Here is a 47,527-nt window from a genome sequence, read left to right as displayed (position 1 = left end):
CCATCACAGCCATCATGCGAAAGCTCATCATCCTCGCAAACGCACTACTCAGGGACAATCGGACCTGGACACCATCTCTCCCTTGACCAACACGGATACTCTAGAAATCGCGCAGGTGCTCGGCGTCTCGTCCGGACGAAGGCCTGGCCGACAGGACGGCGGCGACGACCGAAGCGGCGACAAGGCCGAGCACGACCCCAAGATAAGCCCAGGGGATCGACAGCGCCTCGGGCGGAGGGTCGAACACGCCAGTCAACAGCTTCACCAACATCCACGCCGTCAGGAACCCCGACAGCAGACCGAATGCGAAACCACCGACGAGGATGAGGAGGCCTTCGCCCCACAGGAAGGCCGCCAATTGCCGGGGCTTGGCGCCGATGGCGCTCAGTATGGCGAAGTTCCTGCGGCGCTCGATGAACCCCAATGCCAGCATCAGGCCGGCGGCGGCAGCCGCCATGACAACAGAAAACCCCAGTTCGATCGTGGTCAGCCCGCCGAGGTCGACCGCCGTCAGGCTCGAGCCGATGAGATGAGCGGCTTGTGCGATGTCGGCAACCTTCAGCGACGGATCGAAGGAAAGCACCGAAACGGCCTGTCGTGCCAGCGCTGACGGATCGGCCTTTGCCCGCATCAGGACGTATTCGGATGCATCCGACCCGGTCATGCGGCCCACGTAGGCGGCGTTGGCGACGAGGAAGGAGTCCTTCGGCGCGGTCGGAAACTCACGCACAACACCAATGAACCTGAAGGCGATGGGATGGTACTGGTGATCCTTTGCATCCATGAGCCGAAGATTGATCGTATCGCCTTGCTGGAGCTGGAAGTCTTGCACGGTCTCTTCCGACACCAGAACACCGTTGGGAGTCAGGGTGAGCTGGTCGAGCATGCTGGCCGCGCTGGCGCCGCTGAAATAGGCATCGGAAAGGCTCGTTGCGCGTTCGATGCGCATGGGGTCGATGCCATAGAGATCCTGCAGGTCGGCGCCGACATAGGCGAAACGGTGCTGCATGGGCTCTGCCGCTGCCGCCTCGGGCAGTGCGGCCAGCGCTGCCAGATGTGTCCCGGCCGGCCTGCCCGATGTGCCGAAGACGGTGACGTCGGAACCATTGGTCAATTCCGCGTCGATGCGCGCCTGTGCGTTGTAGGTGGTGTTGAAGATCGCGGTCGACGTGGCGAAGGAGATCGCCAGCGCGGTCATGGCGATGCCGACGGTCAGGCGTCCCGATTGCCGAGACAGCGCCGCCGATACGACGTTCGCGAGAGGCCCGGCGACTGGCGCGATGATCGCCCGAAGGCCCGCGCCGTTGCGCGCGATGATAGTGCCCGACAGCCGCACGGTCAGCAGCGCCATGCCCAGCCAGAACAGCGCCGGCGCGATGAACGCCTTGTAGTCCACCGAGGTTGCGGCGACGCCTTCGGGTGCCAGCACGATCTGGTATCCGGTGCTCGCCGACTGCCAGAAGAAGAGCCCGGCTGCCGCGAGCAAAAGCATGTCCAGCCATAGGCGCTGCCAGACCGGCGTCCCCGAGCGGCTGACGGCACGCCGCGCGGCACTGACAGTCGCCCAGCGCGCGTCACGCCAGGCAGGAAACAGAAAGGCGACGAAACCGACGAGCAGCCCGAACAAGGCGACAAGAAGCAGTGTCGGACCGCTCGTGCTCGCCGTTACATGCTGGCCCGAAGCGATGCGGCCGAAGAGCAACGCCGCGGCTATGCCAAGCGCAGTTCCGCCGACAGCGGCGATCGCGGCCTCGGCTGCCGACAGGGACAGGATTGTCCTTGTCGTGGCGCCGCGGACGCGCAGCAGCGCCTGCTCCATCCGCCGGCGCGCCGCACCGGACGATGTGACCGCAAAGGTGAGCGCAATGGCCAGCGCAATGCCGGGCAGCCCGAGAAACAGGAACAGCACGGAGGCGTAAAGTGCGTCCTCGCGGACTGCTCCGAGGCGGGAGCCGAGATTGTCGGCGACCAGAGCCTGACCCACGGTCCGCGCCTCGAGGTTGCGCTTTGCACTGGTGACGAATGTATAGGCCGTGACAGGATCGGTGGGCAGCGCCTCATGGGCGAGCCGAACATGCCATTGCAGCCTGGTGGTGTCGGGGCGCATTTTCTGCTGCGGGTCGAACAATTGCTGCCAGTCCTGCCGTGACAGCACAAGCACATTGTCAGGCGGCGCCTGCGGAGCAGCCTGGGGCGGCAGGCCTACCGCCTGGAACAGCGAATCGGCGTCGGGAAGGTCGATCACGCCGGCAACTTTCACTTCTGCCGGGGGCAGCCCGATTCGCTTGATCGACACCGTGTCGCCGGGGCCGACATGTAGGTTGGCCGCCGTCTGCTGGGCAATGAGAACACCGTCGGTCTTGCCGGAAAGCGGCCGGACTTCGGCCGGAAAGGCCCGGGAATAGCCGCTATCGAAGGCGATGACCTGTCCCGGTCCGGTGGTCTGCGTGGTGCCGCCGGTCTGGGCCTCGAAACCGGCGACATCCGCATAGCGGACCTGGTAAACGGCCTTGACCGGCGTGGCTTCGCTCACCGCCTTACCGATCAAGTCCGGATCGGCACCGGAAATCACCTGGACCTGCCAGTCGATCGGCACGGCCGATATGGCGCGAGCCGTCATCGAGGAACTGGCGCTGGCGAGAAAAAGCGCCATCGCCGCGAGAAGCGCTACGCTGAGCGCGACGCCCGCCATCGAGCCGGCGATACGAACGAAACGACGGGCGAGTATGCCCCGAAGCCAAAGCAAAAGCATCATGCTGTGACGTTCCACGGCCGACCGGTGACCAGCCGGCCGTGATCCATTGTCCAGCGCGTTGCCATGCGAGCCGCGACCGCTTCGTCATGCGTCGCCACGACCAGCGCCACGCCGGTGTCCTCCAGCCGGTCCAGCACGGCGTCGAAGAAGAATTGCGCCGTCCGGCTGTCGAGCTGCCCGGTTGGCTCGTCGGCAAGAACGAGTTTCGGTCCTGTGGCCAGCGCCCGGGCCATGGCAATGCGCTGCGACTGTCCGCCGGACAATTCCTCCGGCAGTTTGTCGCCAAGCTCGCCGAGGCCAAACGACTCCAGCAGTGCTGCCGCGGTTTCATCCGCGGCGCTTTCGCCGGCCAGCACCATTGGCAGGCCGACATTCTGAGCCGCCGTAAGGGCGGGAAACAGGCTGGGCGACTGGAACACGAATCCGACCTGACGCGGCCGCAGTTCCTCGAACGGGCCGAGCCCGGGCCATTCAATGGTGCCGGTCGTCGGTCTGTCCAGCCCGCCAAGAATATGCAGCAGCGTTGTCTTGCCGCTGCCGGAAGGCCCGACCAAGGCAATGCGCGCGCCCGCCGCGATCTCGCAGTCGACATCGCGCAAAACGGTGATCCGGCCGGCGTTCCCATCATGAAAGTCGCGGCCAAGACCTTTGCCGACAACTAGCGTCCTACTCACCCTCGATCCTCCCGTCTCTCAGACGGATGATCCGGTCGGCTCTTTGCGCCAGCGCTTTGCTGTGGGTTGCGAGCAGCGTCACCAGTCCGGCTTCGCGTCTGGCCTCGAACTGCTCGATCAGCCCTGATTCAGTGTCGCGGTCGACCTCCGCGGTCGGCTCATCGGCAACCAGAATGGGGGGATCCGCGGCCAGCGCCACGGCAAGGCCGGCGCGCGCCGTCTCGCCGCCCGAAAGCTCGGTTGGAAATGCATTTCCGCGATGCGACAGGCCGACGCTTTCCAGCAGGGCGCCAATTCGTTTCTCGTCCTGCTTTCCCGCCAGCAGCATCTGCAAACGGATGTTCTGCTCGACGCTCAGGTGGCCAAACAGGTTGCCGGACTGTAGGAGGATGCCGAAATTGGCGATGCGAATGCGCGTGCGCTCGGCCTCCGATCGTCGGGTCAGGCGCAGGCCGGCCACCTCGACATGACCACCATCCGGCTCGTCCAGCCCGGTTACGCAGGCCAGCAAGGTGGACTTGCCGCTGCCGGACGGCCCGGTCAGGGCGACGATCTCACCGGGCGACATCTGAAAACTTACACCGCGCAGTGCAGCCGTCTCGTCGTCGCCGATGTGATAGAACCGATAGAGTTCGTGCGCGTCCAGCGCGTGCATCTCACTTCCACCGCAACGAGTTGGACATCAACTGCCACTGGTCGACATTGTCGGCGCCCTTTGGCGCATAGAGTTCGAGCGTGACGAGCTTGCCGTCCTTGAAATAGAGGTAGCGCTCATTTTCCAGGCGGACCTGCCTGTTGGTCACCGCGTTCGGTTCGGAGTTGGACGTGTAGACGATGCGGATTGCCGGCCCCGCCGGCAGCTTGACCTGCTTGACCGCCGTAACCCGGACTGCTCGACCGGTGGATTGCAGCTTCGGAACATAGTCCGCCTTGACGCTGTCGACGGTTGGCGCGGCGTCCGCCTTCGCCACGGAGACAACGACGCCGTCGAGCTTGTCGACGAAGCTGGCGCCGTCGGCATGATCCGAGCGCGCCCAGCCCTCCGGCACCTTCATGGTGAAACCTTGCGGCGAGGCATAGTCGATGAAGACCTGCGTATCGGGAATGTCCCCAGGAGGGTTCTTTTCCGCGGGGACGACCTTCTCGGCCGCTAACGCCGGCAGATTTGCGAAACCTGGAATGAGCGCGCCGGCAGCGCCCAGACATGCCGCGACAGTAAGCATCGGCAGGATCCGGCTGATTTTTCGATGAGCGGACATCATTTGAGCGGCCTTTCGAGTTGGCACGGCGGATGCGCTCACTATCGCGCATCAAGCTTACAGGCATGTCGCCTGGTTCATACGGATTGGTAAGCTTGGAGGGCAGTGGCTAGCCAGCCGATGATTTAGCAGCGGGGAAACTGACCACCACCGCGAGGCCTGGATGACGGTCCTCCAGGGCAATGGATGCGCCGTGCAGATCGGCTATGGCGCGCACCAGGCTAAGCCCAAGGCCGCTGCCGGGCGTCGAGCGGCTGTTGTCGAGCCGGTAGAGCCGTTGGAACACTTTTTCACGCTCCTCAATAGGAATCCCCGGGCCGTCGTCGCCGACTTTCGCAACAATGCGGTCGTCCTGCCGGGTCACCGACAATTCGATGACGGTGCCTGCCGGGCAATGCCGCAAGGCGTTCTCCACCAGATTGGCGAACATCTGCGTCAACAATTCCCAATCGCCTTGGATCTGACATTGTGCGCCTTGAAAGATCTTTGCCGTCAGCGACTTTCCGTCATCCTCGGCAACGTCCGCATAGATTTCGGCAATGCTCTCAACGACGCCATTGACGTCCAGATCGATGAAGCGCGCCTTGCGTGCTCCAGCCTCGATCTGGGCGATGCGCAGCAAGGCATCGAACGTCTCATTGATCTGGAGCCCTTCCGCCCGGGCGTCCGCCAAATCATCGGAAACCGCTTCGCCCAAAGCGGTCTTGTCGGCGGCGGCTTCCAAAATCATCTGCAGGCGGTTCAGCGGCGTCTTCAAATCATGCGCGATGTTGGCGCTGACCTGCTTCATGCCTTCGACCAGCGCCGACAGCCGGTCGAGCGCAGCGTTGACCTGTGCGGAAACCCCGTCAATATCGTCGCCGTTGCCAACCAGGGGAATGCGGGCGTCAAGCCGCCCATGCGACACGTCGACCATAGTGGCGGCGATACCGTCGAGGCGGCGCTGGACACGCGAGGCCAGCAAGGCGCCGCCGGCCACCGCCAGACCGGTGATGATGAGGGTTCCCCAGCCGAAGCTCATCAGCACAATGCTTTCCAGCTCTTCGGTCTCGGAAAGGCTGAAAGCGACCGTCAGACTGTTTCCGCCAACCGAACCGGACCAGGCCCTATAGACGGTGTCGGCTGGCACGCCGGGCATGGTGGCCTCAAACATCGAGAAGCCGTCGGGAAGGTCCGCCGCGGTAAAGTTGCCGGCAAGATGATTGCCGGCCGGACCGGTCAGCGAGAACAGCTGCTCTTTCTTGGTTGAGAGCGCCGCGTGGCTGTCGACCGTGGCAACCAGATCCTCCAGGTCGCTTTCGGCATAAGTTACCGCCACCACGGAATAGGTCTCTTTGATGGATTCGTCGAGCCGCTGGGCAAGGTCGGCGCTCATCAGCTGATAGACGATGGCGCCCGACAGGATAAAGGCAAGCACGAACAGGAAGCCGAAGGTCAATGCAAGCCGGAAAGGCGTGCTGCGCAGCAGGCTGGGGCCCGATCCATCCCGGTAGAAACGGGATGGGACTCTATCTTCTTGTTTGGCCATGATCTTTTCCAACAACCGGGCCCACTTTTTGGGATCATGGTCTAGATAGGCGCATGCAGACTGTAGCCGGTGTTGCGGACCGTATGGATAAGCTGGGTTTCGAACGGCTTGTCGATCTTGGTCCTCAGCCGGCTGATATGGGTTTCGACGACGCTCGTCTTGGGATCGAAATGGAAATCCCAGACGCGTTCCAGCAGCATGGTCCGGGTGATGACGCGGCCTTCGCCACGCATCAGCACTTCGAGCAGGCTGAATTCCCGCGGCTGCAGGTCGATCACATGCCCCTGCCTGGTGACGCGGCGCATGATCAGATCCATTTCGAGATCGGCGACCCGCAATGCGGTCTTCTGCTCCTGCGCCGGCGGCCGGCGGCCAAGGGCGTTGATGCGGGCGAGCAGCTCGGAAAAGGCGAAAGGCTTGACGAGATAGTCGTCGCCGCCGGCCTCCAGTCCTTCGACCCGGTCATCGACGCCACCGACCGAGGTCAAAAAGATCGCCGGCGTTCGCACCCCGGCGGCACGCACCGCCTTGATCATCGACAGGCCGTCCAGGCCGGGGATCATCCGATCCGCTATGATCACGTCATAGGCGTCGCGTGTCGCGGCAAACAGCGCGTCATGCCCGTTGCGCAGCAGATCGCAGACATGCCCGGCTTCGCTCAGTCCCTTGACGACGTAGTCGGCCGTCCGTGGGTCATCCTCAACAAGGAGAAGTCGCATCTCTGTTCCGGTCTGTTGCCGAGGCTTTGTCAGTGCGGCATGCTAGCACCGGCGGCGGTCCGTTCCTAGAATATCCGCCAGCGCCTGGTGGCTCGTCGTCGTTGCACATGCCCACAGTGTCATCCGACCGGATCGCGCGCAGGAACAAGCATCCTGCGCAGCACGGCGTCTTTCAGAATAAAATGATGGAAGAGTGCCGCACTGGCATGAATGCAGATCAGGACGATGAACACCGGCTTTGCCCAGGCATGGATATCGCCCATCCAGCCCCAGAGATGAAAGGCCAGAAGCCCGGAAACAGGAACAGCGACGAGAAAGCCGTAGAACAGTGCATGCGTTGCGCGTGAGGCGAAAGCCATCCATTTCGGCATTGTCGATTGCGGCTTGGGCGCACCGACAAAGAGGCGGACGGCCAGTCGCACGAACACCAGCAACAGGATCGCCAGGCCGACCCAGTAATGGGCGGACCCCATGGTCTGCTCGTAGGTTGACAGTCGGCGTCCTGCCGCTGCCGCATCGACGTAGGTTGTCATGTTTTCCCCGAACAGGAGCTGGAACAGGACAAGCGCCGCTACCGTCCAATGCAGGCTAATTTGGAGGCCGCTATAACCGGATTTCTTGGAGTTCATTCTTCTGTCCATGAGGTGAGCGCGATAGCTGCCCATAGCAACCCACGGCAGGGATCCGTGACGTTTTGGCGCGTTCTCGTCGCGTCAGGCGGGTGTGCAGATGCTTGATTCCTACTCCGATTCAAGCAGGATTTTGTCGGCCTCGTCGGTGTCCTTCTTCAGGCTCATGTAGAGAACCAGGGCGATGATGCAGCCAAGGAAGAGGATGCTGGTCAAGGTGGTGCCAAAGCCTAGGCCGCCATATTCGACCGGCTGCGAGAGCAGGTCGCCGAATGAAGCGCCCAGCGGCCGCGTCAGGATGTAGGCGAGCCAGAAGGCAAGGATGCCGTCCAGTTTGAGAACATAATGGGCAAAGGCGATCAGCGCGATGACGCCGCCAAACAACAGGCCGGTGGTGAGGTAGCCCATGTCGAACTTTTCGGCGACCAGATCGCCTGCCGCGGTGCCCAGCGAGAAGGTGAACAGTATCGCCAACCAGTAGAAGATCTCACGCCTGGTGGTGAAGATCGTGTGGATGGACAGGGTCCTCTCGCTGGCGTACCAGACCGCGAATGTTGCGGCGAGCGCGATGCTGAATGCAATCGTCGTCGTTTCAAGCCGCACCCCGAAATTGTCGACGAGATTGTCGGTGATCAGCGTGCCGACAACGCTGATCAGCACGACCGCCAGCCAGTAGGCCCATGGCACATAACGTTTCTGCGCGAATTGAAGGATGAGCGCGACAATCAGGATGCCGGTCATGATCAGCGACGTAACGGTGAGCCCGAGGCCGAGATTGACGGCGAGATAGTCGGCCGCCGTCTCGCCCATGGTCACCGCCAAGAGCTTGATCAGCCAGAAATCGACGGTGACATCGGGAACCCGGTTAAGAGCAGGCGCGACCCATCGGGCGGCTGGCGAGAGCATGGCTGTATCCCTGTCGTTGATGGAGAAGGTAGGGTCGACTTACTTGCCCAGGATTTTCATGGCCTGAGCGAAGAAGTCGTCGGCGCGCTTGTCGTCGTCGGCGTTGCAGCGCTCGATTCCCTTGGTCTCCAGCTCGGAAACCTTGGTCTTGTCCGTATCGCTGAGTTTCGCCGTTGCTTCTGCTGCCCTCAGATCCTTGAGCGAGGTTTCGCAAGGGGTCGTGGCTGCGGATGCTGATAAAATCGGGTTGGCGATGGCAACTGTACCGAGCGCGAGGGCGAGAACCAGTCTGTTCATGTGATATCTTCCCTATTTGGCGCCGGGGTTCCGGCAGTGTCGATCAAGCTCTGGCCAGTCGACCGGCAGCAGCGACCACCGGCAGCAGCGACCATAGGGAGGCGAGTTCGCCGGCATCTGTCCGGTGGTTTACTTTTTTGTAAGAATTCGAGAAAACCCGTCGATTGCCTCGCCATCAGGCGGCGGAAAGAGTAGCTGGTTACGCGCAACGACACTTCGGCCCACCCATAGACTTGCCAGAGCCGCGGGAAACCAATGACCTACGCCTCCCTCAAACCCTCCCCAAAGGCATTCGACCAGCACAAGCGCCTCATCGTTCTCCAGGTAGCGGCCGTCCTGGCCATAGCGCTGCTGCTGTTTGTCAAGCCGTTCCTGAGCGAAGGGTCGAGCGGACACGAGTTCGTCGAACTGCTGGGCGGCCTCCTCATCCTCATTTGTGTCGGTGGCCGTCTGTGGAGCATTCTCTATGTCGGCGGCAAAAAGAACGAAGAGTTGATTTCCGCCGGGCCATTTTCGATGACCCAGAACCCGCTCTACTTCTTCTCAACGATCGGCGCGGTGGGCATTGGGCTGATATATGGATCCGTCGTGGTGGCCGTGGCACTTGGCCTAGCCAGTTTCGTCGTTTTTCGGGTGACAGCGCGCAAGGAAGCTGAATTCCTGCTGGGAAAGTTTGGCCCCGCTTATCTGGCGTATGCGGAGCGAACGCCGCGCTTCTGGCCGAACCCGCTGTTGTTTGCCGACCAGGCCGAACGACAGTTCTCAACGCATGCCTTGAAGCGAACATTCTATGACGGGCTTTATTTCCTCGCCCTTTTTCCGGTGATCGAAACGGTCGAGCATTTTAGGAATGGCGGCTTCCTGCCGACACTGTTCACCCTCTATTGATCAATGCATAAATCTGCTGCCATTCGCCCACGCTCGTCGCTATCAACTGGGACAGTAGCGACCGTTTTCGCTAAAGACATAAGAGCATCGACTGATTTTCGGCACTTGGCGCAATACAGACCGGGAATTTGCGATATCGGATGGTCATTTACCGGAAGGGCACTAGCGGGACGGCGGCCAACGGAAAACCCATCTCCCAACATTGGCCAAAACATTTTCGCCGGACCCCTTTGTAGACGCACTCTTTCGCGATGTGGCTGTCGGCCGTTGAGACGGATTGCATTGAATGCGTATTTTACTTGCTGAAGACAATCGCGAATTGTCGACATGGCTTGCCCGCCTGCTGCGGCGCGATCATTACGTGATCGACTGCGTCTATCGCGGCGACGATGCCGACCTCGCACTCGCCAGTCAGGACTATGCGCTGGTCATCCTCGATCTGGCCTTGCCGCATCTTGATGGCATCGAGATCTTGCGGCGGCTGCGAAGTCGCGGCAGCACAACGCCCGTCATCATTCTCACCGCCAACGATGCCGTATCGAGCCGGGTGCGTGGCCTCGACAGTGGCGCCGACGACTATCTGGTCAAACCGTTCAACGTCGATGAATTCGAGGCGCGCGTCCGCGCGCAGCTGCGGCGTGGTCGGGCAAACTTCGACCCGATGGTGCGGTTCGGCACGCTCGCCTTCGACACGCAGGCACGTGCCTTCACCCTCGGCGAAAGCCCGCTTCACTTGACCGCTCGCGAACATGCCGTGCTTGAAACGCTGATCATGCGCGCCGGTCGGCCGGTCCAGAAGACTATGCTCGCCGAGAGTATCTTCGGCTTCGACGACGAGACAAATCCGAACGCCCTGGAAATCTGCGTTCACCGCGTCAGGAAGAAGCTGGAGGGCAGCGGCATGGCGATCACCACTCTTCGCGGTCTCGGCTACGCCTTGCGAATCGACGATGGCCACTAGAAGCCTCCAGCGTGAACTGCTCGCCTGGCTCGTCGTGCCACTGACGGCCGTCGTCTCGTTCAACGTGTGGACGACCTACAAGAATGCGGAGGAAACCGCCAATCTGATCACCGATCGAACCCTTCTGGCATCGGCTCGGGTAATCGCGGAAAACATTCGCGAAAACGACGGCGTGCTGGAAGCGCCGATCCCGCCGGCTGCGCTGGAAATGTTCGCATCCGATCAGCCCGACCGCGTCGTCTACCGCGTGACGACACCACGTGGCCAAGTCATTGCCGGCTATCCCGATGTCATCGCACCGCCTGGCCAACCCGCCGATCTCAATCCGGTCTATTTCGAAACGACGTTTCGCGACCAGCCTGTCCATGCGGTTGCCATTGCCCAGCCCATGGTCAGCAAGCAGAACCCGGGCAATGCAATGGTGGCGGTCGGTCAGACGTTGAGGGGGCACGACAAGCTGATGACCGGCCTATGGCTCAAGGCGCTGCGCGACCAGGTGCTGCTCGTCGCGGCTGCCGGCCTGCTCGGCGTTTTCGGGCTGCGCCGTGGCTTGGCGCCGATCCTGCGCCTTCGCAACGATGTGATGGAGCGCGATCCGGCGGAACTGAAGCCTTTCGCCGCCGACACTGTCCAGAGCGAATTGCGCCCGCTTGTCGAAGCGCTGAACGAGGGCTTCAACCGCATCCAGCGCCAGATGGCCACGCAGAGGCGCTTCGTCGCCAACGCCGCGCACCAGTTGCGGACGCCGCTGGCGCTGTTGAAGACGCAGGTCAGCGTCGGCCTGCGCGAACGCGATATCGGCACCAAGGATGAAATTCTGGCCGCGGTCGACATGTCTGTCGATGGCATGGCGCGGCTGTCGAACCAGCTTCTTTCACTTGCCCGCGCCGAGCAGGGTAGCTCTTCGCTGATGAAATCCAGCGTCGATTTCAGCGCCGTGGCCAGGGATGCTCTCGAGGGGTTGGCGCAGGCGGCGCTGTCGCGCAACATCGACCTCGGATTCGAGTCCGAGGGAGATGATCTCATCGTGTGGGGACATCCGACCTTGCTTCGCGAACTTGTCGTCAACGTGGTCGACAACGCCCTGCGCTACACCCCACAAGGCGGCTCGGTCACCGCAAGGATCGGCCGCGATGCGAGCTGGATCGTGCTGCAGGTGGAAGATACGGGACCGGGCATTGCCGAAGGCGACAAGGAAAAGGTGTTCGAGCGCTTTTATAGAGGGTCCGAACCGGACAGCGAAGGCACCGGCTTGGGTCTCGCCATCGTGCGCGAGATTGTCTCGTCGCATGACGGCGAGATCGCGCTCGCCAACCGCAAGCCGCTGCCCGGATTGAGCGCCCAAGCCAAGCTGCCCGCCTACCAGGCAGCCCAAGCCTGATTCAGCTTCCCGACTTGGTTCAGGTCATTGCGTCTCGTGCAGGGGCTGCGGACGCCATTTCGCCAGCCGGTCCTCGACCATCGTCATCAGATATTCCGCACCGAGCGCCACCACCATGACGATGACGATCGCGGCATACATGCCGGCCGCGTCAAAGGAGCCCTTGGCGATGTTGATAAGCAGGCCGATGCCGTAGCGCGAGCCGACGAACTCGCCGACGATGGCGCCGATTATGGCAAAGCCGAAGCTGACATGCAGGCTGGCGAAGATCCAGCTCATCGCCGACGGCACGATCACCGAGCGTGTCAATTGCCAGTCGGAAGCGCCAAGGATACGGGCGTTGGCGATCATCGCCCGGTCGGCTTCGCGCACGCCCTGGAAGGCGTTATGAAAGACCACGAAGAAAACCATGACGAAGGCGAGCGCCACTTTCGAGGCCAGCCCCAGGCCCAGGATCATGATGAAGATCGGCGCCAATACCACGCGAGGAATGGAATTGATCACCTTGATGTAGATGGAAAAGATATCCGCGGCCATGCGGTTGCGGCCAAGAGCGACGCCGATGATGATGCCGGTAGCCGAACCGGTCACGAAGCCGATTGTGGCTTCCTCAATGGTGACATAAAGATGGTACCAGAGCGGTCCTTCCGACGTTCCTTCCGTCGTCCATTCGTAGAGCCTGGCCGCGATCGTGCTCGGCATCGCGTAGAAGAACGGATCGATCCAGGCGAGGCGGCCGGCGATTTCCCACAAGGACAGGAAGATGACGAGGATGGCAATCCGCCAGAAGATTACCGTGCGGCGGCGGTGCTTCGCCGCCTTTGCGGCGGCGGCTTCGATTTCGGCGTCAGAGGTTCCTGGCCTGAAGCTTTCGGCGCTGACGTCGATGGCAGCATCAGTCATAATGTTCTCCTTCAGGCCGCGGCCCGCGCATAGCTGGTCTCGACCTCTTCCTTGAGATCGGCCCAGATTGTGCGCGAATAATTGATGAAGCTCTGCTCGTAACGGATATCGGCGACGACGCGCGGTCGCGGCAGATCGATGGTGTAGACCGACTTCACTGTCGCCGGACCAGCAGTCAGCACATAGACCTTGTCGGCCAGGGCGATCGCCTCCTCCAGATCGTGGGTGACGAAGACCACCGAGGCCTTGGCCTGCGACCACAGCCGCAGCAGCTCTTCATGCATGAGCACGCGTGTCTGCACGTCGAGTGCGGAGAACGGCTCGTCCATGAGCAGAATCTCGGGGCCGTTGATGAAGGTCTGGGCGAGCGCCACGCGCTTGCGCATGCCGCCCGAAAGCTGGTGCGGATAATGCTGCTCGAACCGTGACAGGCCGACGCGCGCCAGCCAGTCGCGCGCCGCGGCCATGGCCGTCGACCTCGGCCTGCCGCGAAACAGCGGGCCCGCCATGACGTTCTCGATCACCGTGCGCCAGGGAAACAGGGCGTCGCTCTGGAAAACGAAGCCGATGCGTGGGTCTATTCCCTTGACTGGGCCGCCCATGACGCGAACCTCGCCGGCGCTTGGGGCTGCCAGACCGGTGATCAGGTTGAGGCTGGTCGACTTTCCGCAGCCGGTCGGGCCGACGACGGCGACGAATTCGCCACGCTCGACCGTCATGGTGAAGTCGCGCAACGCGGTCAGCGATTTGCCGGTGGGGGAGAGGAAGCGGCGGCTGACATTGATCAGCTCGATCGCCGGAACGGTTTTTTCGGCAGCCATGATAAAGATACTCCAAGGCCCAGCGGTCGCCGCGCGGGAGATCGCCGGACGCAGAAACAGGATGGATCCGGCGCGAGGCTCGCGCCGGCGATGTCCGCTATTTCACGTTCTTGACGAACTCGGTGGTGTAGGTCTTCGACAGGTCGATCTGCTTGCCCTGCAGGTCCTTCTTGAAGGCCGAGAGCACGGTTAGCACCGTTTCCGGGCCGCCTTCCGGCATGACGCCGTCGGCGGTGAACATTGCTTTGCCGGCGTCCAGCGCCTTCACATAGCCTTCCTTGTCGCCGACATAGTAGTCCTTCGGCATCTTTTCGGCGATCTCGGCGCCGCTATGGGTGTTGATGAACTTCAGTGTCTTGACGAAGGCATTGGCCAGCTTCTGCACCGTCTCCTTGTGGGCGTCGACCCAGTCCGTTTGCATGTAGAGGGAAGCAGCCGGATAGGTGCCGCCGAGCGCGGCTTTGGTAGCTTCCATCGTACGCATGTCGACAAGAATGGAAGCTTCGCCGGTCTTCAGAAGCCGGGTGATCGTCGGTTCGGTCGTCATGCCGGCCTGAATCTTGTCCTGCTGCATAGCGGCGATGAAGGTGTTGCCGGCGCCGACCGGAACCGAAGTGAATTCACCGAGCTTCAAGCCGTTCTTGACGGCAAGATATTCCGTCAGGAAGTTTGTCGAGGAGCCGAGGCCAGTCACGCCAAGGCTCATTCCCTTGAAGTCGGCGGGCGATTTGATCTCAGGATGCTTTGTGGAAACGAGTTCGACTTCTCCGGGCGCCTGGCTGAACTGGACAACGGATTCGACGAATTTGCCCTTCGCCTGCAGATCGATGCTGTGGTCGTAGAAACCGACCACCGCCTGCACGGCCCCGGCCAGCATCTCGTTCTCGGCATCGACGCCGGCCGGCTCGTTCAGCAATTCGACATCGAGACCTTCGTCCTTGAAGTAGCCGAGCGCTTCCGCCAGCTTGGCGGGCAGATAGATCTGCTTCTCGTAGCCGCCCACCATGATGGAGATCTTATCGTCGGCGCGAGCCGATGGCGCGGACAGGGCTATGGTGGCGACGAGTGCAATTGTAGCGGCTGAATCAAGCAGTGTTCGCTTAAGCAACATGGCCTCTTCCCTTGTTCGTTTCCTGCGTCCCTCTCTTCTCCCATCGCTTTTGCGACATTGCGAGGACGCGGGGCATAGTTATGGCATCAACCTTTCATCAACCTGTCAAACGGGAACGCGAACGGCTTCAAGGTTTGGACTTCTGCCGCACCTGTGCAGCGCGGCGAACGCTGTGCAACAGGATGGCGAGGCAACCAATCAGCAACAGGGCAGCGCCGAGCAGCGGGGGCAGCGCCAGCAGCTTTACAGCCGCCGCGATGACTGCCACCAGAACCAGCGCCAGCAGCGCCAGACTGCCGTCATCGACGAACATGCCAAAGCATTCCTTGGCTGCGAGCCGAATGACGTTCATCGGGCGAGCTCTCCGGTGAGTGTGGGGTAGGTGCTGCGCAGCCAGCGCACCATGGCAAACGACGCCAGCGCGACGATAGCGAAAATGGCGAGCAAAGCGAGATCGGCGCCCGGCCAGTCGGCGCCAATCCCTTCGCCGGTCCAGAAGATGCCGAAGCTGGTCAGCATCAGCCCGACGACGAATTTGAGCGCATTCTCCGGCACCCGCGCCAGCGGCCGGTGGACCGCCAGGCCGATAAGCATCACCAGGAAGAACGCCGCCAGCGCGCCGAGGCCGGCGTAAAGCGTGTGCCCGTGCGCTGCTCCGACGGCAATGACGATGAACACCACCTCGACGCCCTCGAGGAGCACTGCCTTGAACGACGCCAGTCCAGCGAGGTAGTCGGCGCGGCGGTCGTTTGCCTGCTGGTGCAAGGCGGCGGTTTCCCTGGAGAACGCCGCCGCCTCGTCATGCATGGCGATGACGCCAACAGCGCGCAGAATGGCTTTTCGCAGCCAGCGCATGCCGAACAGGATCAGCAGCACCCCGACGACGAACTGCAGCGTGCTGATGGGTACGAGTGCCAACAGTGGGCCGAACGCCAGCACCAGGGCCGTCAGCACCACCAGCGCCAGTGCGGCGCCGGTCAGCGCCGGGCGCCAGCTGCGCGTCACCCCGACAGCAAGCACGATGGTGAAGGCCTCGACGACCTCGACGAAGGACGCCAGGAATGCCGCCGTGACCGTCGAAAGGATGGGTGTCAGTGTCTGCATGGAGGTTTCCTGTCTCGTTTGACCCAATGCTCATCGCAACCTCTAACATCCGGGATGTTGCGACGACCGTTTGAATCCGCCCATCGCGCCGCGATCAACTCGTGAATTCGCCGACCTCAACTAAGGCATGACAGGATCATCGTCAGCCCGCCGCCGCCTTGGACCTCGACGTTTTGATAGCTGCTCGTCTCATTGTTGGCACATAAGGAGCTAGAGAATTCTTGTCGCCAGCTTGTCCAGCCGGGAGTTCTCACGATAGGCCAATCGCACCATAACGGCACCTAAGACGCCCGTCACTGCGCCGCCGATTACGTCGGTCAGGTAGTGCGTCCCAATGTAAATTCTCGACCAACAAATCAGAAATGCCAGCAGGGACAGCACTAACGTCCGGCGCGGCAGAGCTTGCATCGCAAAGGCCGCAACGATTGCGATGGCTGCGGTCGCGTGATCGGATGGGAATGACCAGTCGGCGCTTGGCGCAATCAACAGGTGGGTCACACCGGCATCGTAGGGGCGGATGCGATGCACGAAAAGAAGAATGAACTGATTGATCGCCAGACCGAGCAGGAACGCCAAGCCGGCGGACAAGGCAGCATGGCGCACATGGTAGCGGTCGGCCTTTGCCCACCATTGCAGGGCAACAGCCAGCACCATCAGCGGAACGCCGATTTGTGAGACGGCGATCATTGCCTTATCAAGAAAAGGGCTGATCCCGGCTGCCGCGTTGATCCAGTGGGTTAGGGCTGCATCCATCGTTTCTCGTTTCCGCTGTTGTCGATCGCAAGGTGAATTTTGTGAAAGCAGTAGACGAACGCCGCATCCATCAGATTTTCGAGCTCAGCATCTGGCTTAAAGGGGCGCATGCCCTGATCGAATGCCTGGGCGGGATCCTGCTTTATGTAGTCACCACCGACACCATTGCCTCCTGGGTCAATACATTCACCCAAGAGGAATTGATCGAAGATCCGAACGATTTCATAGCTGGCTATCTGTCGCAGATGGCAAGCCACTTTTCCGTCGCCAGCAAGGAGTTTTATGCATTCTACCTACTTAGCCACGGCCTGATAAAACTGCTGCTCGTTGTCGGGCTTCTGAGAGGCAAGCTGTGGTCGTATCCGGCATCGCTTGCGGCGCTGGGCGCATTTATGATCTACCAAGTCTACCGCTACTCCTACACCCATTCGTTCGGCCTGCTTGTCCTGACCGTCTTCGATGCTGTCGTCATGGTGCTGATCTGGCATGAATGGAAGGTCGTGCGGCAGCACAAGCCGGCATGACAGCGAAGTTTCTCGTCGCTCAGTTGGGAACACATCAACCTCACCGGCATCTACACTTGGGATTGAACACCACATGCCCGAAGGCTCCAGAACGCTTCGCCTGCCAGCATCAATCCGACGGGCGGCGATGTTCATATTTACGTCCCTCCTCCGGTGTCGCCCGGTCCTCGACGGCGTCGATGCATAGTTGCACAGCCTCCCGCCACTTAGGCCCCATCTTGGTCCACTTCATGAGTTCCTCGGCGGCACCCTCGACATTGTTGCACCCGTAGGTGCCCCAGGTCGGTCGGTTTTAGCGTACACCGGAGGGGCGAACCAACGGGTTGCCATGACACCTTCTCCTACGGGGAAAGATACATCTTGGCTTCCTTAGCGGCAGCCTCGAAGGCCTTTCGTACCACCTGAGGGTCAATCGGATCGCCCTCCAGATCTGACAGGCAGAGGGTCACCGCCTTTTGCCAGCGAGGTCCTCTCCGAGTCCACGTCTTGAGCTGCTCAAGGGCTGCCTTGGCATTGTTGCAGCCACGCCTGTCGCCGGTTTCAGTCTTCACGAACACCGGAGGGACGAACCAATGGGTTGCCATTGAGGGATAATTAGAGGGGGTGAGAATGTTTGGAAGGATGTCTGAGCTGGTGATCGACTTTGGCTCGCGCGAAGAGCCACACGACCTGCTAATCAGGAAAAAGCATACCCTCCTCCTCGGCAGCCTGCTCGAACGCGTGGCGGGCCTGCATTGGGGACACCTTACCGCTCAAGGCATCCACACAGACGCGCACCGCCTCTTGCCACCTAGGGCCACGCTTGGTCCACAAGACGAGTTCCTCAGCCGCAGCCTGAACGTGGTGGACCGCGTAGCGGAAGCCTTTATGTTCCGTCTTAACGTACACAGGGGGTGAGAACCAGAGGATTGCCATGGGTGGAATTTAGCGAACGACTTCTTCTGCGGCCAGCCTCCGGTCGGGGAGCATTTGGTGGAATTCCTGAGCGGATGTCGAAGTAATTCGCGGTCAGCCACCAGCCCTAATCAGCTTCCCCTCCTCCTCGGCAGCAGCCAGGAATGCCTTGCGGGCCTCCTCAGGTTCCATCTCGTCGGCAATAACAGTCACGCAAACGCGCACCGCGAGGTTCCAGTGAGGGCCACGGTTGGTCCACTTCAGGAGTTCATTAGCTGCTGCCACTGCGTTGTTGACGTGGTGTGTCAGGCCGGGACCTTCAGTCTTGACGGGAACCGGAGGGGAGAACCAATAGGTTACCATGGGGTCACTCTTTGCCGACCGATGAAGTCCCCTAAGCAAGTTTTGCTCATCCGACAGCGTTCGTTCTGATGATAAAGTGAGCAGCTTTCGAAGGAAACTGCGGGCAGCTTCTGACCTCTGCATTGTTCTCTCGACTTCAACCATGATTGTAGCGACCCAACTTCTGTATTTTGTCGGGAACTAATAAGATATCAACCGACGATTTCGTGTGGAATGGTGGGCTCAGGAACGTTGGTAGGAATTTCTGAGCGGGGGATCGGATAACTGGCTAGCGCGAGGACCCCCGTGCCCGCTTCGTTTCCTGCACGGTGCGCGCCCGGCGCGGTGCGGAGCGTGCATCAAATTGTTCCTGAAGGCGCGACGGTGAAGCGGCATTCGGAACGACGCACGATAGCCGCCGTAACCGCCTTCCCGAGCAGTCCCTCGCCTCGGCGGTTTACGTCCGATCCACGCCGTCTGCGAGGGCCGGAATGGCGAGGTCATCGAAGCGGCGCCATCCTACAGCGAGTTCAGCGCGGTCTGAAGGTCAGGCCGCAGCGCGGCGGCTCGATACCGGCCATAGCCGACGTTCACGAGCAGCCCGTCCTCGCACATCCGGGAGAGATGGCATCGTGGGATGGCGATGTCAGTGAGATCGCGTCCGCACCTCGCCGCGCCCTTGCGCCAGAGCAACGGCGCGATCCCGGAGTGACGGCGGCCGCCCGCCTGCAAGGCGTAGCGCTTCTGCGCGGTCACGATCAGGTTTTCGCATTTGATGCCGCTGTGGCGCGTCTCGGCGTAGGGCTACGGCGAATTCGTATTTGTCAAGATGCGATGGATGTCGCGTCTTTCGGCGACATGATTTTGTCGCGGTCGCAGGCTTTAGTCAGGCGAATAGGAACGCCCGAGCTGATTTTGCCGCGAATTCGCCCCGATCTTGAAGAGGAGTACTGACACGTATGGTCGCTAGCCGTTTTTGCCAACCCTAAGGAGAAAACGAAGTCGCCGATGATCCAGGACAAACCCACGGTAGGCGTCGTGGTCCCGATGTTTAATGCCGAGCGAACCATTGGTTCTACCCTGATTAGCATCTGCCGTCAGAATTACCAGGCATTGGACATTATCGTGGTAGACGACGGATCGACGGACGAGTCCGCATCAATCGTGGCCTCATATGCCAAGAAGGATCACCGTATACGCCTCATAGCAAATTCGAATGGCGGCGTTGCGAACGCTCGCAACAGCGGTGCGGCTTCCACCAGCGCGGAGTTTCTGGCGTTTGTCGACGCCGACGATCTTTGGGCCCCTTCCAAGATCGCACTACAGTTGCGCGCCTTGCAGGAAGGTGGCTCTTCGGCGGGCTTGGCCTATTGTTGGTTCGCGCATATCGACCAGGATGGTCGAGTATTCTCGCTGCGCCATCGGCCCGACGCCGAAGGTCATGTACTCCAGCGCCTGTGCAGACAAAATTTTGTCGGTAACGGCAGTTCGATGCTCGTACGTCGCTCCGCATTCGAGCGAGCGGGACAGTTCGATCCGTCCTTGCGGGCCAGGAACGCACAAGGCTGCGAGGATCTTCTAATGTGCCTCAACATTGCGGAAACTTATGAGTTCCGGCTCGTCCCTCAGCACCTTGTCGGCTACCGAATGACGAACCTCAACATGTCAAGCGATGTCATGCAGATGCTTCGCTCGTGTGAAATTGTCCTTGCCGAATTTCGTGAAAAGTATCCCTCATTCGGGCGCGATTTCGATGCCCACTTGGTCGACATGATCCATTGGCTTGCCACAAGAGCTTTCATTGAGGGACGGTTTTTCGCGGCCGGCGAGCTGCTGAGGAGGCTTTTTGTGACGGAGCCGGGCGTTGCGATCTCCCGCCTGCCCAATATGCTGGAAGAATATTGCAGGGCCCGACTGGTTCCTCGATGGCTCAAGATGCGCGTGAGACGAATGCGAAACGACAAGAGCGAATTTCGGCCTCTCTATAGCGAATTGAGCTGGTGAAGATGTCCGACATGCCGAGTCGGCGCGCAAATTTGTTGAGCGCAGAACTGTACAAGCTGTTTGGCCCGGATGGCTGCGCAGGTATCCGCCACGTGGATTTGGATACCCAAGTCAGTCCCGAGGATTGCGATTCTGGAATGATCGTGTTGTGGCGCGGCGGGCTTCCGGTCGGGCATTTGCTCAGAGGGAGCGACGGTGAGTGCCGCACTATGCCGATCACGGCCGCTGCAGGTCCAACGCTTACTCCACCGGTTCTGCCGAGCGCCAGCGTGGTCATATGCACACGCGACAGGCCGAAAGAATTGCGGCGCTGCCTCTCCTCGCTTCCCCAGCAAAGTGTCCCGCCGGCAGAGATCATCGTTGTCGATAACGCATCGACAGGTAGCGAAACGCGCGAGGTAGCACTCGCTGCCGGCGCAATCTACGTCCGCGAGGATCGACCTGGTCTGGACATCGCTCGCAACCGGGGCGCCCAGCGTGCATCCGCGGAAATCGTCGCCTACACTGACGATGACGTCCTGCTTCACCCGCAGTGGCTTGAGCAGCTGATCACGGCGTTCGACAGGCCTTCGACCGGCGCGGTGACAGGCCTTGTACTGCCAGCAGAACTTGCCACCGAAGCACAGCGCTATTTCGAGACGTTCTGGAGCTTCGGGCAAGGCTACAGGCCGCAATTGTTCCGCGCGGCCGACTTTGCCTCTAGCAGGCACGAAGTGTTCCCGGCATGGAAAATCGGTGCCGGTGCAAGCATGGCCTTCCGGCGCGACGTGTTTGACCGCGCGGGGCTGTTTGACGAGCGCCTTGACGTCGGCCAGGCTGGATGTTCGGGCGACTCTGAATATTGGTATCGGCTGCTTGCCAATGGATATGACTGCCGTTACCAGCCAACCTCCGTCGCATTCCATTTCCACAGGCGGACTATGGAAGGCCTGGCCAAGCAAATCTATTTCTACATGCGCGGTCACTCGGCCGCATTGCTCGTCCAGCATGAGCGGACTGGCGTGAAGGCGAATTTGAAACAGGCTTTCAAATGGAAGCCACTTTGGTACCTCGGCAGGGTCCGCAGAAGGCTGCTTGGATGCAGGAGCGCTGAGGATCGTTTCATTTGGCATGAAATCGCCGGCTATGCTTCAGGAATCCTGTTCTACCTCCGAACCAAGCGCGTGTAAGGACGACGTGGCGGACAATCCCTCGGTTTCAATCGTGGTGCCTGCGCGGAACGCGGAGCTGACGCTGGCACAAGCACTCGATTGTCTCATCAATCAAGACATTACTGATTGGGAGGCGATCATCGTCGACGATGACTCGAATGATCGTACTGCCGCAATCATCGCCAGTTTTGTTGGGCGCGATGCTCGATTTCGCACGGTGAACTCCTCTGCCCATAGCGCCGCCGGCGCGCGCAATCAGGGGATCTCGTCAGCGCGCGGACGCTGGCTAATGTTCCTGGATGCCGACGATTGGGTAGACGCCAGCTTCCTTGCCAAAATGCTGGCCGCATTGAAAAACGCTCCCGATGCAGTGGCCGCTTATTGCGGTTCTCGGCGCGTGATGCCCGATGGCGCACTCACCCCGTCGAGCATCGCCCCCGAGGTTGCGATCCAACCCTTCGAGACATTCGCGCGCCGGTGCGCCATCCGTACTCACGCGCTGCTGATCGACCGGGCGACGATCGTCGAGTTAGGCGGCTTCGATGTGTCGCTGGCCACCTGCGAGGACTGGGATTTGTGGCAGCGCGTCGCACGTCTCGGGAACCGTTGGGTGATGGTCGACGAGCCGCTCGCCTACTATCGGGCGAGCCCCAATTCGCTCACCCGAAATTCGACGCAGATGATATCAGATGCGGAGATCGTGATTGCCCGCGGCTTTTCTGCCGACCCCAGAGTCAAACACCCAGCGTCTGCGCACGCCAAGGGAGCGAACCCGTTGGACGGCCGCGCCGCTTGCGAAGCACTCGCGTGGTTCGCCTTGTGGAACGCTGCGTCGGATTGCGGCAGCGGCGGCGGCTCGATCCCCTCGCGGATCCTGCGCGCGCTCCCGGCCAGATACGAATGGGCGCCTGAGATCGCTAAGGTGGTCTTCGACGGCCTGATGGTAGGAAGTCTATCGGCGCCGCAGCAATTGGCCGCCAGATGGGACAGGTTCGGTGGCCCCCTCACCGACTTGGTGATTGAACTCAGCAATCTCTGGAGCGACCCTGCCGCAGGCCGCCGGGTACAATATCATCTTGACCAAATGCTCCTCGACTTCGATGATCTTGCCGCACCGCGCAGGCTGGCGCGAACGCTGGGGATACGCGTCGATGTTCGGCATCCGGGCTCGACCGAACTTCCGGAAGGGATCGATCAACTTTATGTCTACCTAATGATGGAAGGGCAGATCGAAGCTCTCGTGCAGTTCGGTGTACTCGGGAGAGTGACAAGGCGTCATTGGATTGAATTGATCCTGGCTTTCGTGCCCCCTGAGCGGCTTCTAGGCAATCTCTCCGGCCATAGCCGCATGGCGTCCCGCTTCTGGAAGCGTGTCGCGCGGCTTGCGAGGCGATCGCCTGTAGATGCACCGCAAAAGGGCGCCGGTGCCGACAAGTCAAACATGTTTGCAGCCGAGGCATTGTTGTCCATGGCGGGACGCCGGTCTGATCAGGACAGCCATTTCGGCAAACTTGCGGGATTGGCCGCGGAAGCGCAGGCGCTGGTTCGGTCGAGCGCCGAAACTAAAGAGCCTTTTGCAGCGCCGCGGCGTGCACGGGCCGCGGATGGGCGCGACAATGATCGCACATCTTTCTGGAATCGCCATTTTGCGATCGAGGATCCCTGGAACTACGGTTCGCCCTATGAGCAGGAAAAATATGAGCGGCAGCTCGAAATTCTGCCTGCCGGTCCCATCGGACGGGCGCTTGAGCTGGCCTGCGCGGAGGGCCATTTCACGCGGCAGCTGGCGCCGCGCGTGGGCCATTTGACCGCAACTGACATCTCCGCCGTAGCGGTCGGGCGGGCGCGCGCGCGGTGCAGACACCAGTTGAATATCGAATTCAGGGTACTGGATTTTCTTGCGGACACGCTGCCGGGCGAGATGGATTTGATCATCTGCTCGGAAGTGCTCTATTTCCTGGACAATCTCGACGAGTTGCGGCGCGTCGCCTCAAAGATCGTCGAGGCGTTGGCGCCCGGCGGCAGTTTTGTCAGCGCGCACGCCTTCGTGCTTCGTGACAATATGGAACGGACAGGCTTCGATTGGGACCACAAGTTCGGCGCGCAACTAATTTCGGAGACGCTGGCCGCGACCGAAGGCCTCGTTCTTGAGCGATCGATCCAGACCGATCTCTATCGCATCGACCGTTTTCGCCGCCTGTCCCCGGCAGAATTTGCGGCGGATCCGACGCTCGACCACCTCCCCATCCGCGCGGCCATCGAGACGGACGTCGCGCGAAACATCGTCTGGGGCGGGGCACGGGCGCTGCGCGGTGAGGTTGCGCGTAGCGAGCGGCGGCAGCGCATTCCCGTTCTCATGTACCACGGCGTCTCCGATGAAGGTCCGGCCGCACTCGCCCGTTTTCGGCTCGCGCCCGCCGCATTCGCCAGCCAAATGGCATGGCTGCGCGCCAATGGCTTTCACGCGATCATGTCAGAGCAGCTCGAATGGTTCATTGCCAACCGTCACCCTTTCGTGGGCCGTCCGGTGCTCATCACCTTCGATGACGGCTTGCAGAACTTTGCCGACCATGCCTGGCCAATCCTGCGCGCCAACGACCTGACGGCCGAAGTCTTCCTGGTAACGGACTTCGTGGGTGAAATTGCACAATGGGATGCCGACAGCGGTCCCCCGGCACCACTCATGGACGCCGAGACCGTGCGACGCCTTGCCGGCGAAGGTGCCTTCTTCGGGAGCCATCTGGCGACGCATTGCGCCATCGATGGCCTTTCGAGCTCCGAGCTGGCCGCTGAGTTGCTGCGCTCGCGTATGTTCGTCGAGCGGTGGACCGGTCGGCCAACCGCGGCGTTCGCGGCACCCTTCTCTGTCACCGACCGACGGCTTGGCAGGCTGGCCAAGGAGTGCGGCTATCGAATCGGCTTCGGCGGCAGACACGGACCGGCGGACCTCGATTGCGATCCCATCGACCTTCCGCGCATCGAGATTCGTGGGGACCGTTCGCTCGATGACTTTGTCGCCATGGTAGAGGCGGTGCTCGAATGAACGGCAAACTCGTCAGCGTCATTATCCCCGCTCACAATGCGCAAGATACAATCGACGAGACGCTCCGCAGCGTTCGGTCCCAGTCTCACCGCGCGCTCGAGATTATTGTCGTCGACGACGGCTCGCGCGACCAGACTGTCACCATCGCCCGACACCACATGGAGGTCGACCCTCGCGTGCGGCTGATCCAGCAGGCTAACGCCGGCGTGGCCGCCGCCCGCAATACGGGTTGGCAAGCGGCGCAATCCGATCTGATCGCATTCGTCGATGCCGACGATCTCTGGGCGCCGACCAAGATTGAGCGGCAATTGGCCGCGTTCGATCGGGCAGGCGAGAAAGTGGGGCTCGTCTACTGCTGGTATCGAGTCATCGATGCTCAGAGTGCGGTAACGGATGATCAGCATCGGCCAAACTGGCGGGGCGATGTGCTTGAGCGCCTTTTCCACGGCAATTTCGTTGGCAATGGCAGCGCAGCCTTGGTACACCGGCAGGCCCTGATAGACGCCGATGGTTTCGAGGCTGGGCTGCGCGAGGCCGGCGCGCAGGGTTGTGAAGATATCCTCTTCTATTGTCGCGTTGCCGAAACCTACCACTTCGAAGTCGTCGAAGAGCCGCTGGTGGGATATCGCTATCTACCGGGAAATATGTCGAGCAACATGACCCGCATGCTGCGGTCCTGGATGCTGGTGGTGGACGAGATGCTCGGCCGCCACCCGGATGCGGCAACCACGCTGCGTGAAGGCCTGCATTTCTATTCGGCGTGGCTCCTGGAGCGGACGTTGCGCCTGAGGCACCCCCGCTATGTGCTGCCGATCCTGTCATTGCTGCTTCGCCGTCATCCCGCGATCGCCATGCGGATAATCGCCGTAGATTTGCCCCTGATCATAGCGCATTTGGCCAAGGGCGCTGCGACGAAACTGCTGCGCGGTCGCATGCCTGTCCGCCCACGCGTTACCGTGCGCTTCTCGATCGGGGAACTGAAATGAGCAAAGGGAAAGGAGCCATACGCCGCGGTGCGGTCCGTGCTTCGTTGCGCGATCTTTCGCATTTGCTTCGCATCGTTGGCAAGCCGCGCTGGGCGACGCCCGCTCTGCTCGCTGTTGGCTTTCTGTCATCCTTGGCCGAGACGCTCGGCATCACCCTGATCCTGCTGTTCCTCTATTTAGTGTCCAGCCGAATCACGGATGCTGGAAATGGCCTTCAGGGCCGAGCGCTGGGCCTGGCAGTCGCCTGGCTCGGTAGTCCTACCCGGCTCGCCTTCGCGATCCTCCTACTCATCTTCGCTCGTGGAGCGCTGGCGCTGCTGTATTCGTTGATAAGCTCCAGCATCGGCGAACGGATCAGCGAGCGCGTGCGCAACCTCGTCCACGAACAATATCTCACGGTCGCGTTCGGATCCATCCAACAGCACGAGCAATCGCAACTCATGGAGGTGCTCGGGACCGAATCGTGGCTGGTGGCGCAAGCGTATGGCGCAGTGACCCGACTCATCATCAACAGCTGCTCTATTTTCGTGTTCGCCGTCTTTCTCTTCACGATCTCCTGGAAGATCCTGGTGATCGCAGCCCTTGGCTCAATCGCGATCTCGGCGATCTTGCGCATCTTTTCGCGACCCGCGCGGGACCTGGGACATCGGGTGAAGAAAATCCATCAATCGCTCGGCGAGCATATGCTCATGACACTCCAGGCGTTGCGCACCATCCGCGCCTACGGACAGGAGGCGCTACACCAGCGTCGCTTCGTGCAATCGTCGGCGGCCGCGCGCGACGCATCGCTGTCCCTGATTCGCCTTTCGTCCTGGATCGGCCCAGCGACCGAGATCGGCTATTTGGGAATGTTGGGCTCCATCGTCCTGGTCTCCGGGTGGTGGCATATCAGCTTCGAGGTAACGCTGGCCGCTGTGGCCCTCCTCTATCGGCTGCAGCCGCATACGCAGGAGTTCGAGAGCAACCTGCTGTTTCTGGCGCAGATGCAGCCGCAACTGCGCTCGGTGTTGGAGATGGTCCAGTCCGAGGACAAGGAATATCCATCGCAAGGCACCATCGCACTCGGGAATTTGAACGCGAGTATCGTTTTCGAGCACGTGAGCTTTTGCTATGATCAAAATGCGCCGGTGCTCACGGACCTGTCGTTCGATATACCAGCCGGAGAAACCACGGCGCTGATCGGCGCAAGTGGCGCTGGCAAGACGACGATCGTGAACCTCCTCTTACGGCTGTACGAACCGACCTCTGGCGACATCAAGATTGACGGCACCCGGCTGCAGGACATCAGGCGGGACGACTGGCTGTCCAAGATCGCCGTAACGGGTCAGGACGTCGACCTCGTCGAGGGCACGGTGGCAGACAACATCCGCATGGCCAAAGCCGACGCGTCCCAAGAAGAGATCATTGTGGCTGCCCGCAGTGCCGGCGTCGCGTCATTCGTCGAAGACCTCCCCGATCGCTACGATACCTGGATCGGGCAGGAGGGGCTGCGATTTTCCGGCGGCCAGCGACAGCGCATTGGCCTGGCACGAGCTGTATTGCGCAATCCGGACTTCCTGATCCTGGATGAGGCCATGAACGCACTCGATACCGCGCTCGAGGATCAAGTACGGCGTGCGATTGACAGGCAGCTTGGCAAAAGGACAATTTTGCTGATCACGCACCGCATAGAAACGGCGCGTGATGCAGGCAACGTCATTTGGATAGAGAACGGCAGAGTCAACAGCCAAGGACCTGCCTCCGTCGTTGTTCCTCAATACCAAGGTCGCCAGCACGAAATCGTATGTGCCTCTGACGCTGAGGACAAAGGATGATGGCCCTGCTCTATTTTTCTTCAGTTGCCCTCAACGCTGACGCGCGTCCAAACCCGGAGCCTCTCCATCGACTCCGTCCGGCGCCGACAGTGAATCGAGAGCTGGTCGGCCGGTCTTTGCTGCTCTCTCGGCCACGGCAGCGTGGCGGACCTGTCATAATCGGCTACGGTACCAGGCCAGCGCCGTCTCGACGATCCTGTCTATTCCGGATTGCTCAGGCACCCAGCCAAGTTCCCGCTGCGCCTTGTCGGCCGCGGCCACAAGCGCTGGCGGGTCACCTGCCCTGCGCGGACCGTAAACCGCAGGAAGGCGCGATCCCGATGCCCGGCTGACCGCATCCACCAGCTCCTTCACCGTCGTTCCAGCTCCAGTCCCAAGATTGTAGACGTGGACACCCTTGTCGCGGAGCAGCTTCTCCCCTGCCAGGACGTGAGCACGTGCGAGATCGGTGACATGGACATAGTCCCGCACCGCGGTTCCATCGCGGGTATCGAAGTCGATGCCATTGATGGTAAAAATCCGGTCCCGCCTGACAGCCGCCTCAATAGCGAGGGGTATGACGTGTGTTTCCGGTTCATGCCGCTCGCCGACCTCGCCGTCGGGATCGCATCCGGCCGCGTTGAAATACCGGAGCACGACCGCGTCGAGGCCATGGGCATAGGAGAGATTATCCACCATCCGTTCTATGATAAATTTCGACCATCCATAGGGATTGATGGGCGACTGCGGATGCGTTTCGTCAATCGGAGAGCGAACCGGAACTCCATACGATGCGCATGTGCTGGAAAAGATCAGCTTGCCCACGCCGACCTTCAACATCTCCTCGAGTAACACCAGCGACCCGAAACTGTTGTTTCGGTAGTAGAGTCCGGGATTTTCGACTGACTCGCCCACATAGGCGTAGGCGGCGAAATGCGCCACCACATCAGGCCGATATTGTCGTAGAGCCGCCGACACGGCCTCGGCGTCGGAAATGTCGCCTTCGACAATCGGTCCCCATTTAACCGCGTCGCGCCAACCGCGCGAGAGATTATCATACGTGATCACCGACCAACCCGATTCGGCGAATGCCTTGCAACAGTGTGATCCGATATAGCCGGCCCCGCCGGTGACCAAGACGGTCTTCATTCGGCAGCGGCCGGCCGTACATAGCCCGACGAAACCAGGCCTTCAAAATAGGCAATGGTCTTGACAAGGCCGTCCCGCAATGCGGTTCTTGGCTCCCAATTGAGTTCGCGCAAGGCGCTCCCGATATCGGGCTGTCGCTGTCTAGGGTCGTCAACGGGCAAAGTCAAAAAACTGATCGACGACCGGCTTCCAGTAAGTTCGATCACCAGATTGGCGAGTTCTAGCATCGTGAATTCGACCGGATTGCCGAGATTGATCGGACCAGTAAGATCGTCAGCCGTCTGCATCATGCGAACCAGACCGTCGATGAGGTCGTCGACATAGCAAAATGAACGTGTCTGCTGGCCAGTGCCGTACACCGTGATCGGTTCGTTCAGCAGGGCTTGGACGATGAAGTTGGAAATGACGCGGCCGTCGTCCGGACGCATCCTAGGGCCATATGTGTTGAAGATGCGCGCTATCTTGATCCGCAGACCGTGCTGTCGCCGATAGTCGAAAAAGAGGGTTTCAGCACATCGTTTGCCCTCGTCGTAACAAGAACGGGGTCCTATTGGGTTTACCCTGCCCCAATAATCCTCGGTCTGCGGGTGAACGTCAGGGTCGCCGTAAACTTCGGACGTCGACGCCTGAAGGATCTTCGCGCGAACCCGTTTGGCGAGCCCTAGCATGTTGATCGCCCCGTGGACGCTGGTCTTGGTCGTCTGAACCGGATCGAACTGGTAGTGAACGGGGCTCGCAGGGCAGGCAAGATTGTAGATCTCATCAACTTCAACGTAGAGTGGAAACGTCACGTCATGGCGAATGATTTCGAAGGAATGATTGTCGAGCAAATTGGAGACGTTTCTTCGGCTTCCGGTGAAGAAATTATCGACACAGGCAACTTCGTGACCTTCACCAAGCAGTCGCTCGCACAAGAACGATCCCAAAAAGCCCGCGCCTCCAGTCACCAGGATCCGCTTTGCCTGTGGCATTTTCGGGTCTCCAAGACAAATTAGCCAAGCTCACAATCTCGCTTCACCGTAGCCCGATCTACCGGGGTCTGCTTTCAATTTGCGTTACCAACAAGACATTTTTGTCGAAACGCGACCCGTTCCCGATGTTCGCGGCGGAAGAAGGCTGGGTTCGATTCAGATTAGCGGTCGTGGGTCAGTTTGAAATTCCGAGCCGCTTTCCCATCGTTGTTGCCCTTGGGATCGTGTGCGGTCTGCCCGCCGGGCGCGATCATCAGCCTGCCTGTGGCATATTAAGAGCCGCACCTACAGGTCGGACACATGGCGCACCAGCCAGCAACTGCAGAGCGCTCAAATAGAACCCTTGCCAACGGAGAGCCGTCCATACACGGCCCAATTTTGAGCCTCAGGGCGGTGGTGACTGGAACGCGCAGCATGTCGGTCGGCCGACTTGACCGCCTACGCTCTCGAGCCCACCTTCTCGATGGCCCGAAAGATCGCTAGCGCACTGCTCTCGAAATGCTCGCTGTACTGGATCTTGCCGGGGCCGTGCTCAACGAGCTGCCACAGCGCCTGCTTGCGCTGCAGCAGGGGCAAGGAGGTTAGATTGCGACCGTCGAGATGGAGGATATCGAACGCGACGAACACCAGCCGGCTCGGTTCGAGCCAGATCGCAGCTTCCTGCGCAGGTCAATGGGGAGCGCCCTGCTCGCCTGGAACAATGACCTCGCCGTCGATAATGGCAGCCCGGCATGGCAGTTCGGCCGCCAGCGCGATGGGCCAGTATTTCGTGGCCCAGTCACGGCCGTTCTTGCTGTATAGACGCACGCCGCCTTTATCGATGATGATCTGCGTTCGGTAGCCGTCAAGGTTGACCTCCTGAAGCCATCCCTCATCTTCGGGCGGCTCCGTGACCCGAGTCGGGATCTGCGGCGGAATGAACTCCAGCTGGCCGCCGTTCACCTTGGCACGCTTACTCAATGACGCCACCTTTGATCGCGCGGCGGCTGATCGGCACAGACAGCCCGACATCCCCCCAACTTGGACGCCTGCCGCCTGTGCCGAGCCCCCGCCGAGCCATTGCGAGCATCTGCGCACGAGGCCGGATTGTCGTTAGCTTGGCATCCAAATACTTATCCTGGTGTACATATTCGCTGTAGGCGCCGCGCTCCTGCACCTTCTCACTATCGGTGCGGAGCTCCCGCATCGTCCCGGCTGACCTATACTATCTCGGGTTGCCGCAAGCCCACGCAGTCCCTTGGCAAATTTCGGGACCTGGTCAGTCCATCAAAAGCACCACAGCGGGATGCAGCTTCTTCAGATTCGGCAATGATTTCGACTGCCAGGGTATGTCGGGCGTTCCACGCACGACGAGTCGAACATCGGGATGCTTGCGCACCTCGATGGTAAATTTCGCCAGCAGGTTGATGCCGGAAGAGTTGAGAAAGTGAAGGTCCTTCAGATTGAGCGTAATGGAAGCGGGTTTCGAGGCAAGAACACTGGTCGCCAAAGCCGTGATAGGCGCACCGGCCTCGGAACTGGCAAGCCGCATTGCACCGTCGAAGAAAATTTCGCTTCCTTCAGTCCACACACGATAGTCGTCTGTCTTGATTTCCATAGCCTGGCTTCGTTTCTTCTAGTTGTGAATTTGCGAGATCGGAATGGAGGCATATGTCTCCACGCAGATCCGATCGCTTTCGTCGGCGGCGCTGAATATCCAAGCCAGGCGTGCGCCGTAGTCACTCATCAACGTCAGCAATCCAAGTCCGGAGCCTCCTACGTCGGGGTTGGCGGCATTGGCTTCAATTCGCTGTATCAGCAGGTCCATGGGGTCGCCAACCGTGATGTCCGCCAGGAGACTTTGGAACTCAGACGCATCTTCACCATCGACGTCATTCGACACTTTCAGCTTGAAGCACTCCGAATCCATCGACGCCTCGATCAAGATCTCACCCGGTGCGCGAAACTTGACGGCATTTTCGATGAGTTCGTTGACCAGATATCCAATGCTGTGCCGCACTTCCATGTAGTCATTGCGGGACGACCGGAAGCGCAATGCGAAAAGATCGGCGATGAAGTCCGAGGTCGTGGCACAATGACGCCAACTCAAGTCGAGAGGTCCGTCGAACAGCCGCACGCGACTGACGCTCTCCTTCATCCCGATTGCAACGTCAGGGGTCCCGAACAGCGTTGTCATGGCTATGTGTGCCTTATGATCACGAGGGTGATGTCGTCGTGGATCTTCTGGATCCCGATATGGGCCATGAGATCCTCGATGATCCCGGTTTTGATTTCCTCGGCGCTCCCGCCTTGACGTCTTCGTGCGCTCTGGCAGAGGCGCTCGAACCCGAACAGCCTTCTGTCTTGGTCTTCCGCCTCGGTCACACCGTCGGTGTGCAGCACGATCACGTCGCCACTGCCGAACAGGATGTCGCGCGTGGCAATGAACTTCGAGATGTCATTCTCCAGGCCAACCGGCAGACCCAGATCCATCGTATCGATGCGTTCGACGTCCCCGTCCGCACGCACGACGAGAACGTCCTCATGCTGGCCGGATAGCGTTACCCGCTCATCCTCGAAGTCAAGGAAGGCCAGCGAGAGATGCTTTCCGGTGTTCGTCCGCTCGATGTTCTTGTAGATCGCTCTGTTCAGCCGATCCAGAAACTGGTGCGGATCCGCCTCGCTGGTCTCCTGCAGCGCGCGTGCAACAGATTGGACCATCAGCATCAGCACGCCGCTCTCGAGACCATGACCGGTCACGTCGCCGATGCCGATCTTGACCCGTGACCCGTTCTGCAGGACGTCATAATAGTCACCGCCGACCTCGTCGGCCGGCCGCATATAGGCCGCGATCTCCAGCCCCGGAATCGCTTCGAGTTCGAATTGTTTCGGCAGGACCATCATCTGTATCTGCCTGGCGACCGCGAGTTCGGCGCCAAGGCGGACGTTCTCGTCCTGCAGCTTTTCGTTGAGTGCGGAAATCTCCTGATTGGCGTCCCCGAGTTCCCTGGTTCGTTCGTCGACGAGTTGCTCGAGGTTTTCCGTGTGAAAGCTGATCTGCTCGGCCATCCGGTTGAAAGCGATTCCTGCCGCTCCAACCTCGTCGCGCGTCGGAATGTTCACGCGGACTGAATAATCTTTGGACTGGAGCCGCTGGGCGGCGCTGGCAAGTGCCCTGAGGCCCGCGGTGATCCGTTTCGAAATTCCGAGCACGGCCGCAAAAACAATCAGAAGCGAAACGGCGATCGCCGCGATCTGAAACAGCAGGATACGATTGGTTGCGCGAGAAATACTCTCCTGCGCGGCGAACAGGGATGCATAGATCTCCCGTTCGGGAACGACGATCCCGACCGACATCGTTTCGGACTTGATCGGTCCCGAACTCCACAAGTTGGTCGGCTTCAATCTCTTGAGGACAACAATATAGGGAACGTGTTCGCCCTTATTGTCGAGCATGATATGCTGAATGACACCGTCATTGTTCTTGTCTAGAGGTAGTGACGCGATAGCCGGCTGCGTACTTCCCCGCAGAGACCTTTCCAAGCCGGTGACGCCCTGCGTGCCCGCATCGCTCGATGAAGTCAGGCCGATGATCGCCTGGCCCGACGGATTGATCGCCACCACGTTGCCAGTCGACATCGTGAGGAAGCCGAATCCGGTTTCAGCGATCTTCACCCTTTCGACGACTTTCGCGAGCTGATCGAGAGTGATATCTGCTCCCGTCGTACCGGCGATACCGGTGCGATCGCGCGTCCAAAGCGGGTGGAAAAAGCTGACGATCAACTTTCCCGTGATTGCATCGGTGTAAGGCGCCGTCTGGGTAATATCGTCAGGGACCGGACGTGAGGCGGGATCCCTGGCCCATTGCTGCCATGAACCATAGATTCCCGGAAAGAAGAACTCCCAGAATTCCGCCTTGTTGTGACCTGGATAGAGTCGGTCGAAGGTCTGTGCCTGATCCGTATACGGTACCGTCCGGAAGATCGGCCGTTCCTTTGGACCAATATAGTACATCTGCAGTTTGGACGACCCGCTGGCCATGAGAGTCGGCGCGACGAGATCGATCAGAGTACTGTCTTCTATTTCCTGCCGAACGCTGGGCAGCGGACTGTGGTCGGCGCCCAGCAGGTAGCCCCAGACGCTTACCACGGAAGGCGCGCCCGGCAGATTCTGCGCCCAATCGCCCTGCGCGTTGTAGACAACCTTCACGGAGCCGGGCGCCTCATGCGAAAGCGTGGCGCCGACCTGTTGCTGCCTCCTCGGATCGTCGATCTGGGCCTGCAGCACGCCAGCGAGCGCCTTGACGTCCCCGTGAACCCGATCGAGCAGCAGGTCAACGCTCAACGCTGTCGACTCGGCATAGGAACGAATGTATTCCTGGTTTGCGTTCGTCAGGCCCTCACCGACTTCCGAGGTGGCGTCGCGCGACAGCTTTTGAACGTTCCAAAGCGCCAGACCACCGCTCAGCAGGAGGTCGAACAGTACGGCGCCGCCAACGACCAATACGAATTTCGCTCGAAAGGAGCGCAGGCCGAAGCGCGGTGTAGGCTCGTTATCGGCTTTCATTGTGGCCGTCGCCCCGATGCGACCCAGATCGGCCAACCCGCATAACCCTTGGGGTGTAGTGCAGCGAAAATGTGATCCTGGAAGCCCTGCCGGAACCGTGCGACGAACTCCGGTCCGTCACCGCGTCTGCTCGCCATCTCCCCGGCATAGACATCCGCCCAGGCCGCAATGACGTCGACGAAGTCCTGCGGATCGCCGTCCAGGTTAGTGACCATGAAGGTCTCCACAAGGATGTCTTCGAATCCGGCTTCCACCAGGTATCGCCGACTCTTGGGCCCAAACTCGACGTCCATCTCGAAATGCCCGAACAGCTTCGCCACCTCGTCGTAGGTCCAGCGAATGCTTTCGGCGCGCGGCTCGCCGAGGCAATGCGAATTCTTCTCGTTGGTGATATAGACCCGACCGCCTGGCTTGCATATGCGGTAGAGCTCCTTGAGGATGAGTTCAGGTCGATTGAAGATTTGAAGCGAATGTCGGCAAGTGACCAAGTCGAACTGCGCTTCGTCGAGCAGCATCTCCGACGCATCGCCATAGGTGTACTCGATGCCCCGGATATCGAACTCCCGCATCACTTGTCGAGCATAGTTCAGGCTTGACATGGAGTGGTCGAGGGCGACGATCCGCGATGGCTGGAACTCCTTCTGCGCGAGCACGGCGAAATCACCGATCCCGCAACAGATGTCGGCCATGACGATGCCGGGCCGCATGCCGTGTCGCGGCAAGATTGCGCGCTCGTGGCGCCAAGTCATCTTTGTCTGAGTGCGCAGGATCGGTACGAACCCTCCTTCCTCAAGGAAGCCCTGCCCCGGATAGAATTCGGTGTCATACTCCTTGACCGTTATGTTCGGTTCTATTCCGCTCAGGCGACCGAATTTTCGCGAGGTCCATCCGACGACGCTTGATGTGATGACCACGAATTTGAGATCGGGTCGAGCGCGACAAGCGTCGATGATGATCCTCGATAAGGTGTGAAACGCAGCGTTGTTCATCTGCGTCAGGCGCCTGACATTGACGTAGAGAACGCCGCGCACACGGCCAATCGCATCGCGAAGCAATGCTATCGCGGGCCCAAGCTCATCGATCGCCTGAGGCCGGACCACTCCCGATATGGAGAACTCCTGGTTGTTCGCGTCGTATTGCGCCTTGAAGCGCGGGAGAAGGTCGTAAGGGTTCAATTTTGAAAGCCCTCGAGCGGAAGATCCACGACAAGCTTGATTGCATCGCCGTCGGCCTCCTCGGTCCAGAGTGTCGCGTTGTAGTCGACAGCCAGTTCCAGGAGTACGACCTCGCGGCTAGGCGCGAGATCCCCAGACAAGGAATTGAGGTATCGTTCTCTGGCCTCTATTCCAGCAACTTGCGATACGGCTTCTTCGTAGAATTGGCGCTCCTCCGGCACACAAGGAATTGTCAACTCGATCCTATCCGTCGCGCCATGGCGAGACACCCTGCATGCCAGTTCGCCTTCGGCATGGCGCGTACGAAAGGCGACTTCCAGCAATTCGTTGAAGGCAGAGGAAAAGAGATTTGCATGATGGACCGAGTCTGACCTGTTTTGACTGATCATCCGGGCCATGTATGTCGAGACATAATCGCAATGTTTCCAAGCGGAGACAAAAGCTTTGATCTCCAAGTCGATCTGGATCATCGGCTCAAAAGTCGGCTCGCCAGTCAGATCATGATGAACGGGTCCCATCGGCATCTCACTTGTTCCATCAGTATTGAGGCCTCGCGGGCCTCCGCGAAGAAAAATTTCACCGCGCCCTTGATGAGTCAGTCTCGCACCCACTCGAAGCTATGCACGGTATCTGCCTCGATCGTTCTACAAATCTCGACTTCACCGTTAACAAAGGTGCAAGGCGCTAGAGCGCTCGATTTGCCTCCCTCGCTCGTACCACCCTCAGCGGGGACCGCTTGATGAAATCGCTGATGGCCTCGGGTCCAAGCGGCTTTCCCAGGAAGTTGCCTTGCAGGCAATCGCAATTCTCCTTGATCAGCCACCGTGCCTGTGCCGACGTCTCCACCCCCTCGGCAGTGACATTTATTCCCAGGCCGTGCGCCAGATTCATGATCGATCGCACGATCGTTTGGCTTTTGAGATCGGTCTCCAAGTCCGCAATAAAGTACTGATCGATCTTCAAAGTATCGAAGGGGAAATTCTTAAGGTAACTTAATGATGAATAGTATGTCCCAAAATCGTCGAGCGAAATTCGTATTCCCAAGACGTTCAGAGTATTTAAGGTGTCGATATTATCGATCGTCTTCTCAAGAAGAACCTGCTCGGTTATCTCGAGTTCAAGTCGGTCAGCCCGGATTCCAACTGAGTCGATGATTTGAGCAACCGTATCCGTTAGCGAACCGCTAAGGAACTGAGCCGGCGACACGTTCACTGCGACCGTCAGCGAGGAAGGCCACGTCAATGCCTGGCGACAGGCTTCCTCGAGCACCCATCGTCCAATCTCGTCCATCAGACCGTCCGCCTCGGCGATCGGTATGAACACGCTGGGTGGAATGATTCCGACCTCGGGGTGCCGCCACCGCAGTAACGCTTCGAATCCGATCACCGACGCGGGAGGTCGAATGAGCGGCTGATACTCAAGATAAAGCTCGCCGCGCTCCAGCGCGGTTCGAAGGCTGCGCCTCAGATTCTCGCGTTGCTCGAGCAAGAGCAGCATCGAACGGTTGAACGTTCGAGCGCAACCGCGTCCATCCGTCTTGGCTGCGTAAAGAGCAATGTCGGCGGCTTTCATCAACTGCTCGCCGTCGGTCCCGTGCTCCGGCCCGAAAGCAATTCCGATACTCGAGCCGACGAAGACGGGAATGCCGTTGATGACAAACGGTTCCTTGAACGCATCGACAAGCGATCCAGCGAGGCGCTCGGCTTCCGCGGGCTGATCCTTTCCCAATTGGATGACAGCGAACTCATCGCCGGCATACCGATACGCAGATTCGCCGTCCTGCAGCGCATCGCGGATTCGACCTGCCGCGAGTTGAAGAAGCGTATCGCCTGCTCCATGACCGAGCGTGTCGTTGACCGCTTTAAAATCGTCGAGGTCGATTTGCAGCAGGGCGGCTTTCGGCTTTGGTCCGCCGATGGCCGCCAGTGCTTGCTGCAGCCGTTCACCGAATCGCCGCCGATTCTGCAGTCCGGTCAGCACGTCGTGCGTTGCCTGATGGAGCAGAACTACATGCTCCTGCTCTTCCGCCGCGCTCCGCCCGCCGCGTTCCCTTGATTCGATGATTCCCACACCATTTGCAGTGGGGAAGACGAAAACGGACCGGGGCGCTTCGCCTGATGATGACGGCAAGTCGATGCTTGCCGGAGAGCCGCCCTGGAACACACGAAGGAAATCGTCGCGATACCTCGCATTGAGAAAGCTCGGGTAGATCTCCCATACGGCGGCGCCCAGCGCCACCGCGCCTCCGTACACGCCCTTGAGCCTGGTTGCGTAGTGCGTCAGGCGGAAGTCGCGGTCATAGATTGACAAAAGTTCGGTCGTGTTCGCCAAAAGGTCAGCGAGTATCCCATCGCCGGCACGTGGAGCATCGCTCGAGGAAGGCCCCTCACTCTCCGTGCCGACGCCTGATGCCTGTGGGCGCAAGAGCCACCTCCATAGGCGGTGCAAATTCGCGCCCCCAATCTAGGAATAGCATAACTGTCAACCTTAGCAAACTTTCCACTCGCAGTCTTAACAAGTGCCGCATGCAGCGCAGTTGCAATGTATGCTCCGTCGTGACTGGCGACAAATTATCGGGTAACGTCGAACAGTCACAGTTCGTTAATAAATCGCGAATTGGCGGGAATCAGCTATGTGATTGATGGCGCGGTGGACGCGACACGAAGATATTGTGCGGCGTGGTCTTCCCCGCCCCGGCAAGCCTGTTTTGGGCCCGCCCCATCAGCATCGCCGATCCTGTACTCAGCTTCCGAGCGCTTTGAGCCAACCTTCAAAGGAAGAGGCTTTCTCCTGTCCGGCAAGCGAAACAGAGTTGGCGGGGCGCGGCAACACCACAGTGCTGCGGCCTTCGCGGGGGCTGTAACCGAATTCCTTGCTGAATGCCCGGCTGAAATTAGCCGCTGAACTAAACCCGAAGGCTTCAGCAATTTCAACAATGCGCCGGCTGTCCGCCGGATCGCTTAGCGCAACATGGGCTGCCAGAAGGCGGCGACTTTGTATGTAATGGAGAACACCACCGCTTGGTTCGAACAACTGATAGAGACGAGAGCGCGAGACGCCGAGCGCCCGGCACATCGAATCCGGTGTCAAATGAGCCGCATCCAGATTGTGGTGGACGTATCGACGCGCTCGCTCCATTAGCGCGACACCCGTCAATTGTTCGACGGCCGCAGCCTGTTCCGCCGGAGGCCCGAGGCAGGCAATAATCATGCTGCGTGTTGCGTGCACGATGCGGGGCAGATCGTCAGCCGTGAGGCTGCGCAGTCTTGCTTCTATGCCATTGACGTAGTCGAGCAAGAGGTTGGCAAAGTTGCCGGACAGAATTGAATTGTTCTTGGCGTCCAGGGTTGCCGCCGCATCGGCGAACAAATCGCGCGGCAAATAGAGAAAGAGACTTTCGGAGTCCGTTGTCCTCCCGCGAAACGGGTAGCCAAGCGATCTGATCTCCAATTTGCCCGGCTGGTTCTCCGCTACGCGGCGATCGACCTCCGTCCACGACCGGCCAGTACGTGGAAAGGCGATATACCAGTGATCGATCGAGCTGGACCGAAGCTTCGCGGCAGAACGCATATAACTATGTGCCGGTGCGCGCTGTTGAACGATCAGCATGCCACCGAGATTCCAAGCCGTGTGGTCCGCGGGAAAGCCATCGTTCAGCGATTTGTCATCCGGCAACCTGACCTCTATCAGCGGCGCCATATGCGCCTGCCAAGCGGCTAATTGATCCTTTGGCGCTAGTTCGAGCGTTGAAAAGGACAGAGGTTCAGACACCGACGCGAGCGACGAAGCGTCCTCATTGTGGGACTGACCTTCGCGTGGCCAACGACGCCGATCGAGGTCCCGCGGCTGCCTCGCAGGGGCCTCGTCTCTCCTCTTAGTGTCCATCGCGTGGTGCCATATCCGAATCGGCTATGCCCCATGCCCCTCTCAATCATGTGATGTACTTCAGGATCTGGCAAGGCTGGTGAACTCGAGTCGACTGAAACGGCGATCAAGCTGGTTTACGGAAGAAATGCATTCCGAGATAAGTTTCTGGATGGGAAGCTAACGACACTCTTCAACTTGGTACGTATAGAATCGGTCGTCGTGAAATTAGTTGAGGAGTCCACCGAAATGACCGCAAAGCTCGACAGCGAAGCTCGTCGCAGGACAATTCTTGATCAATACAGTAAATTTGGTTGCATGCGAACTCCGAAAGAGGCGGCGGAATTCCGGCAAGGATTTCATGTCCCAGAACAAAGCTGGACGTCTAGAGCTCGCGAGTGCGCGCTGATTTTAGGATTATTGAAAGTACCAGTCAGCGAGTCACCTCATTTCAACAAACGCCCCAGCGGTTCATCAGCAAAAAGAGGCCCGCCGCAACCACGGGCAGCGGGCCCTGAAAGGTTCGCACAGATGCTGCGTCCGCGTTTCGCTCGCACCTGCCTCAGCCATATTGATCTGGCCATTTGTGAAAGCGTGTTTGATCAGGTTTGCGCAGATGATCTCATCGACCCTTTAAGCCGGGACGCCGAGGCCTTAGCGGTGGCAATTGTCGCAGTCTTCCGAAACATTACTACCAACGAGCGCGAACTGCTGGAGGACGTTAGGTCTTTTCGTCCCTCAAAGGGCTCAGAGACGGCCCACTAGCTTGGCGGCGTTGGGAGGCGAATTGTTAGCCCTACTTTGGCATAGCCGGATTCGCATCTGTATTGGCCATTGACGCCCGCCAAAGTGTAGCCACAGCGCTTGTGAAGGGGATGGAAATGGGTTTAGCCCAAGACTTGTCTGATGTTGCCCTCACATTCGATTGTCCGGATTGCTCGCATCCGGCGGTAAGGAAGGGCTCTGCGCTAAGAACGATCGCGCACTTCAGATGCAACGGGTGCAACGCCAAGGTGCGGATCACTTATCCGCAGAAGGTAGCGATCTTTGAAAAGCACAAATTAGCCGCCCAAGGGGCAGTGCGATAAACCCCCAACGCTGCGGGCGTGATACCTCTTGGCATGTCCTTGGGCGGTGGCCCGGCATGTTCCCGGAAGCGCTTCCACAGCCGCTCCCGCATCTCGCCCGGCCAGAGCATGCGGCTTGAGCAAGCCGGCGCCATCAAGGTCTTCTCCGACGTCAATTCCGGCAGGAGCATGGACCGGCCGGGCTTGGCCGAGCTACTAGATTATGCCCGCGCTGGCGACACCCTGGCCGTCGTGCGGCTCGACCGGCTCGGACGCTCGCTGGCGGAGCTGCTGGAAACGGTGAAGATGCTGCGGGGGCGACAGATCGACCTTCTCAGCCTTGAGGAGAAGATCGATACGTCCTCGGCGCCGGCGAGTTGATCTTCCACGTGTTCGGCGCCATCGCTCATTTCGAACGACGGCTGATCTCGGAATGCACGAAAGACGGGGTGGCTGCTGCACGGGCGAAAGGGAAACGACCTGGGCGACAACCGCTCGACCTGAATCAAGCTGATCAAGGCCGAGGTATCGCCGGCTGAAGCTGCGCGGCAATTGGGTCTCGGCCGATCGACCGTTTATCGGGAAATGAGACGACTGGGCATCAGTCGGCCAGCGTAGCGAGCATTTCCAACGCTTGCAAACTCTCGCGCTGGGGAAACTTCAAGGGCAAATAGTGACCGAAGTCGACCTTCGCCGTCTCGGTCTTTATGGCTTCATAACTGCTCATTCTGGCCATTCGCATTGCCGGCCGCAACATCGAGCGGGCGCGACAGCAGTGGGTCCCTATGGCGCATGGACCATAGCTACCGGTGGCGAAACCATCTTCCTTCCCTACCTGTCGGGTGGAGTTCCGTCAACGGGAGTGCGAGTCCTTAATAAATCGTTGACGCAATGGCACCTACGGTGCTGCCAGACCTTGCTCAGATGTCACGGACTACCGGGATGATGTCAGTCATCAACATGATCGAAAGCGCAGCGGTAGTCATTCTCGCCGTGCTTTTCCTCGCCTTTCTGGGTGACCGTCTCGAGCGTTCCTTCTGGGCAAAGAGCATCGTCTTCGGGATCGTGTTCGGCGCGACCGGACTGATCAGCATGGCATCGCCGGTCGAATTCGCCCCCGGGTATTTTGCTGATGGGCGCAACGTCGTGATGGCGTTCTCTGGTGATTGCAAGGGCTGGGCGCGTCGACAATTTGCCTCAGGCGGCGTTTGTCCTATCGTCGGATACCATACTCTCGTTGATTGACTCAGTTCGCGATGGAGCAGAACGCAAAACTGCACGGCGAAGGCCCGCGAGTGCATTGCTTGCACAGCTAAAGCCGCTCGATGCAAGCGTTGTGAAGATGCGTCTTGAGCCTCGGTCTCAAGAGGAGACTGTTGGCGGACGCGGACGTGTATTTTAGTCGTCGTTCATGTCGCGCTATTTGATGAGCTCCCAGTGCATCTTTGACGTGATCAAGAGGCGTAACCTCACCGCTGAACTTTGGTTAGAATCCGCAGACTCGCGCGGCATCTATGCAGACGATATCTGCATCAGTGCAGTGACGCCCATGACCATCAGATGGCAACTTGAACAAGCGCTCACGGCGGCACGGGCAAAGCCGAAGCCGCCGTGCATCCCGTGCCGGTGATCAGAGACTTCATCGACCAGGCAAGCAGGCTGTTCGAAGATTTCGCGCGCGATGACCGGATCATTGCGATGGACCATCGGATCGCCGCACGCTGGGGGGATTTGCTTGACATGAGGATCACATATTGACACCCCGACGGTCGGCCATTCGATGTGCCTAGCGCGACAAAGGTTGAGATCGCAACAGCGTTGGTTGGGAGGGGAGATTTCCCATTTGTCTACGTGGACTACCATCAGGATGGGCACGCAGAATTCCCGGGGCTCACGGTAGAAAATCCTGAAGACTTTGTTCGCAAGTGAAATGGCGCAGTCCGCTCCCAATAGATTTCAGATCTTGGCACTGAGCGGTGGGGGCTACCGAGGGCTCTTCGGCGCCGAGTTTCTCGCCGCATGCGAGTCAAAGTTCAACGTTCGGTGCAATAACCGCTTCGACATCATTTCTGGAACCTCTATCGGCGCGCTTCTTGCTGCCGGCCTTTCAGCATCCGTTCCAGCGACGACATTGGCGGCAATAATGAAAGACTACGGACCGTCGGTCTTCGCTCGTGGTATCGCCACTGGGGTCAAACGGCTTGTGGTCGCGGCACTCTATAGTCCGGTTCCAATCCTTGAGGCTATTCGTAAGACGCTCGGCAAGCCCGTTGCCGAAACGCTACTCAGCGACTACGAACCTCCGCTCATCATCACGGCCATCAACTACTCCACAGGCGAAACGAGTATCTTCCGTTCCAAAGGCATTGCGGGGAAAGCGGCCAGCGCAGTGAGCATCGAAGATGCCATACTCGCAAGCGCGGCGGCGCCGACTTTTTTTCCGACGAAGAAGATTGGCCCTAGCGAGTACATTGACGGTGGTCTCGTAGCGAACGCACCAGATATCATCGCACTTCTCGACGCTTTGAACTTCTGTCACGTGCGGATGGAGGAGGTCTACCAGCTTTCGATCGGCACCGCGTCACGTCGGCAAGGTTCCGCAGTGCATGATAAATCTCGAGCTCCCGGATCTTTTTCATGGATAGCGCGCCGTGGCCTTATCCAAACAATAATGGCAGCCCAAGAACATTTGGTGCTGTCTCAGATGAGCAGCCTCCTTCGAAATCGATTTCTACGCATTGACGAAGAACCTGCGCAAAACCAGGTCGAAGCCATCAAATCACTGGATCTTGCATCTCCGGCAGCAACAGAAACGCTTCAGCTATTGGCGTCACATCGATCGATCGCAGTAACGGCATAGGAACTGAAGCCGAATATTCGCTCCGTAACTTATGCCAGTCGCGCCAACTTCGGCCTGAATCGCTTTTCCAGGGCGAAGGCTGTCATCAGAAGGCTTTCATCAAGAGAATACAGAAATGCACCAGGTGCCCGGCGACCCAGCGCTCATCGGGTGAGCGTGACGCGAACAGAACCTTGTCCGTATTTCCTGTCCATCTAGAGCCCCACCGATCCACTGCGGCGCCCCGATTGCTTCCGCGCTCCTATTTGCTGCAGGCCGGCTCGCCCGGATGCCCGCAGGACGGCTTCTTGCCTGGCGGCTGCTTCGGCAGTCGTCGCTCTTGCATCTGGGGCTTGGGCTGGACATGGAATTCCGGCTTCGGCTGGGCATGAAACTCCGGCTTCTGCGGCAGGCCTCGCTCTTGCATTTGGGGCTTTGGCGGCGCGTGAAACTCAGACTTCTGCGGCTTGGAGAAAACCTGCAGGTTCGACTTTTCCTGCAGCTTGAGCTGGCGCTGCGGATCCTCGTTCGGCTTGTTGACTTTGAAGTTCCGCTGGACGTTGACTTCCGCGCCGGCGGAACCTCCACCGCCGTTCTGCGGCTTGCGAAACTTCCTGTTCCCGTCGCCCGGCGCCAGATCACTCGGTCCGACAACGGCCTGGCCTGCGGACAGGTCCTTGCGCGTCAGCTTTTTCGGCTTGCCGCCACCCTGGTCGGAAAAGTCAGGTGGATTGTTCTCCTTGAATTTTTCCTGCGCGCTCTGGCCCAGCCGGGCTGGCGCACCGTTGACGGTCGGCAGCTTGCGAAACTTCTTGTTCCCGTTGCCCGGCGCCAGATCACTCGGTCCGACAACGGCCTGGCCTGCAGACAGATCCGTGCGGGTCAGCTTCTTCGGCTTGCCGCCACCCTGGTCGGAGAGGACAGCTGGGTTGTTCTTCTTGAACTTTTCCTGCGCGCTCAGGCTCTGCCCGGCCGGTGCACCGTTGACGGTCGGCAGCTTGCGGAACTTGCCGTTCTTGCCCAGCCCATTGCCGGCTCCGTTCTGCTGACCATTCCCCTGTCCGGTAACGCCAGCGCCGGCATTTCCCGTAGACTGCTGGCTGCCACCCAAGATCCCTCGCTCGCTAAGCAGCTTCTTGGACCTGTTGTTGGGTAAATTCTGCCCGTTGAGCACCGGCGGTTTGCCGTTGACGAGCGGCAGCGCCCTGCCATTCGCTCCCGGCAAAGCATGATCCATTGAGAGCGTCTTCGATAGCGGCTTTGCGCCTCCAGGCTGCTTGCCTTGCGCAGCCCCCTGGCCGAGCTTGCCCAGGGCGGCAGGGTTCCGGTTGGAGAGTGCAGCCTTCTTCTGCAGCAGCGGCGGCAGCGCCACTTTTGCCGTTAGCGCGGCCGCTCCTAGACCCTCGGCAGCGCCTAGCTTTTGGGCGGTAGTAAGGCCGCCCGGCGCGTTACCATTGGCCTGCCCAGCCTCACCGTTGATCTCGTTGTTGATCGTCCTGTTGTTGATGATGGTGGTGTTGTGGATGTTGTTGAAGACGATGTTATCGCGCGGTGGCACAATGTTGCGCGGCGGGTTGACCCATACCGGCACCGGCACGAAGACGGGCACCGGCAACACGAAAATATCGACTGCCGGCCGTGGTGGCGCCAACACAATGAAGTCCGGCGGAGGCGGCGGCAGGAAGATCACTGCGACAGGCGGCGGCGGCTCGAAATGGAAATCGGGATCGCCGAAATAGAGTACGGGCCGATCGACATAGATGATTTCCTCCTCCTCCGGTGGCGGCACATCGTAGGCGTAGACGGTGAAATCCTCCGGCGGCTCCAGCGCTGCATCGAAATGCTCCAGCCGCCGGCGGGCATCCCAGGCGTGCGGACCGTGCGGATAGCGATTGAGGTACGACCAGTAGGCTTCCGGCGTATCCTGGAGCCAGGTTTCGCGCCAAGTGATCGCTTCGCGCCGCGCAGCGATGATGGCACGCACGCGCTTGGCCATTGGATCGTGTGGGAAAGCGCCGACGAAATCCTCGTAACCGCGGAGCGTGTCGTGGTCGAGGGCCGCAACATAGGCGTCGTGGGCGTCGAAGTCGCGGATCTCCCTGGTCCGGTTGGCCCGAGACTCAGCCTCCGAGACCTTGGGCGCGGGCGCATCCGGAGCGCGGTCGAAGAAGACGAAGGGCGCCGTGATCTTTGAGGCGTTCCACGGAACTTCCGCGCCCTGGGTCACCCCGTTGACGCGAAGGCGCGTGCGATCGAAAACATCGTCAAGCGGCAGACCGCCTTCGCGCATCATCTCGGCCAGCGCCTGGGCGTAGGCGCCGTACGGTCCCTTGCCCTCTGGCGCGACGGTTCCCGGAGCGGCATTGAATGCGATAAGCATGTTCGGATCGGGATCGACCAGCGCGAGGCCGCCGGCCAGCGGCTGTTTCATCTGCGGGAATGCATTCGGCCGCGCCGCATCTAGCACGACGATGTTGACCTTGGTCGGCAGTCCGGCCAGCGACTTCGAGACATCTGAGAGCCGCATTCCCTGAAGCGGGACGTCGGTTGGATTGGCGATCTGGGCATCGATTGGCAAGAAATAGTTCTCGCCTTCAAACTGCACGCCACGGCCGGCGAGATAGACGAAGACGACCGCATCGGAACCGGCGGCGGAAACCTTGCCGAGGAAATCGCGCAGCGCGCCACGCAGCGATTCCTGGTCGACATCGCGGGCGCCGACCACATCGAACCCCGCCGCCTGCAAGGTCTGTGCGATCAGGCCGGCATCATTGGCCGGCGTCACGAGCGTGCCCGAAGGATAGGCGGCATTGCCGATGACGAAAGCGAGGCGTTTTTCACCCTGGGCGTGAGCCCCCGTCGCCGAAGCGGCCACGAAAACGACGAGGAGGAAGAGGCAGAGGAATTTCTGGAGCGTCAGCATGACAATCCGCCATCCGTACAAACAATAACGCTGCAGAGACAGAAATCTTCCGCAGACGTTGCAAAACAGAATCTCGCGCCGCTTTGCGGCACAATTTCGTCTAAAAAAAGCGGTTCAGATCGGCGGTATCCAGCAATTGAAAGCGAGACTTCTATCTCGCCGTGCATGAAACAGTCAAAATGGAACTATGAAGGTTCATGGGATTCGGCTCAAGCGTCATAAGACCGCGCGAGCGCGCCACGTGGCGTTGTCAGTCGGCGCTCCGGGACTGGATACCTAAAGCGCGATGAATGCCCGCCCTCGCGTTCTAGACCTCACATGGTCGTTCACGGAAAAGAGCGGGAAGCAGCTGGCAGGCCTTCGGATCGCACCTACTCCGCGCGCGCCCATTGGTGCGACCGCCAGCACATTGGAAACTGCCGCCAGGCAAGCGAGCCGCTGGCGACGCGCAACGATTCTCTGGGCCCGAGTCTCGATCGGTCGGCCGCTACCAGCCATAGCTGAAAGTAGCGCCACCACTGCCATTGCCGTTCTGCGCGACATTGGCGTCGGTGTTTCGGCCGAACTGGAAGATACCGTAGGCGTTCTCATTGCCGTTCTGCTGCAGCGTGGCGGAATGGCCATTGCCCTCCTGCTGGATGATGCCCAGATTGCCGCGACCGTTTTGTCCGATGCCAGCTGCGTTTCGCTGTCCGGACTGACGAATGCTGGCACCATGCAGGCCGCGATACAACGAATAGAAGCGCAGTCCAGTCGCCAGAGCGCGGGCGTCGCGGGCGTTGCCGGGGGCAAATGTCGCCGAAACCCAGCCGCCCGCGTAAGCCGGTGCGGACAACGCCGCCTGGCCGATGCTGCCGGCAACGAGAACGGCGGCAAGAGTTTTGAACATATTGCGGGTCATCTTTGGTCTCCATTTTCCGGCTGCCCAGCCTATGGCCAACCTTCTCATTTGGTGGCTGAACCCTCCCGGAATCCTTCGTTCAGCTGTCGTTCAGTCATTTTTTCTCCCGGCCTGACGCACATAGAAAAAGGGCGCCGATTGCCGACGCCCTTTTCGTAAATCTGGCGATGCGATCAGGTCGCGCCGCCGAGCCGCTCGGCACAGCTGATGCTCTTGCCATCGACCGTGAGCTCGAGCCTAGCATCATAGACGGCGCCCTTCGCGTCAAGGGTGACGGCGCCGAGCGTAGCTGGCTTGCCGGGCGCTGCGCTGAAGGCGCCGTCCTGCTCGATATTGGTGCCGCCGGTTCGACCGGTGCTTTCGACATGGAAGGAGTAGGTGCCGCTCACGCTTTTGTCGGCATAGGCGAGCGCCTCCAACGAGACCATGTCGACTTCCGGCGTAGCGCGGATCTCGCAGCGCACCGGCCCGAGGGACTGATCGGCGGTGGCCATGGCCGCCAGCGCGCCGGCCGGGATCAGAACCAGGGCGAGCGCCGCCATGACGCGGCGGGGATGCTTCACGATGTGTGGCATGGTTCGTCTCCTTGGCTTGGCTAGCGGCGGCCCCGGGAAATTTTCCCCGCCCCCCGGCCGGTGGCCGGTTTTTTGGGCCGGCCGGGCCCGTG

46 protein-coding genes and 2 pseudogenes are annotated in these 47,527 nt (G+C 60.1%); 14 read left to right on the top strand and 34 right to left on the bottom strand.

Features of this window, described 5'->3' with window-relative positions; all coding sequences use genetic code 11:
• Positions 1–100: 100 nt before the first annotated feature.
• The 9 genes from NKH30_RS29085 to NKH30_RS29045 all read right to left on the bottom strand — a co-directional run bounded on the left by NKH30_RS29085 (position 101) and on the right by NKH30_RS29045 (position 8,767).
• Positions 101–2,755 (bottom strand): ABC transporter permease, encoded by a 2,655-nt coding sequence (locus tag NKH30_RS29085; RefSeq protein WP_352997670.1) that lies wholly within the window; start codon positions 2,753–2,755, stop codon positions 101–103.
• Positions 2,752–3,429, bottom strand: a complete 678-nt coding sequence (locus tag NKH30_RS29080; RefSeq protein WP_352542759.1) for an ABC transporter ATP-binding protein — start codon at positions 3,427–3,429, stop codon at positions 2,752–2,754. The genes NKH30_RS29085 and NKH30_RS29080 overlap by 4 nt, the downstream gene beginning before the upstream one ends.
• Entirely contained in the window at positions 3,422–4,084 is a 663-nt protein-coding gene (locus NKH30_RS29075; protein ID WP_352923615.1) for an ABC transporter ATP-binding protein, read from the bottom strand. The genes NKH30_RS29080 and NKH30_RS29075 overlap by 8 nt, the downstream gene beginning before the upstream one ends.
• A 1-nt stretch (position 4,085) precedes the next feature.
• Positions 4,086–4,652, bottom strand: coding sequence for a hypothetical protein (locus NKH30_RS29070; RefSeq protein ID WP_352542761.1), 567 nt, complete (start codon positions 4,650–4,652; stop codon positions 4,086–4,088).
• A 145-nt stretch (positions 4,653–4,797) separates the two neighbouring features.
• Entirely contained in the window at positions 4,798–6,216 is a 1,419-nt protein-coding gene (locus NKH30_RS29065) for a sensor histidine kinase (protein WP_352816320.1), read from the bottom strand.
• 41 nt (positions 6,217–6,257) lie between these two features.
• Positions 6,258–6,935, bottom strand: a complete 678-nt coding sequence (locus tag NKH30_RS29060) for a winged helix-turn-helix domain-containing protein (RefSeq protein WP_352542763.1) — start codon at positions 6,933–6,935, stop codon at positions 6,258–6,260.
• Between the two features lie 119 nt (positions 6,936–7,054).
• Entirely contained in the window at positions 7,055–7,564 is a 510-nt protein-coding gene (locus tag NKH30_RS29055; protein WP_352997669.1) for a cytochrome b, read from the bottom strand.
• Positions 7,565–7,675: 111 nt separating this feature from the next.
• Positions 7,676–8,470, bottom strand: coding sequence for a COG4705 family protein (locus NKH30_RS29050; RefSeq protein ID WP_352542765.1), 795 nt, complete (start codon positions 8,468–8,470; stop codon positions 7,676–7,678).
• A gap of 39 nt (positions 8,471–8,509) precedes the next feature.
• Complete coding sequence (locus NKH30_RS29045) at positions 8,510–8,767, bottom strand: hypothetical protein (RefSeq protein ID WP_352542766.1); 258 nt, start codon at positions 8,765–8,767, stop codon at positions 8,510–8,512.
• A 255-nt stretch (positions 8,768–9,022) separates the two neighbouring features.
• On the opposite strand from NKH30_RS29045, the gene NKH30_RS29040 reads away from it, so the two are divergent.
• The 3 genes from NKH30_RS29040 to NKH30_RS29030 all read left to right on the top strand — a co-directional run bounded on the left by NKH30_RS29040 (position 9,023) and on the right by NKH30_RS29030 (position 11,997).
• Entirely contained in the window at positions 9,023–9,655 is a 633-nt protein-coding gene (locus NKH30_RS29040) for a methyltransferase family protein (protein WP_352542767.1), read from the top strand.
• 286 nt (positions 9,656–9,941) lie between these two features.
• The gene (locus NKH30_RS29035; protein ID WP_352542768.1) at positions 9,942–10,616 is read left to right on the top strand and encodes a response regulator; all 675 of its coding nucleotides are present in this window, start codon (positions 9,942–9,944) and stop codon (positions 10,614–10,616) included.
• Positions 10,606–11,997 (top strand): sensor histidine kinase, encoded by a 1,392-nt coding sequence (locus NKH30_RS29030; RefSeq protein WP_352997668.1) that lies wholly within the window; start codon positions 10,606–10,608, stop codon positions 11,995–11,997. The genes NKH30_RS29035 and NKH30_RS29030 overlap by 11 nt, the downstream gene beginning before the upstream one ends.
• A gap of 24 nt (positions 11,998–12,021) precedes the next feature.
• Here the strand turns inward: NKH30_RS29030 and NKH30_RS29025 are convergent, their stop codons facing one another.
• The 6 genes from NKH30_RS29025 to NKH30_RS29000 form a co-directional block, all read right to left on the bottom strand.
• The gene (locus tag NKH30_RS29025; RefSeq protein WP_352997667.1) at positions 12,022–12,900 is read right to left on the bottom strand and encodes an ABC transporter permease; all 879 of its coding nucleotides are present in this window, start codon (positions 12,898–12,900) and stop codon (positions 12,022–12,024) included.
• A gap of 11 nt (positions 12,901–12,911) precedes the next feature.
• Positions 12,912–13,721 (bottom strand): ABC transporter ATP-binding protein, encoded by an 810-nt coding sequence (locus tag NKH30_RS29020; protein ID WP_352542771.1) that lies wholly within the window; start codon positions 13,719–13,721, stop codon positions 12,912–12,914.
• A gap of 97 nt (positions 13,722–13,818) precedes the next feature.
• Positions 13,819–14,832, bottom strand: coding sequence for an ABC transporter substrate-binding protein (locus tag NKH30_RS29015; protein ID WP_352980975.1), 1,014 nt, complete (start codon positions 14,830–14,832; stop codon positions 13,819–13,821).
• Positions 14,833–14,959: 127 nt separating this feature from the next.
• Positions 14,960–15,184: a hypothetical protein gene (locus NKH30_RS29010; protein ID WP_352980974.1), complete on the bottom strand. Its 225-nt coding sequence runs from the start codon at positions 15,182–15,184 to the stop codon at positions 14,960–14,962.
• Entirely contained in the window at positions 15,181–15,936 is a 756-nt protein-coding gene (locus NKH30_RS29005) for a COG4280 domain-containing protein (RefSeq protein WP_352997666.1), read from the bottom strand. Before NKH30_RS29005 ends, NKH30_RS29010 begins: the two co-directional genes overlap by 4 nt.
• 210 nt (positions 15,937–16,146) lie before the next feature.
• Positions 16,147–16,689, bottom strand: coding sequence for a phosphatase PAP2 family protein (locus NKH30_RS29000; protein WP_352980973.1), 543 nt, complete (start codon positions 16,687–16,689; stop codon positions 16,147–16,149).
• 41 nt (positions 16,690–16,730) lie between these two features.
• Here NKH30_RS29000 and NKH30_RS28995 point away from each other — a divergent pair, with 41 nt between their 5' ends.
• The gene (locus NKH30_RS28995; protein WP_352980981.1) at positions 16,731–17,213 is read left to right on the top strand and encodes a DUF2127 domain-containing protein; all 483 of its coding nucleotides are present in this window, start codon (positions 16,731–16,733) and stop codon (positions 17,211–17,213) included.
• 341 nt (positions 17,214–17,554) lie between these two features.
• Here the strand turns inward: NKH30_RS28995 and NKH30_RS28990 are convergent, their stop codons facing one another.
• The 4 genes from NKH30_RS28990 to NKH30_RS28975 all read right to left on the bottom strand — a co-directional run bounded on the left by NKH30_RS28990 (position 17,555) and on the right by NKH30_RS28975 (position 19,205).
• Positions 17,555–17,797 (bottom strand): DUF982 domain-containing protein, encoded by a 243-nt coding sequence (locus tag NKH30_RS28990; protein WP_352980972.1) that lies wholly within the window; start codon positions 17,795–17,797, stop codon positions 17,555–17,557.
• 88 nt (positions 17,798–17,885) lie between these two features.
• Complete coding sequence (locus NKH30_RS28985) at positions 17,886–18,128, bottom strand: DUF982 domain-containing protein (protein WP_352980971.1); 243 nt, start codon at positions 18,126–18,128, stop codon at positions 17,886–17,888.
• Positions 18,129–18,221: 93 nt separating this feature from the next.
• Positions 18,222–18,470 (bottom strand): DUF982 domain-containing protein, encoded by a 249-nt coding sequence (locus NKH30_RS28980; protein ID WP_352997665.1) that lies wholly within the window; start codon positions 18,468–18,470, stop codon positions 18,222–18,224.
• A 498-nt stretch (positions 18,471–18,968) separates the two neighbouring features.
• The gene (locus tag NKH30_RS28975) at positions 18,969–19,205 is read right to left on the bottom strand and encodes a hypothetical protein (protein WP_352980969.1); all 237 of its coding nucleotides are present in this window, start codon (positions 19,203–19,205) and stop codon (positions 18,969–18,971) included.
• 252 nt (positions 19,206–19,457) lie between these two features.
• Here NKH30_RS28975 and NKH30_RS28970 point away from each other — a divergent pair, with 252 nt between their 5' ends.
• The 5 genes from NKH30_RS28970 to NKH30_RS28950 are packed head-to-tail and all read left to right on the top strand — an operon-like array spanning position 19,458 to position 27,447.
• The gene (locus tag NKH30_RS28970) at positions 19,458–20,453 is read left to right on the top strand and encodes a glycosyltransferase family 2 protein (protein ID WP_352980968.1); all 996 of its coding nucleotides are present in this window, start codon (positions 19,458–19,460) and stop codon (positions 20,451–20,453) included.
• Between the two features lie 2 nt (positions 20,454–20,455).
• The gene (locus NKH30_RS28965) at positions 20,456–21,622 is read left to right on the top strand and encodes a glycosyltransferase family 2 protein (RefSeq protein ID WP_352542858.1); all 1,167 of its coding nucleotides are present in this window, start codon (positions 20,456–20,458) and stop codon (positions 21,620–21,622) included.
• A gap of 7 nt (positions 21,623–21,629) precedes the next feature.
• Positions 21,630–24,647 carry a trifunctional glycosyltransferase/class I SAM-dependent methyltransferase/polysaccharide deacetylase gene (locus NKH30_RS28960; protein WP_352997664.1) on the top strand — a complete coding sequence of 1,006 codons (3,018 nt, stop codon included), beginning with the start codon at positions 21,630–21,632 and terminating at the stop codon, positions 24,645–24,647.
• Positions 24,644–25,633, top strand: a complete 990-nt coding sequence (locus NKH30_RS28955) for a glycosyltransferase family 2 protein (RefSeq protein WP_352997663.1) — start codon at positions 24,644–24,646, stop codon at positions 25,631–25,633. Before NKH30_RS28960 ends, NKH30_RS28955 begins: the two co-directional genes overlap by 4 nt.
• The gene (locus NKH30_RS28950) at positions 25,630–27,447 is read left to right on the top strand and encodes an ABC transporter ATP-binding protein (protein ID WP_352980965.1); all 1,818 of its coding nucleotides are present in this window, start codon (positions 25,630–25,632) and stop codon (positions 27,445–27,447) included. Before NKH30_RS28955 ends, NKH30_RS28950 begins: the two co-directional genes overlap by 4 nt.
• Before the next feature lie 153 nt (positions 27,448–27,600).
• Here the strand turns inward: NKH30_RS28950 and galE are convergent, their stop codons facing one another.
• The 10 genes and pseudogenes from galE to NKH30_RS28900 form a co-directional block, all read right to left on the bottom strand.
• Entirely contained in the window at positions 27,601–28,575 is a 975-nt protein-coding gene (gene galE / locus NKH30_RS28945; protein WP_352542848.1) for a UDP-glucose 4-epimerase GalE, read from the bottom strand.
• A complete protein-coding gene (locus NKH30_RS28940; RefSeq protein ID WP_352816292.1) occupies positions 28,572–29,546 on the bottom strand; it encodes a UDP-glucuronic acid decarboxylase family protein in 975 nt (324 codons plus the stop codon). The genes galE and NKH30_RS28940 overlap by 4 nt, the downstream gene beginning before the upstream one ends.
• A gap of 438 nt (positions 29,547–29,984) precedes the next feature.
• A pseudogene (locus NKH30_RS28935) lies at positions 29,985–30,488 on the bottom strand (ATP-dependent DNA ligase).
• A gap of 316 nt (positions 30,489–30,804) precedes the next feature.
• Positions 30,805–31,143 (bottom strand): slr1659 superfamily regulator, encoded by a 339-nt coding sequence (locus NKH30_RS28930; protein ID WP_352542257.1) that lies wholly within the window; start codon positions 31,141–31,143, stop codon positions 30,805–30,807.
• An 18-nt stretch (positions 31,144–31,161) separates the two neighbouring features.
• Positions 31,162–31,722, bottom strand: a complete 561-nt coding sequence (locus NKH30_RS28925; protein ID WP_352542258.1) for a slr1658 superfamily regulator — start codon at positions 31,720–31,722, stop codon at positions 31,162–31,164.
• 2 nt (positions 31,723–31,724) lie between these two features.
• Positions 31,725–34,091 carry a SpoIIE family protein phosphatase gene (locus tag NKH30_RS28920; RefSeq protein WP_352542259.1) on the bottom strand — a complete coding sequence of 789 codons (2,367 nt, stop codon included), beginning with the start codon at positions 34,089–34,091 and terminating at the stop codon, positions 31,725–31,727.
• Positions 34,088–35,266, bottom strand: coding sequence for a methyltransferase domain-containing protein (locus NKH30_RS28915; RefSeq protein ID WP_352997662.1), 1,179 nt, complete (start codon positions 35,264–35,266; stop codon positions 34,088–34,090). The genes NKH30_RS28920 and NKH30_RS28915 overlap by 4 nt, the downstream gene beginning before the upstream one ends.
• Positions 35,263–35,784 carry a ubiquinone biosynthesis methyltransferase UbiE gene (locus NKH30_RS28910; RefSeq protein WP_502906676.1) on the bottom strand — a complete coding sequence of 174 codons (522 nt, stop codon included), beginning with the start codon at positions 35,782–35,784 and terminating at the stop codon, positions 35,263–35,265. The genes NKH30_RS28915 and NKH30_RS28910 overlap by 4 nt, the downstream gene beginning before the upstream one ends.
• Before the next feature lie 166 nt (positions 35,785–35,950).
• Positions 35,951–37,597 (bottom strand): putative bifunctional diguanylate cyclase/phosphodiesterase, encoded by a 1,647-nt coding sequence (locus NKH30_RS28905; RefSeq protein ID WP_352997661.1) that lies wholly within the window; start codon positions 37,595–37,597, stop codon positions 35,951–35,953.
• Between the two features lie 411 nt (positions 37,598–38,008).
• Positions 38,009–39,151, bottom strand: coding sequence for a helix-turn-helix domain-containing protein (locus NKH30_RS28900; RefSeq protein ID WP_502904338.1), 1,143 nt, complete (start codon positions 39,149–39,151; stop codon positions 38,009–38,011).
• 228 nt (positions 39,152–39,379) lie between these two features.
• Here NKH30_RS28900 and NKH30_RS28895 point away from each other — a divergent pair, with 228 nt between their 5' ends.
• From NKH30_RS28895 to NKH30_RS33270, 3 genes and pseudogenes are all read left to right on the top strand, one after another.
• On the top strand, positions 39,380–39,895 hold the full coding sequence (locus NKH30_RS28895; RefSeq protein WP_352816283.1) for a hypothetical protein: 516 nt from the start codon (positions 39,380–39,382) through the stop codon (positions 39,893–39,895).
• 356 nt (positions 39,896–40,251) lie between these two features.
• Positions 40,252–40,736 (top strand): annotated as a pseudogene (locus NKH30_RS28890) (recombinase family protein).
• Positions 40,702–40,815, top strand: coding sequence for a helix-turn-helix domain-containing protein (locus NKH30_RS33270; RefSeq protein ID WP_502906675.1), 114 nt, complete (start codon positions 40,702–40,704; stop codon positions 40,813–40,815). The pseudogene NKH30_RS28890 and the gene NKH30_RS33270 overlap by 35 nt, the downstream one beginning before the upstream one ends.
• Here NKH30_RS33270 and NKH30_RS28885 read toward each other — a convergent pair.
• A complete protein-coding gene (locus tag NKH30_RS28885; protein WP_352997671.1) occupies positions 40,799–40,924 on the bottom strand; it encodes a hypothetical protein in 126 nt (41 codons plus the stop codon). The genes NKH30_RS33270 and NKH30_RS28885 overlap by 17 nt on opposite strands.
• Positions 40,925–41,139: 215 nt before the next feature.
• Here NKH30_RS28885 and NKH30_RS28880 point away from each other — a divergent pair, with 215 nt between their 5' ends.
• Positions 41,140–41,442, top strand: coding sequence for a LytS/YhcK type 5TM receptor domain-containing protein (locus tag NKH30_RS28880; RefSeq protein ID WP_352542265.1), 303 nt, complete (start codon positions 41,140–41,142; stop codon positions 41,440–41,442).
• Positions 41,443–41,709: 267 nt separating this feature from the next.
• Here the strand turns inward: NKH30_RS28880 and NKH30_RS28875 are convergent, their stop codons facing one another.
• Positions 41,710–41,904 (bottom strand): hypothetical protein, encoded by a 195-nt coding sequence (locus tag NKH30_RS28875; protein WP_352997660.1) that lies wholly within the window; start codon positions 41,902–41,904, stop codon positions 41,710–41,712.
• Between the two features lie 256 nt (positions 41,905–42,160).
• Between NKH30_RS28875 and NKH30_RS28870 the strand changes: the two genes are divergently transcribed.
• The gene (locus tag NKH30_RS28870) at positions 42,161–43,057 is read left to right on the top strand and encodes a CBASS cGAMP-activated phospholipase (protein WP_352997659.1); all 897 of its coding nucleotides are present in this window, start codon (positions 42,161–42,163) and stop codon (positions 43,055–43,057) included.
• A 241-nt stretch (positions 43,058–43,298) separates the two neighbouring features.
• Here the strand turns inward: NKH30_RS28870 and NKH30_RS28865 are convergent, their stop codons facing one another.
• From NKH30_RS28865 to csgH, 3 genes are all read right to left on the bottom strand, one after another.
• Positions 43,299–45,959, bottom strand: a complete 2,661-nt coding sequence (locus NKH30_RS28865; protein ID WP_352997658.1) for a caspase family protein — start codon at positions 45,957–45,959, stop codon at positions 43,299–43,301.
• A gap of 487 nt (positions 45,960–46,446) precedes the next feature.
• Complete coding sequence (locus NKH30_RS28860) at positions 46,447–46,860, bottom strand: curlin (RefSeq protein ID WP_352542268.1); 414 nt, start codon at positions 46,858–46,860, stop codon at positions 46,447–46,449.
• 173 nt (positions 46,861–47,033) lie between these two features.
• Entirely contained in the window at positions 47,034–47,435 is a 402-nt protein-coding gene (gene csgH, locus NKH30_RS28855; protein ID WP_352997657.1) for a curli-like amyloid fiber formation chaperone CsgH, read from the bottom strand.
• Positions 47,436–47,527: the final 92 nt, after the last annotated feature.

This window comes from Mesorhizobium sp. M1273 (assembly GCF_040318195.1).
Taxonomy (GTDB): domain Bacteria; phylum Pseudomonadota; class Alphaproteobacteria; order Rhizobiales; family Rhizobiaceae; genus Mesorhizobium.
Note: the sequence above shows the minus strand (reverse complement) of the source record. Positions and strands in the feature narration are given on the sequence as shown.

Bases quoted from the DNA above. Each gene is read 5' to 3' on its own strand.
- NKH30_RS29085 (WP_352997670.1), bottom strand. From the start codon at position 2,755: ATGATGCTTTTGCTTTGGCTTCGGGGCATACTCGCCCGTCGTTTCGTT.
- NKH30_RS29075 (WP_352923615.1), bottom strand. From the start codon at position 4,084: ATGCACGCGCTGGACGCGCACGAACTCTATCGGTTCTATCACATCGGC.
- NKH30_RS29070 (WP_352542761.1), bottom strand. From the start codon at position 4,652: ATGCTTACTGTCGCGGCATGTCTGGGCGCTGCCGGCGCGCTCATTCCA.
- NKH30_RS29065 (WP_352816320.1), bottom strand. From the start codon at position 6,216: ATGGCCAAACAAGAAGATAGAGTCCCATCCCGTTTCTACCGGGATGGA.
- NKH30_RS29060 (WP_352542763.1), bottom strand. From the start codon at position 6,935: ATGCGACTTCTCCTTGTTGAGGATGACCCACGGACGGCCGACTACGTC.
- NKH30_RS29055 (WP_352997669.1), bottom strand. From the start codon at position 7,564: ATGAACTCCAAGAAATCCGGTTATAGCGGCCTCCAAATTAGCCTGCAT.
- NKH30_RS29050 (WP_352542765.1), bottom strand. From the start codon at position 8,470: ATGCTCTCGCCAGCCGCCCGATGGGTCGCGCCTGCTCTTAACCGGGTT.
- NKH30_RS29045 (WP_352542766.1), bottom strand. From the start codon at position 8,767: ATGAACAGACTGGTTCTCGCCCTCGCGCTCGGTACAGTTGCCATCGCC.
- NKH30_RS29040 (WP_352542767.1), top strand. From the start codon at position 9,023: ATGACCTACGCCTCCCTCAAACCCTCCCCAAAGGCATTCGACCAGCAC.
- NKH30_RS29035 (WP_352542768.1), top strand. From the start codon at position 9,942: ATGCGTATTTTACTTGCTGAAGACAATCGCGAATTGTCGACATGGCTT.
- NKH30_RS29030 (WP_352997668.1), top strand. From the start codon at position 10,606: ATGGCCACTAGAAGCCTCCAGCGTGAACTGCTCGCCTGGCTCGTCGTG.
- NKH30_RS29025 (WP_352997667.1), bottom strand. From the start codon at position 12,900: ATGACTGATGCTGCCATCGACGTCAGCGCCGAAAGCTTCAGGCCAGGA.
- NKH30_RS29020 (WP_352542771.1), bottom strand. From the start codon at position 13,721: ATGGCTGCCGAAAAAACCGTTCCGGCGATCGAGCTGATCAATGTCAGC.
- NKH30_RS29015 (WP_352980975.1), bottom strand. From the start codon at position 14,832: ATGTTGCTTAAGCGAACACTGCTTGATTCAGCCGCTACAATTGCACTC.
- NKH30_RS29010 (WP_352980974.1), bottom strand. From the start codon at position 15,184: ATGAACGTCATTCGGCTCGCAGCCAAGGAATGCTTTGGCATGTTCGTC.
- NKH30_RS29005 (WP_352997666.1), bottom strand. From the start codon at position 15,936: ATGCAGACACTGACACCCATCCTTTCGACGGTCACGGCGGCATTCCTG.
- NKH30_RS29000 (WP_352980973.1), bottom strand. From the start codon at position 16,689: ATGGATGCAGCCCTAACCCACTGGATCAACGCGGCAGCCGGGATCAGC.
- NKH30_RS28990 (WP_352980972.1), bottom strand. From the start codon at position 17,797: ATGGCAACCCATTGGTTCGTCCCTCCGGTGTTCGTGAAGACTGAAACC.
- NKH30_RS28985 (WP_352980971.1), bottom strand. From the start codon at position 18,128: ATGGCAATCCTCTGGTTCTCACCCCCTGTGTACGTTAAGACGGAACAT.
- NKH30_RS28980 (WP_352997665.1), bottom strand. From the start codon at position 18,470: ATGGTAACCTATTGGTTCTCCCCTCCGGTTCCCGTCAAGACTGAAGGT.
- NKH30_RS28970 (WP_352980968.1), top strand. From the start codon at position 19,458: ATGATCCAGGACAAACCCACGGTAGGCGTCGTGGTCCCGATGTTTAAT.
- NKH30_RS28965 (WP_352542858.1), top strand. From the start codon at position 20,456: ATGTCCGACATGCCGAGTCGGCGCGCAAATTTGTTGAGCGCAGAACTG.
- NKH30_RS28955 (WP_352997663.1), top strand. From the start codon at position 24,644: ATGAACGGCAAACTCGTCAGCGTCATTATCCCCGCTCACAATGCGCAA.
- NKH30_RS28950 (WP_352980965.1), top strand. From the start codon at position 25,630: ATGAGCAAAGGGAAAGGAGCCATACGCCGCGGTGCGGTCCGTGCTTCG.
- galE (WP_352542848.1), bottom strand. From the start codon at position 28,575: ATGAAGACCGTCTTGGTCACCGGCGGGGCCGGCTATATCGGATCACAC.
- NKH30_RS28940 (WP_352816292.1), bottom strand. From the start codon at position 29,546: ATGCCACAGGCAAAGCGGATCCTGGTGACTGGAGGCGCGGGCTTTTTG.
- NKH30_RS28930 (WP_352542257.1), bottom strand. From the start codon at position 31,143: ATGGAAATCAAGACAGACGACTATCGTGTGTGGACTGAAGGAAGCGAA.
- NKH30_RS28925 (WP_352542258.1), bottom strand. From the start codon at position 31,722: ATGACAACGCTGTTCGGGACCCCTGACGTTGCAATCGGGATGAAGGAG.
- NKH30_RS28920 (WP_352542259.1), bottom strand. From the start codon at position 34,091: ATGAAAGCCGATAACGAGCCTACACCGCGCTTCGGCCTGCGCTCCTTT.
- NKH30_RS28910 (WP_502906676.1), bottom strand. From the start codon at position 35,784: ATGGGACCCGTTCATCATGATCTGACTGGCGAGCCGACTTTTGAGCCG.
- NKH30_RS28900 (WP_502904338.1), bottom strand. From the start codon at position 39,151: ATGGACACTAAGAGGAGAGACGAGGCCCCTGCGAGGCAGCCGCGGGAC.
- NKH30_RS28895 (WP_352816283.1), top strand. From the start codon at position 39,380: ATGACCGCAAAGCTCGACAGCGAAGCTCGTCGCAGGACAATTCTTGAT.
- NKH30_RS28885 (WP_352997671.1), bottom strand. From the start codon at position 40,924: ATGAGCAGTTATGAAGCCATAAAGACCGAGACGGCGAAGGTCGACTTC.
- NKH30_RS28880 (WP_352542265.1), top strand. From the start codon at position 41,140: ATGATGTCAGTCATCAACATGATCGAAAGCGCAGCGGTAGTCATTCTC.
- NKH30_RS28875 (WP_352997660.1), bottom strand. From the start codon at position 41,904: ATGGTCCATCGCAATGATCCGGTCATCGCGCGCGAAATCTTCGAACAG.
- NKH30_RS28865 (WP_352997658.1), bottom strand. From the start codon at position 45,959: ATGCTGACGCTCCAGAAATTCCTCTGCCTCTTCCTCCTCGTCGTTTTC.
- NKH30_RS28860 (WP_352542268.1), bottom strand. From the start codon at position 46,860: ATGACCCGCAATATGTTCAAAACTCTTGCCGCCGTTCTCGTTGCCGGC.
- csgH (WP_352997657.1), bottom strand. From the start codon at position 47,435: ATGCCACACATCGTGAAGCATCCCCGCCGCGTCATGGCGGCGCTCGCC.